The following is a 53,308-nucleotide window of genomic DNA, read 5'->3' as shown; positions in this document are numbered from 1 at the left end:
TACGGCCGCCTTCATCACCTCGGCGGACTGCAGCACGAACGGCAGCTGCATCTGCCCGGAGCCGAACAGCTCCCCCACGACCTTCATCCCGTCCAGCAGCGTGTCGTTGACGATGTCCAGGGCCGGCCGCGTCCGCAGCGCCTCGTCCAGATCGGCCTCCAGGCCGTTGCGCTCACCGTCGATGATGCGCCGCTTCAGCCGCTCCTCCAACGGCAGCGCCGTCAGCTCCTCGGCCCGGCCCGCCTTCAGCGACTTCGCCGTCGCCCCCTCGAACAGCTGCATCAGCTTCTGCAGCGGGTCGTAGCCCTCACTGCGCCGGTCGTGGATCAGGTCCAGGGCCGTGCGGACCTCCTCCTCGCTGAACCGCGCGATCGGCAGGATCTTGCTGGCGTGGACGATGGCGGAGTCCAGGCCGGCCTTGACGCACTCGTCGAGGAAGACGGAGTTGAGCAGGATGCGCGCGGCCGGGTTCAGGCCGAAGGAGATGTTCGACAGGCCCAGCGTGGTCTGCACCTGGGGGTGGCGGCGCTTGAGTTCGCGGATCGCCTCGATGGTCGCGATGCCGTCCTTGCGGGACTCCTCCTGACCCGTGCAGATCGTGAACGTCAGGGTGTCGATGAGGATGTCCCCCTCGCGGATCCCCCAGTTCCCCGTCAGGTCGGCGATCAGCCGCTCGGCGATCTCCACCTTCTTCTCCGGCGTGCGGGCCTGGCCCTCCTCGTCGATGGTCAGCGCGATCAGCGCCGCCCCGTGCTCCTTCGCCAGCCGCGTCACCTTCGCGAACCGCGACTCGGGGCCGTCACCGTCCTCGTAGTTCACCGAGTTGATCACCGCGCGGCCGCCCAGCTTCTCCAGGCCCGCCTGGATGACGTCGACCTCGGTGGAGTCCAGCACGATCGGCAGCGTCGAGGCCGTCGCCAGGCGCCCGGCCAGCTCCCGCATGTCCGCGACCCCGTCCCGGCCCACGTAGTCGACGCACAGGTCCAGCATGTGCGCGCCCTCACGGATCTGCTCGCGGGCGATCTCCACACAGTCGTCCCACCGGCCCGCGAGCATCGCCTCACGGAACTTCTTCGAGCCGTTGGCGTTGGTGCGCTCCCCGATCGCCAGGTAGGAGGTGTCCTGCCGGAACGGGACCGCCTGGTAGAGGGAGGCCGCGCCCGGCTCGGGCTGCGGGGAGCGTTCGGCGGGAGCGGCGTCGCGCACGCGCTCGACGAGCCGGCGCAGGTGCTCGGGGGTGGTGCCGCAGCAGCCGCCGACCAGGTTGAGGCCGTAGTCGCGGACGAAGTTCTCCTGGGCGTCCGCCAGGCCCTCGGGGTCGAGCGGGAAGTGGGCGCCGTCCTTGGTGAGGATGGGCAGGCCCGCGTTCGGCATGCACAGCAGCGGGATCCGGGCGTGCCGCGTGAGGTAGCGCAGGTGCTCGCTCATCTCGGCCGGGCCGGTGGAACAGTTCAGGCCGATCATGTCGATGCCCAGCGGCTCCAGTGCGGTCAGGGCGGCGCCGATCTCGGAGCCGAGCAGCATCGTGCCGGTCGTCTCGAACGCCATCGACACCAGCAGCGGCACCTCGACGCCCGTCGCCTCCATCGCGCGCCGGGCACCCAGCGCCGACGCCTTGGTCTGCAGCAGGTCCTGCGTGGTCTCCACGATCAGGGCGTCGGCGCCGCCGGCCAGCAGGCCTTCGGCGTTCTGCTGGAAGCCGTCGCGGATCGTGCCGTAGGGCACGTGACCGAGGGTGGGCAGCTTGGTGCCCGGGCCGATCGACCCCAGCACCCAGCGCTGGCGGCCGTCGCGGGCCGTGTGGGCGTCGGCGGCCTCGCGGGCGATGCGGGCGCCGGCCTCCGACAGTTCCTCGACGCGGTCGGCGATGTCGTACTCGGCCATGGCCGCGTGGTTGGCGCCGAACGTGTTGGTCTCCACGCAGTCGACCCCGGCGTCGAAGTACGCCTCGTGCACCGAGCGCACGATGTCGGGCCGGGTGACGTTGAGGATCTCGTTGCAGCCCTCGAGCTGCTGGAAGTCCTCCAGCGTGGGCTCCTGGGCCTGGAGCATCGTGCCCATCGCCCCGTCGGCGACCACCACACGGGTGGCGAGGGCCTCACGGAGCGCGGACACACGGGCCCGGCTGTCGGCGGAAGGGGTCGGCGGCACAGAGGCCATGGAAGGGCTCCCTCGGGTGCGACGGCTGTCGGCTTTGCCTCTCCCAGGATGCGTGCACGGCGGCTCGCGGGGAGAGCGCACGCCGTCAGGGTAGCCGGGACGGAGGGCATATGGTCAGGGCGTCCACGGGGCGGACGCCGGTGACCGCCGGGCCACTGCCGGGGGACCGAAGTCGGAACGCATGCCGTCGGACCATTGGCAGGAGGTCGGCATGGACCGGTAGTGTTCGACATTGCCGAACGGTGACAGTTCGCACTGCGCGCATGCGGGCGGACGCCCGACGGCGCGTCCGTGCGGGCACGGGCGGGACGGCCGCGGGGCCGGACGGTCGAAGGGGACGGAGGCAGGACGGCGATGGCACGGAACATCCAGTCGCTCGAACGGGCGGCCGCGATGCTGCGGCTGCTCGCGGGCGGCGAGCGGCGGCTCGGCCTGTCGGACATCGCCTCGTCGCTCGGCCTGGCCAAGGGCACCGCCCACGGCATCCTGCGCACCCTCCAGCAGGAGGGGTTCGTCGAGCAGGACGAGGCCTCCGGCCGCTACCAGCTGGGCGCCGAGCTGCTGCGCCTGGGAACTACGTACCTGGACGTGCACGAGCTGCGGGCCCGGGCCCTGGTCTGGACGGACGACCTGGCCCGTTCCAGCGGCGAGAGCGTCCACCTGGGCGTGCTGCACCAGCAGGGCGTGCTGATCGTGCACCACGTCTTCCGTCCCGACGACAGCCGGCAGGTGCTGGAGATCGGCGCCATGCAGCCGTTGCACTCCACCGCCCTGGGCAAGGTGCTGTCGGCCTACGACCCGGTGGCGCACAGTGAGGCCCTGGAGGCCGACCGCAAGGCGTTCACCGACCGCACCGTGTGCGACCTGGACGACTTCGAGCAGCTCCTGGACATCACGCGTGCGCGGGGTTACGCGGCCGACGTGGAGGAGACCTGGGAGGGCGTCGCGTCCATCGCCGCCCCCATCCACGACCGGCGGCGCATGCCGGTCGGCGCGGTCGGCATCACCGGCGCCGTGGAGCGGCTGTGCCGGCCCGACGAGGAGGGCGCGCTGCGGCCCGAGCTGATCGCGGCGGTGCGGGACTGTGCCCGCGCGGTGTCACGGGACCTGGGCGCCGGCCGCTTCTGAACGGTCACCCCGGGCGCTGCCCGGGGGCCGGACCACCTTTCCCACCGGGACGCCTGGCAGGCGTTCCGGTTTTTATCTACCCTCCACCGGACAAAAGGGATGACCCTCGGTCCGGCCTGCGGAGATCGATAGCACAGGGCGATCAATAACGATCGTGCTTTCGATAACAGGACTCTTGACGGGTGCGTAACGCCACAGCAAGACTCCCGTCCATCGGTCGGCATTGTCGAACACCTACCGGCAATACGCGCTAGAGTGTGACAACGCCAAGGGCCGGCATCGCTCTCATCACCGAGGGCGCCAGATCCCCGGCGGGACCCGGGGATCGGCTTCCCTGGACGAAGGACAAAGGAGTCGCGGGTGTCCAGCTCCGACATCTTCATCGGCGAGACCATCGGTACCGCCATACTCATCCTGCTCGGCGGCGGTGTCTGCGCCGCCGTCACGCTGAAGGCCTCCAAGGCCCGCAACGCCGGTTGGCTCGCCATCACCTTCGGGTGGGGCTTCGCCGTGCTCACCGCGGTCTACACCTCGGCGCCCCTGTCGGGCGCCCACCTCAACCCGGCCGTGACGCTCGCCCTCGCCATCAAGGACGGCGACTGGAGCAACGTGCCGGCGTACTGGGGCGGACAGATCCTCGGCGCCCTGATCGGCGCGACCCTGGTCTGGGCCGCCTACTACGGCCAGTTCCACGCGCACCTCACCGACCGGGAGATCGTCGGCGGCCCGGGTGCGCAGGCCACGGCGGCCAAGGCCGTCGAGGCCCAGGAGAAGGGCGCCGGCCCGGTCCTGGGCGTCTTCTCCACCGGCCCGGAGATCCGCAACGCGGTGCAGAACCTCGCCACCGAGATCATCGGCACCGTGGTGCTGGTGCTCGCCGTGCTCACGCAGGGCCTGAACGACAAGGGCAACGGCCTCGGCAACCTGGGCGCGCTGATCACCGCGCTCGTGGTGGTCTCCATCGGCCTGTCCCTCGGCGGACCGACCGGCTACGCGATCAACCCGGCCCGTGACCTCGGTCCGCGCATCGTGCACTCCCTCCTGCCCCTGCCCAACAAGGGCGGCTCCGACTGGAGCTACGCCTGGGTCCCCGTGGTCGGCCCGCTGATCGGCGGCGCCCTCGCGGCAGGCATCTACAACGTGGCTTTCGCCTAGTCACCGAGTTTTCGGCACCACGCTTCGCCCGATCGGGTGAGGAGCACGAAACTCCCGGCGCACGCCGTACGTACAAGCCCTCAAGACCACGGAATCCCCAGGAGCACACAGTGACCGACGCCCACACCGCCGGCCCCTTCATCGCCGCCATCGACCAGGGCACCACATCCTCCCGCTGCATCGTCTTCGACCGCGACGGGCGCATCGTCTCCGTCGACCAGAAGGAGCACGAGCAGATCTTCCCCAAGCCGGGCTGGGTCGAGCACGACGCCACCGAGATCTGGACCAACGTCCAGGAGGTCGTCGCCGGCGCCGTCGAGAAGGCCGGCATCACCCGCGACGACATCAAGGCCATCGGCATCACCAACCAGCGCGAGACCACCGTGCTGTGGGACAAGAACACCGGTGAGCCCGTCCACAACGCCATCGTCTGGCAGGACACCCGCACCGACGCCCTGTGCCGCGAGCTCGGCCGCAACGTCGGCCAGGACCGCTTCCGCCGCGAGACGGGCCTGCCCCTCGCCTCCTACTTCGCCGGCCCCAAGGCCCGCTGGCTGCTGGAGAACGTCGAGGGCCTCGAGGCGCGCGCCGAGGCCGGCGACATCCTCTTCGGCACCATGGACAGCTGGGTCATCTGGAACCTCACCGGCGGTGTCGACGGCGGCCGGCACGTCACCGACGTCACCAACGCCTCCCGCACCCTGCTGATGAACCTCCACACGATGGAGTGGGACGAGCGGATCGCCGAGTCGATCGGCGTGCCGCTGCAGATCCTGCCGGAGATCCGCTCCTCGGCCGAGGTCTACGGCGAGATCAAGGGCGGCAAGCTGGGCGACCTGCTCGGCGGCATCCCGGTCGCCTCCGCGCTCGGCGACCAGCAGGCGGCCCTGTTCGGCCAGACCTGCTTCTCCGAGGGCGAGACCAAGTCGACGTACGGCACCGGCACCTTCATGGTGATGAACACCGGCGAGAAGATCATCAACTCGTACGCCGGCCTGCTGACCACCGTCGGCTACAAGATCGGCGACCAGGACACGGTCTACGCCCTGGAGGGCTCGATCGCCGTCACCGGCTCGCTGGTGCAGTGGATGCGCGACCAGATGGGCCTGGTCTCCACCGCCGCCGAGATCGAGACGCTCGCGCTGTCGGTCGAGGACAACGGCGGCGCCTACTTCGTGCCCGCCTTCTCCGGCCTGTTCGCCCCGCACTGGCGCTCCGACGCCCGCGGTGTGATCGCCGGCCTCACCCGGTACGTGACCAAGGCGCACCTCGCGCGGGCCGTCCTGGAGGCCACCGCGTGGCAGACCCGGGAGATCGCCGACGCCATGGTGAAGGACTCCGGCGTCGAGCTGGTGACCCTCAAGGTCGACGGCGGCATGACGGCGAACAACCTGCTGATGCAGACCCTCTCGGACGTCCTGGACGCGCCCGTGGTGCGCCCGATGGTCGCCGAGACGACCTGCCTGGGCGCCGCCTACGCCGCCGGTCTCGCCGTCGGCTTCTGGAACAGCACCGACGACCTGCGCGCCAACTGGCGCCGGGCCGCCGAGTGGACCCCCCGCATGGACGCGGAGACCCGCGACCGTGAGTACAAGAACTGGCTCAAGGCCGTCGAGCGGACCATGGGCTGGATCGAGGACGAGAGCTGAGCTGCCCCCCGCGACAGCTCTGACGAGGAGTAAGTACCCGACATGACCACTCAGTCCACCCTGCAGTCCGTGCCTGCCCTGGGGACGCACCCGTCCTCCGGCTCCGCCCCGAGCCGAGCCGAGACCCGGGAGCAGCTCTCTAAGGCGTCGTACGACCTCCTCGTGATCGGTGGCGGCATCCTGGGCATCTCCACCGCCTGGCACGCCGCGCAGTCCGGCCTCAGGGTGGCCCTGGTCGACGCCGGCGACTTCGCCGGCGCCACCTCCTCCGCCTCCTCCAAGCTCCTCCACGGCGGTCTGCGCTACCTGCAGACCGGCGCGGTGAAGCTGGTGGCGGAGAACCACTTCGAGCGCCGTGCGGTCTCCCGCCAGGTGGCCCCCCACCTGGCGAACCCGCTGACCTTCTACCTCCCCGTGTACAAGGGCGGGCCGCACGGCGCGGCGAAGCTCGGGGCGGGCGTGTTCGCCTACTCCGCGCTCTCCGCGTTCGGCGACGGCGTCGGCCACCTGCTCTCCCCCGCCAAGGCGGCGCAGGACGTGCCGGAGCTGCGCACGGAGAACCTCAAGGCCGTGGCCGTCTACGGCGACGACCAGATGAACGACGCGCGCATGGCGCTGATGACGGTCCGCGCGGCCGTCGAGTCGGGCGCGGTCGTCCTCAACCACGCCGAGGTGACAGGGCTCCGGTTCACCCGGGGCCGCGTGACGGGCGCGGACCTGAAGGACCGCACGACGGGCGACGAGTTCGGCGTCAACGCCCGGCTGGTGCTCAACGCGACCGGCCCGTGGGTCGACCACCTGCGCAGGATGGAGGACCCGGATGCGGCGCCGTCGATCCGGCTGTCGAAGGGCGCGCACCTGGTCCTGAAGCGGACCTCCCCGTGGAAGGCCGCCCTGGCGACCCCCATCGACAAGTACCGGATCACCTTCGCCCTCCCCTGGGAGGACATGCTGCTGCTCGGCACCACCGACGAGGAGTTCGAGGGCGACCCGGCGGACGTCTCGGTCACCGAGAAGGACATGGCCCAGATCCTGGACGAGGCCGCGTTCTCGGTCCGGGACCAGCAGCTCTCCCGTGACCTGATCACGTACTCGTTCGCGGGTCTGCGCGTGCTGCCGGGCGGCCCCGGCGACACCGCCAAGGCCAAGCGCGAGACGGTCGTCACCGAGGGCCGCGGCGGGATGCTGTCCGTCGCGGGCGGCAAGTGGACGACGTTCCGGCACATCGGCCGCACGGTGATGAAGAAGCTGGAGGCGCTGCCCGGTCACCCGCTGGGCGACGACTTCGAACCGATCGCCTCGCTGCCGAAGAAGCTGCCGCTGCCGGGTGTCGCCAACCCGCGCGCGGTCGCCCACCGGCTGCTCGTCGACAACCCGGCGCCCGGCCCGCGCATGGCGGCCGACACTGCCAAGCACCTGGCGACCCACTACGGCTCGCTGGCCTTCGACATCGCCCGCCTGGCGAACGAGGACCCGGAGCTGGGCCGCCGCGTCCACCCCGACGCCCCCGAGATCTGGGCCCAGGTCGTCTACGCCCGGGACCACGAGTGGGCCGAGACGGCGGACGACGTGCTGCGCCGCCGGACGACGCTGACCATCCGCGGCCTGGCCACGGACGAGGTCCGCGCGAAGGTGCAGGACGTGCTCGACGGGAAGTGACCGGCCCGGCCGGACCGGAAGGGGCGTCTCCGCAGCGGCGGGGCCGCCCCTTCGGGCTGTCCGGGGCGCGTCGTCGATCTTCACGCGCCGGTGGTGTTCACCGGTGGGGATCGGGGCAGTGATCCGTTCGTCCCCGGTGCAAGGGGGCTGCGGGCGCCCCCGCCGCACGCCGTAAGGTTGGGTGGTCAGGCGAGGGCACGTCGGAAGGAGGCGCTGGGTGATCGAGCTCGAGGGGGTTCCCGAGCTGATCGACCCGGTCATGGTGGCCGCGTTCGAGGGCTGGAACGATGCCGGCGACGCCGCCTCCACCGCGGTCGCGCATCTCGAGAGGGAGTGGAAGGGCGAGGTGTTCGCGGCGCTCGACGCCGAGGACTACTACGACTTCCAGGTCAACCGTCCCACGGTGTGGATGGACGCGGGCGTACGCAAGATCACCTGGCCGACGACGAGACTGTCGGTGGTGCGCGTCGGCGGCGAGAAGCCGCGGGACCTGGTCCTGGTCCGGGGCATCGAACCGTCCATGCGCTGGCGCTCGTTCTGCAACGAGCTGCTGGGCTTCGCGCACGAGCTGGGCGTGGAGCTGGTGGTCGTCCTGGGTGCCCTGCTCGGTGACACCCCGCACACGCGTCCGGTGCCGATCAGCGGCACCACGTCCGACCCGGACCTGGCCCGCCGGATGGACCTGGAGGAGACCAAGTACGAGGGGCCCACGGGCATCGTCGGTGTCCTGCAGGAGGCGTGCACGCACGCGGGCGTGCCGGCGGTGAGCCTGTGGGCGGCCGTACCGCACTACGTGTCGCAGCCGCCGAACCCGAAGGCCACGCTGGCCCTGCTGAACCGGCTGGAGGACCTGATCGACGTGCGCATCCCGCTGGGCGAGCTGCCCGAGGACGCGCGTGCGTGGCAGGTGGGCGTGGACCAGCTGGCCGCGGAGGACAGCGAGGTCGCCGAGTACGTGCAGACGCTGGAGGAGGCCCGGGACACCGCCGAGCTGCCGGAGGCGTCCGGTGAGGCGATCGCGCGGGAGTTCGAACGGTACCTGCGGCGCCGCGACGGCGGCCCGGCCGACGGCGACACGGGCCCGGGTACGCCGCCCTACCGGCGGGAGGGCCCCGGGGAGCGCACGCGGCCCCCGAAGCCGCCGAAGCCGAGCGGCGAGGACGACGGCGCGTCGGGGGACCGGCCGTCCGAGGACTGACGCCCGGAGGCTGACGGGGGTCCGCTGCGGGAACTTCTCGGCGGCCTCGACGCATTGAGGGGTGAGGGGCGCGCTTCCCGCGGGAAGCGCGCCCCTCGGCGCGTTCGGGTCAGGCGTCGCTCAGAGCGCCACGCCCAGCAGGGCGTCCACGGCGCGGGAGACGAGGCCGGGGGCGGCCGTGTCGGTGCCGCCCTGTGCGTCCTGGAGCTCCGCCCAGCGGTCCACCGCGGCCAGCGCCGCCGGGGCGTCCAGGTCGGCGGCCAGGGCCACGCGGATCTCCTCCACCAGGGCGTCGGCGGGCGGGCCGTCGGGCCGGGACACCGCCGCGCGCCAGCGGCCGAGGCGGGCCTGGGCGTCGGCGAGCACCTGGTCGGTCCACTCCCAGTCGGCCCGGTAGTGGTGGGCGAGCAGGGCGAGCCGGATCGCGGCCGGGTCGACGCCGTCGCGGCGCAGCTGCGAGACGAAGACGAGGTTGCCCTTGGACTTGGACATCTTCTCGCCGTGCAGGGCGACCATGCCGGCGTGGACGTACGCCTTCGCCATGGGGAACTCGCCGGTGAGCACCTGGGCGTGCGAGGCGCCCATCTCGTGGTGCGGGAAGGCCAGGTCGGAGCCGCCGCCCTGGACGTCGAAGCCCATGCCGAGGTGGTCGAGGGCGATGGCGACGCACTCGATGTGCCAGCCGGGGCGGCCGCGGCCGAGCGAGCCGCCGTCCCAGCTGGGCTCGCCCTCGCGGGCGGCCATCCACAGCATCGGGTCGAGCGGGTTCTTCTTGCCGGGCCGGTCGGGGTCGCCGCCGCGCTCGGCGGACAGCAGCCGCATGGCGGCGGCGTCGAGGCGCGAGACCTGGCCGAAGTGCGGGTCGGACTCGACGGAGAAGTAGACGTCGCCCTCGAGCTCGTAGGCGGCGCCGAGCTCCCGCAGGCGCTCCACCAGCGGGACGATGCCGGGTATCGCCTCGACGGCGCCGATGTAGTGGCGCGGCGGGAGCATCCGCAGGGCGGTCATGTCCTCGCGGAAGAGGGCGGTCTCCTTCTCGGCGAGGGCGACCCAGTCGACGTCGTCCCGCTGGGCGCGCTCCAGGAGCGGGTCGTCGACGTCGGTGACGTTCTGGACGTAGTGGACCTGCCGCTTGGTGTCGAGCCACACGCGCTGGACGAGGTCGAACGCGTTGTACGTCGCCGCGTGCCCCAGGTGGGTGGCGTCGTACGGCGTGATGCCGCAGACGTAGAGGCGGGCGACGGGACCGGGGTCGAGGGTGACAGGACCGCCGGTCGCGGTGTCGTGGATCCTCAGGTCGCGGCCCTGACCAGGCAGGGCGGGGACCTCGGAAGCGGGCCAGGCATGCATGTCATGAGCCTAACCGGACCGGAGTTCGGTATACGAACCGGTGCGGTCCGGATGACCGGGAAGGCGTTCTTGTGGATTCCGGGCGGATGTGCAGGTGGGGCCGCTGTGCGGGGGTGCACACCGGTTCGAGGGGGAGGATCCCGGCCCGGGAGCTTCTGTCCGCTTGTGCGGCTATACGGGTGGCCAGGGGATCGCGGGCCACTCCCCGCCGGGCTCCGGGTGCCGGCCGGAGGTCAGCAGCGCCTCGACCCGCGCGCGCGTGGCGTCGACCTCCGCGGGCGTCAGGAACTCGGCGAGCGCCGCCGTGAGCTGTCCGCCGGGCTCCAGGGCGCTCCTGAGGCCCTTGAGGACGTCCAGGGCCTCGCCGGTCAGGGACTCCCCCGCCCAGCCCCACAGGAGGGTGCGCAGCTTGTCCTCGACGTGGAAGGTGACGCCGTGGTCGATGCCGTGGAGCCGGCCGTCGGCGGTGGGCAGCAGGTGGCCGCCCTTGCGGTCGGCGTTGTTGATCACCGCGTCGAGCACGGCGAGCCGGCGCAGCCGTTCGTCGTCGGCGTGCACCAGCAGCGCGGTGCGTCCCTCGCCGACGTCGGCGAGGCCGATGGCCTTCCAGCCCGGCTCGGGCTCCTCGGCGTCCACCAGGGCGAGCAGGTCGGGCGCGTCGGCCTCGGCGGCCACCTCGATCCACAGCTGGCACATGCCCTCGCCGTACGGCCCGTCGCGCAGCACGGTGGGCGGTACGAGGCCCCAGCCGGTCGCCTCGGACACGCGGTACGCGGCGACCTCGCGCCGGGCGAGGTTGCCGTCGGGGAAGTCCCACAGGGGCCGCTCGCCGGCCACCGGCTTGTAGACGCAGGCGGCTTCGCGGCCGTCGAGGGCCACGGTGCAGTACAGGGCCGCGTTGGAGGCGTCGCGGATGCGGCCGCGCACGGTGAGCTCCCCGCGCGCGAGGAGGTCCGCGGCGGCCGGGTCGGTGGTGGTCACGCCCCGCGGCGGTATCCGTTCTGGCGCGGACATACGTGTCCTTCCGGGTCGAGCGGCAGGCTGCACAGCGGGCACGGCGGCCGGCCGGCGTTGACGACGTCGAGGGCGCGCTTGGCGAACGCCCGGGCCTGGGATCCGGTGAGCCGGACCCGCAGCATCGGGGGCCCGTTCTCCTCGTCCTGCAGGAGCCGCTCCTCGGCCTCGGCGAGGTCCTCCTCGGACTCGGCGTCGAGCTCCACGAGGGCCTGCGCCTCGACGATCATGCGCTGCTCCTCGCCGTCCCAGGCGAGGGCCATCGTGCCGACCCGGAACTCCTCCTCGACGGGTGTCTCGAGGGGAGCGGTGTCGGCGTTCTCGGCGGGCGCCACCGCGGGTACGGCGGCGCTGCCGCCGCTCCGGCGTACGACCTCGTCCAGCAGCTCGTCCATGCGCTCGGCGAGCGCTGCGACCTGGGTCTTCTCCAGGGCCACGCTGGTCACGCGGGTGCCGGCGGTCGCCTGGAGGAAGAAGGTACGGCGCCCGGGCAGTCCGACCGTACCGGCCACGAAGCGGTCCGGGGGGTCGTAGAGGAACACCTGACGGGACACGTCCTGTCTCCATGGGAATCGTGAATACGTGAACGTCCATGCGTGAACGCGCGCGTGCGGACCGCTTCACCCTACTGCGGCGGACGATCACCGTGCGCCCGCGTCACCCCCGACCGTGGCGTCCTCGGCGGGCGGCTCCTCCCGCGGCACCAGCGAGGCGAAGTCACCGGTGTCGCCGAGGCGCACCAGGAAGGGGCGCAGCCGGGTGTAGCGGATCACGGTGACGGAGCACGGTTCCACGGAGATCCGCTGGAAGAGGTCGAGGTGCAGTCCGAGCGCCTCGGCGACGAGCGACTTGATGATGTCGCCGTGCGAGCACATCAGGTAGACGGCGTCGGCGCCGTGGTCGCGCTCCACGCGCGCGTTCCACTCGCGCACGGCCTCGGCGGCGCGGCTCTGCATGGCGCGCATGGACTCGCCGCCGGGGAAGGCGGCGGCGGAGGGGTGGGCCTGGACGACCTGCATGAGCGGTTCGTCCGTCAGCTCGGCCAGCTTGCGGCCGCTCCAGTCGCCGTAGTCGCACTCGTTGATGCGGTCCTCGGTGTGCACGGGCAGGCCGGGGCGGGCGTCGAGGAGCGGCTGGAGGGTTTCCCGGCAGCGCTGCAGGGGACTGGTGACGACCTCGGCGATCGGGAGGTCCGCGAGCCGTCCGGGCAGCGCGGCGGCCTGTTCGAGGCCGCGTTCGTCGAGTGCGACACCGGGGGTCCGGCCGGCGAGCACGGCCGAGGTGTTGGCGGTGGACCGTCCGTGCCGGACGAGGATCAGCGTGGGCATGCCGCCCAGGGTAGGCGCACGCGGGTGTGCGCCGACGGACCGGGGAAAGACGGACCGGTGAGCCAGGGAAGGGAGAATGGACTCCGTGATCGTGGACTGCGCCATCTACCGGGACGGGCGTCGCAGGGAGGGCCCCGGGGACTTCTCCGACGCGCTCGACGAGGCGCGGTCGGCGGGCGGCTTCGTGTGGATCGGGCTGCACGAGCCCAGCGCGGACGAGTTCGACACGGTCGCGGAGGAGTTCGGCCTGCACCCGCTGGCCGTGGAGGACGCCCTCAACGCCCACCAGCGGCCCAAGCTGGAGGTCTACGACGACTCCCTGTTCGTGGTGTTCAAGCCGGTGGTCTACGAGCCGAAGAGCGACGCGGTGTCCACCAGCGAGGTGATGGTCTTCCTCGGCGACGGTTTCGTGGTGACCGTCCGGCACGGCGAGGGCGCGCCGCTGGCGGCCGTACGGCGCCGTCTGGAGCACGAGCCGCACCTGCTCGCCAAGGGCCCGACGGCGGTGCTGTACGCCATCGCCGACGCCACCGTGGACCACTACCTGGACGTGGCGACGGAGCTGCAGAACGACCTGGAGGAGCTGGAGGCGGAGGTCTTCTCGCCGGCCTCGGGCGGCTCGCGCAACACCGCGTCGCGGATCTACACCTTCAAGCGCCAGGTCCTGGAGTTCCGCCGGGCGACGGTCCCGCTGGCCCCGCCGCTGACCCGCCTGGCGGGCACCGCCTCGGCCAACGGCGGGGTGCCGTTCGTGAACGACAAGGCCCGCCCCTTCTTCCGCGACGTCAGCGACCACCTCACGCGCGTGAACGAGTCCGTGGAGGGCCTGGACCGCCTGGTCTCCGACGTCCTGTCGGCCCACCTGGCGCAGATGAGCGTCCGCCAGAACGACGACATGCGGAAGATCTCCGCGTGGGCGGCCATGGCGGCGGTCCCCACGATGATCGCGGGCATCTACGGCATGAACTTCGACCACATGCCGGAACTGCACTGGGTGTGGTCCTACCCGGCGGTGATCGCCGTGATGGCGGGCCTGGTGGGCTTCCTGTACAGCCTGTTCAAGAGGCGGGGGTGGCTCTGACGGGGGTCACGCGAGCTCGGCCGCCGGGCTCCCGGGGGTGCCCAGGGCGTTGGGGATCCGTGGGGGTTTCAGGGTGGTCATGCGGTGCCAGCCGGTGAGGCGTTCCCAGGCGTAGACCGCGTGGATGCCGAGGGCGAGGAGGGCCGCCTTGGGGCGGGGCCAGTGGAGGATGCGGCCCATGTGGGACATGACGGCGAGGCTGACGTCGCGGTAGATGCGGATCTCGGCGAGGGCGCACGTGCGCAGGGTGCGCTGGATGGTGCGGCCGTGGCCGGCGCGGGCGAGGCGGAGCAGTTCCTCGTGGCAGTAGGCGAGGTGGTTGTCCTCGTCCTGGGAGATCTGCCGGACCGCCCGGCCGAGGTCGGGGTGGTCGGCGAAGTGCTTGCGCAGCAGCCGCATCTGTTCGGAGGCGCGCTGTTCGGTGACCCGGCTGTGGGCGAGGTAGGTGACGATGTCCTCGACCGTGAGGGGCTGCTCGGCCTTGAGCTTCTCGTGCGGGAGGCCGATGCCGTGGCGTTCCAGGAGCATCGTGTAGTCGGTCTCGGGCGGCACGGGGACCGGCTGCAGGCCGCGCTTGCGCAGCAGGGCGGTGAAGATGCGCCCGTGCTTGTCCTCGTCCGCGCCGTGGCGGGCGATCTTGGGGGCGAGGGCGCGCTCCTCACGCGGGGCGAGCGCGGCGATCCGGGCGTTCTCCCAGCCGCCCTGGGCCTCGCCGCCGGCGGCGATGGAACAGAACAGCGCGTACGACTCGTCGTGGTCGAGGATCTCCTGGAACAGACTCTTGGCCGAAAGCATCGTCGGGGCACCTCTCCGCGTTCCGCACGGGTGTGTGGGACTCCGCGAACAACGAGTCAAGTGCGACCCGCCGGAGCCCGCAACAGCATTGCCGGACGGCTGCGCCGAACGGGCGACCCCGGGGGCCTCGTCCACGGCGTAACCGCCCGCGCGCCGGCGCGTTAGGAGGGTGACGGCCGTGGCGGGGAAGACCCCCCGAGCCCCCACCACGGCCGCTGACGTCCTCCTCCCGGGACCGCGCCCCGGTCCGTCAGGCGAGCCCGGCCCGCTCCAGTGCCTCGACGCCCGCCCGCAGCGACGCCAGCCGCTCGTCCAGGGTGAAGCCCGCGGGGGCCAGGGTGAGCGTGGTGACGCCGACGGCGGCGTAGGCCTTCATGCGGTCGGCGATGCGGTCCACCGAGCCCAGCAGCGTCGTCCGGTCGATCAGCTCGTGCGGCACCGCCGCCGCGGCGCCCTGCTTGTCGCCGGAGAGGTACTTCTCCTGGACCTCGGCGGCGGCCTGCTCGTAGCCCATGCGCCGGGCGAGCTGGTTGTAGAAGTTCTGCTTGGCGCTGCCCATGCCGCCGACGTACAGCGCGGTGTAGGGGCGGAAGGTGTCGGCGAGCCCGGTCACGTCCTTGTCGTCGCCGACCGCGAGCGGCACCGTCGGACAGACGTCGAAGCCCTCCATCGTCAGGCCCGCCTTCTCGCGGCCCGCGCGCAGGTGCCGGAGCGCCGTGTCCTCCAGGTGCTCGGCCGAGGGGAAGATCAGCAGGGCGCCGTCGGCGATCTCGCCGGTCTGCTCCAGGTTCTTCGGGCCGATGGCCGCGATGTACAGCGGGATGTGCTCGCGCTCCGGGTGCACGGTCAGCTTGATCGGCTTGCCCGGGCCGCCGGGCAGCGGCAGCGTCCAGTGCTCGCCGTCGTACGTCAGCCGCTCGCGGCTCATCGCCCGGCGGACGATCTCGACGTACTCGCGCGTGCGGGCCAGCGGCTTGTCGAACTTCACGCCGTACCAGCCCTCGGAGACCTGCGGGCCGGAGACGCCGAGGCCGAGGCGGAAGCGGCCGCCGGACAGGGAGTCGAGGGTGGCCGCGGTCATCGCGGTCATCGCGGGCTGGCGCGCCGGGATCTGGAAGATGGCCGAGCCGACGTCGATCCGCTCGGTCTGCGCGGCGACCCAGCTGAGCACGGTGGCCGCGTCCGAGCCGTACGCCTCGGCCGCCCAGCACACGGCGTACCCGAGCCGGTCGGCCTCGCGGGCCACGGCCAGATTGTCCGCGTCCATTCCGGCACCCCAGTAGCCGAGGTTGATCCCGAGCTGCATGGCCGCATCCCCTTACCGATCAGTAACGACGCTGTCGCGGAGACCTTAGCGCGGGGGCCCGGCGACGGGCAGGCGATGTGGCGAGCGTCGCGCCCGCCGCAGGTCGTCCCACCTGCGCGGAACCGAGCCGGGCCGGCCGCGGATCCGGTTGTCCACAGGCAACCCACGGCGCACCCCTGGCCAGTAATCTCGGCGTCCATGGAGCAGAGGCATCTCGGCCGTACCGGCCTGCGCGTGTCCCGCATCGGGCTCGGCACCCTGACGTGGGGCCGCGACACGGACGAGCACGACGCCGCGGACCTCTTGAAGACGTTCTGGGAGGCCGGCGGCAGCCTCGTCGACACGGCGGACGTGTACGGCGACGGGGAGGCGGAGTACCTGCTCGGGCGGCTCATGGAGGGGCTGGTCCCGCGCCGGGACCTCGTCATCTCCACCAAGGCGGGCAGCGTGCCCGACCCCGACCGCCGCTTCGACGGCTCCCGCGGCCACCTGCTGTCCGCGCTGGACGCCTCCCTGGCCCGGCTCGGCACGGACCACGTCGACGTCTGGCACGTGCACGCCTACGACCCGTCGACCCCGCTGGAGGAGACCCTCCAGGCCCTCGACATCGCGGTCGCCAGCGGCCGGGCCCGCTATGCCGGGGTGTCCAACTTCTGCGGCTGGCAGCTCGCCAAGGCGGCCACCTGGCAGCTCGCCCAGCCGGGCGCGCGCACCCGGCTGGCCAGCACGCAGATGGAGTACTCGCTGCTCCAGCGCGGCATCGAGCGCGAGGTGCTGCCCGCCGCGCTGGACCTCGGCATCGGGCTGCTGCCCTCCTCCCCGCTGGGGCGCGGGGTGCTCACCGGGAAGTACCGGGGCGACGCCCTGCCGCCCGACTCGCGCGGCGCCTCCGACCACTTCGCGCCGTTCGTGGAGCCCTACCTCGACGACACGGCCGGCCGGATCGTGGACGCCCTGTCCACCGCGGCGGACGGGCTCGCGGTGACCCCGCTCCAGGTCGCCCTCGCCTGGGTCCGGGACCGGCCCGGGGTGGCCGCCCCGATCGTCGGCGCGCGCAACGCGCAGCAGCTCACGGCGGCGTTGTCAGTGGAGGCGCTTAGTCTTCCTGACGAGATCTGCCGGGCGCTCGACGACGTGTCGGCACCGGTGCACCGCTATCCCGATCACGACTGGAGCACGCTGTGAGCACGGAGCCGGAGACCACGGAGAGCGCCGAGCCGGGGAAGCCGGAGGACGCCGTGCGGAGCGGCACGCCGACGGACGCGGCGGACGCGGGCGGGCCGGACGCGGACGGGGCCGACGCGGGTGGGGCCGACGCGGGTGGGGCGGACGCCGAGGCCGCTCCCGGCACCGACGGGTCCCCGGACACCACCGGTACCACGGACGCCGACACCTCGGAGACCTCTGAGACCTCGGAGACCTCCGAGCCGGCCGACACCACCGAGCCCGCCCCCGCCGAGGGCTCCCCCCAGCTCAGTGAGGCCGAGGCCGAGTTGCTGGCGCAGAAGCTCGAGCGGGAGCGGATCGAGCAGCGCAAGGCCGAGAAGAAGGGCCCCATCGCCAGCGGGACCAAGCTGAGCGGCCAGGCCGCCGACCTGCTCGCCGCCGTACGGGCCGTGGAGAGCGGCGAGAAGCCCGTGGCCGCCGTGTTCGCCGAGCCGCGGCCCGCCCCGCGCCGCCCCGCGCCGGAGCCGGTACGACGGCCGCAGCCGGTGCCGGCCGCGCCCGCGCCGTCCGAAGCTCCCGCACCGCACACCGTGGACGGCGTGCGCCGGGTGCTGACGGAGGGGAGCGCCCCCGAGGCGCTCGCGCCGCAGGTTGCCGCCGCGCTCGGCGAGGGCGCGGAGGACCTGCTGCGCGAGGACCCCTGGCAGCTGCTGCGGGTCACCGGGGTGCGGCCGGAGCAGGCCGACGGGTTCGCGCGGGCCCTGCTGGGCGCCGAGTGCCGGCCGGACGACGAGCGCCGGGCCCGGGCGGTGACGGTGTGGCTGCTGGAGCAGGCCGCCCTGGCCGGGCACACCGCGCTGGAGCTGTCCGCGCTCGCCACCGCGCTGGCCCGCCAGGGTGTGCCGGACGCGGACGCCGCCGTGCAGGCCACGCTGGCCGAGGGCGAGGCACTGGTCTTCCAGGACGCCCTGGACGAGCCGGGCGCCCGCCCCGGCACCGCCCCGTCGGCCCCGACCCCCGCCCCGGCGCCGTCGGCCGCGGCGGGTGACGGCGCGGACGACGCCGAGGGCGAGCAGGACGAGGCCGAGGAGGAGCGGCCGGTCCGGGTCCTCGTCGGGCTCGAGCGGTACGCACTCGCGGAGGAGAGCCTGGCCGACGGCCTCGCCCGGATCGTCAACTCCCTGTCCAAGGAACCCTCCCCGGAGTGGGAGGCGGCCGCGGCGGCGGCCTCCGGCAGCACGGCCGAACTGATCCGCGCCGTCGCCGGGCACGGCCTGGTGCTGCACACCGGCGGCGAGGCGTCCCGCGCCGAACCGGCCGCGCTGCTCACCGTGGCCCGCGGCCTCGGCCTGCGCGCGGTGGCCGCCTGCCACACCCCGGACGGCCGGCGCCGGTTCGCGGCCCTGCTCGGCGCCGAGGGCCCCGTGGTCACCGTCCCCGGCCTGCTCGCCGGCACCGAGGGCCCCGGCCGGGACGCGGAAGGCGCACTGGACCTCGACGTCCTGGTGGTGCTGGACGCGCCGCAGCTCGACGTGGAGGGCGCGGCGATGATCGTGGAGTCGCTGCCCGACGGGGCGCGCCTCGTGCTCAGCGGGGACCCGGCGGTGCTGTGGTCGGCCGGGCCGGGCCGGGTCTTCGCCGACCTGCTCGCGGCGCGCACCTGCCCCCAGGTCGCCTCGCGCACCCCCGACCCCGGCCCCCTGGGGGAGCTGGTCTCGGGCGTGGGGATCGGCGAGCTGACCCAGGTCGACGCGCCCGGCAAGGAGATCGTGATCGTGCCGGTGCGGGACGCGGGCGAGGCCGTGCACCGCACGGTGCAGCTGGTCGCCGACTCGGTGCCGCGGGCCCTCGGGGTGCCCCCGGAGGACACGGTGGTGATCACGCCGGGCCACGGCGGCGCGGCCGGCACACGCGTGCTCAACGCGGCCCTGAAGGAACGGCTGAACCCCGGTCCCGGTCGTTTCGGCGGCTTCGACCCCGGTGACCGCGTCGCCTACTCCCCCGCCCCGGGCCGTGCGGTGCCGGGCCAGGTCGTGGGGGCCGACACCGAGGGACTGCACCTGTCCTGCGCGGACGGCGCCGTCGTCGTACCGAAGGAGCGGGTGGAGCAGGCCGTGCGGCACGGGTGGGCGCTGACCGCGCACCAGGCCGTGGGCAGCCGCTGGCCGGCGGCGGTCGTCGTCCTGCCCGGGGACGCCGCGCAGGCGCTGTCCCGGCCGTGGGTGTACACGGCGTTCGGCCGGGGCGAGCGGCACCTGTCCGTGGTGCACGGGGTCGAGCAGGCCCTGCCGAGGGCGGTCGCCGAGGTCACCGCCAAGCCCCGCACGACCCGCCTGCCTGCGCTGCTGCGGAGCCAGGTCCCGGCGGCGCAGTAGCCGCCGGGCTGCGCGCAGCGGACAGGACAGGACACGACAGGACACGACAGCGGAGCACAGCGGGCGCGGCAAGCGGGCAAGGCAGCGGACACGCGAACGGCGCCGGTCACGGGAGACCCGTGCTGACCGGCGCCGTTCACCGAGCCGCGGGGACCGCGGGACCGCTCAGCGGTCCGCGTCCAGCGGCTCCAGGTCCTCGTCCTCCTCCAGCCCCAGCTCGCCCTCGATGTCGTCGTCCTCCTCGTCGTCGGGGCCGTCGAGTTCGTCGTCGAAGACGGCGCTGACGTCGAAGCGGCACACCACCTGCTGGGGGTCCGGCTCCTCGAAGGGCGACTCGAGCCACTCACCGGGCTCGGCCGGCTCGTCCGCGGCGACCACCCAGAGCGTGGAGTCGCCCTCCTCCAGGCCGAACTCCTTGTGCCGGGAGGCGATCTCGTCCGGCTCGAACTCGCCGAACAGCAGCCCAAGCGCTCCGTGCACGGTGCGCGAGCCGCCCGCTCCGGAGCCGGGGAGCTCCTCGTCCGCGGCCTCGATGCGCTGTGCCTGCGCCAGCAGCCGCTGGGGCTCGGCCACCGAGTAGTCGCGGCGGATCAGCACGCTGAGCGCGCTCGGCTCCTCCGGTCCCGCGTACGGTGGCAGGCTGTCCTCCGCGCCGGGGATCTCGAAGGGGGTGACCTCGTCGTACCGGTCGTAGAGCAGCTCGTCGTACGTTTCCGCGGCCGCGGCCAGCTGGTTGAACGCCTCGTAGACGGCGGGGTCGTCCTCCCCCGACCGGCGTTCGACCGCGGCCAGGTGGCGGTCGAGCGCGGTCTTGACCGCCTCGGCGGCGGCGCGTACCTCGGCAGCGGTGGGCTGCGCAGCATCAGACATAGTGCAGACGCTATCCGTACCGGGCCCCAGACCGCACAATAGATGCGATGCCGGAATACGAATTCGTCGACGTGTACGTGCCGCGCGGGGTCTCCCGCACGGAGGCGGCACGTCTGCTGACCGACCACGCCGAGTACGGACACTGGGAGCTGCACCGTCTGAGCCTCATGCGGGACGGCAGTCGCAAGGTGCGGCTGCGCCGCCGGATCATCCGCCAGGTACGCGCCACCTGGTGAGCCGGGACGGCGACCGGGCGACGCACGACGGAGCGGGCCCCACCCGGGTGGTGGGGCCCGCTCCGTCGTGCCGTGCGCGTGCGGGCTACGCCGAGGCGCGCGCTCGGCGGTAGAGGACCGCACCGGCGAGCAGCGCCCCCGCGCCGGCCGGCAGGGCCAGGCCCAGCGGGACGTCGCCGCCGGTGTGGGCGAGCTGGGCGCCCGCCCCGCTGCGTCCGGCCGCCTGCACGGCGGAGCCGGCCGGGGTGACGTGGCCGGAGGGTCCGCCCTGGGCCTCCACGCCACCGCCGGGCTTGCCGGGGTGGTGCGGGTGGCCCGGATGGTGCGTACCGCGGTCGCCGCCCGGCTTCGTCGCGTTGGCGCAGGCGTTGCCGACCGACGGGTTGAGGGCGCCGACGACGTCGACGCTGTTGCCGCACACGTTGACCGGTACGTCGACCGGGATCTGGACGTGGTTGCCGGAGCCCACGCCGGGCGAGCCGCCCGTGTGCCCGCCGGCCTGCGCGCCGCCGGAGCCGCCGTGCGCGCCGGAGCCGCCGCCCGGGTGGCTGCCGCCGTGGCTGCCGCCGCCGTGGCTCCCGCCCGGGTGGCTGCCACCGTGGCCGCGCGGCGTCCCGTCCGGCTGCCCGGTGTTGGCGCAGGCGTTGCCGACCGACGGGTTGAGGGCGCCGACCACGTCGACGGTGTTGCCGCAGACGTTCACCGGTACGTGCACCGGGGCCTGCACGGTGTTGCCCGACAGGACGCCGGGCGAGTGGGACGAGGAGCCGGTGGCTCCCGCGTCGGCGTGGGCGTATCCGCCGGCGGCGGCGATCACCCCCGTCGCCGCCGCCATCGTCATGAGGCCCTTGCGGGTGACGTGTCGCACTGCTGCATCCCTGCTTTCCGCCTGGAGAGGAATCCTGGAGAAACGCCGGTCCCGGAGCGCAGGCGCACGCTCCGGGACCGACCGTGTGGACGAGCCCTCAGCGGGCGGACGTCACTTGTTGAAGCAGGTGTTGCCGAAGGCGGGGTTCAGGAGCCCGATCACGTTGACCGTGTTGCCACAGACGTTCACCGGCACGTGCACGGGCACCTGGATGACGTTGCCGGACACGACGCCCGGGGACTGCACGGCGGCACCCTGGGCACCCGAGTCGGCGACGGCCAGGCCGGCACCCGCGAGCACCAGACCACCGGTGGCAGCCGCGGCAGCGACGATCTTCTTGATCATTGTTCCTCCTGCGTAGGTAAGGCGATCCCAAGTGCGGATCACGTCACCTGTAACGAGGAGGAAGTAATCGGGCTACGAGCTTATCGGCGGATTCACTCTTACCGGCCGTTTCGCACGGGCGCCCGATTACCTGGTCGTCTCCCGTCAGGACGCGTCGATGAAGCGGTCAAGGACGCGCACGCCGAACTGCAGTCCGTCGACCGGCACCCGCTCGTCCACCCCGTGGAACATGCCCGCGAAGTCCAGCTCCGGGGGCAGCTTCAGCGGGGCGAAGCCGAAGCCGCGGATGCCGAGGTCGTCGAAGGACTTGGCGTCGGTGCCGCCGGACAGCATGTAGGGGACGGCCTTGGCGATCGGGTCCTCCGCGACCAGCGCGGACTGCATGGCCTCCACCAGGGCGCCGTCGAAGGACGTCTCCAGCGCCTTGTCGGAGTGGACGTCCTCGCGGCGCACGTTCGGGCCGAGGAGCCGGTCGAGGTCGGACAGGAACTCCTCCTCGTGGCCCGGCAGGAACCGCCCGTCCACGTGCGCGGTGGCCTCGCCGGGGATGACGTTGACCTTGTAGCCGGCGTTCAGCTGGGTCGGGTTGGCGGTGTTGCCGAGCGTCGCCCCGATCAGCTTGGCGATGCCGCCGAGCTTGGCGAGGGTCGCCTCCATGTCCTCCGGGTCCAGCTCGGTGCCGAGGGCGTCGCCGAGTTCGTCGAGGAAGGCGCGGGTGGTCTTGGTGACCCGGACGGGGAACGTGTGCCGGCCGACGCGGGCGACGGCCTCGGACAGCTCGGTGATGGCGTTGTCGCGGTGGATCATCGAGCCGTGGCCGGCGGTCCCGGCGACGGTGAGCTTCATCCAGTGCATGCCCTTCTCGGCCGTCTGGATGAGGTAGAGCCGCCGCTGCTCGCTGACGGTGAACGAGAAGCCGCCGACCTCGCTGATCGCCTCGGTGACGCCCTCGAACAGGTCGGGGTGGTGGTCGACGAGGTACCGGGCGCCGTAGGTGCCCCCCGCCTCCTCGTCGGCGAGGAAGGCGAGGACGATGTCGCGCGGCGGGCGGCGGCCGCTGCGCAGCCGGTCGCGCACGACCGCGAGGGTCATCGCGTCCATGTCCTTCATGTCGACGGCGCCGCGTCCCCACACGCACCCGTCGGCGACCTCGCCGGAGAAGGGGTGGTGGGTCCAGTCGGCCGCGTTGGCCGGGACGACGTCGAGGTGGCCGTGGATCAGGAGGGCGGGCCGGGACGGGTCCTCGCCCTCGATGCGGGCCACCGTGGAGGCGCGGCCCGGGTAGGACTCGAAGATCTTCGGTTCGAGGCCCACCTCGGCGAGCTTCCCGGCCACGTACTCGGCGGCGGCGCGCTCACCCGGTCCCGAGTGGTCTCCGTAGTTGCTGGTGTCGAACCGGATCAGCTCGCGGCAGAGGTCGACGACCTCGTCCTCGCCGGTGACCGTCTGGGCCGGGTCCGTCTCGCTCACGCTGCTTCCTCCCGCTGTCACTGCTGTGGGTCCCCCTCATCCTCCCCCTCCCGCACGCCGGGGCCCAAGGCCGGTCCCGGCCCGTCACACCGCGTTCACGCCCGCGGGCCGGCCGGGGCCGTCCGGGCCGTGATCGGTCACCCCGGAAAGCCTGGTAATGTTTACGTCGTCGCCGCAAGGGAAACCCCGGCCGACAGACACCTTGTCCGGGTGGCGGAATGGCAGACGCGCTAGCTTGAGGTGCTAGTGCCCTTTATCGGGCGTGGGGGTTCAAGTCCCCCCTCGGACACCAGCAGGGGCCCGACCAGTCTGACTGGTCGGGCCCTTAGTCGTCGGATGTGGGCGATCTCTCTCCGGTCCCGCGAACGGCGAGGTCAGCGACGGGCGCCAGGGCCCGGCACTCCCCCGAACGGCCGTCCTCCGGTGGCGGGTTGAAAGGGCCGAAGCCACTCTCGTACTAAAATTTCCGGCTTGTTGTGAAGCTGGAGCCGGACAACCCCAGGCAGACCTGCGGGCCCCGCCAGCGCCCCGGAGGATCCCGGGTGACAGACGCGAGGACCCGATGGCCGCGATACAGCAGGGCAGTGCGCTCGGCCTGCTCGACGAGGACCTGCCCGACCCCTTCCCCGGCACGGCCCGCTACACCGGCGGACCGGCCGCCCCTCCGCGCACGCTGGTCGACGTGTTCGACGCGTCCGTGCGCGCCCACCCGGACGAGCCGGCCCTGGACGACGGCGCCGCCCGGCTCACCTACCGGGCGCTGGCCGCCGAGGTCGAGCGGCTGCGGCGCCGGCTCGCGGCGGCCGGGGTCGGGCGCGGGGACCGGGTCGGCGTGCGGGTGCCGTCGGGCACCAACGCGCTGTACGTCACGATCCTCGCCGTGCTGGCGGTGGGCGCCGCCTACGTGCCGGTCGACGCGGAGGACCCGGACGAGCGGGCCGAGCTGGTGTTCGGCGAGGCGGGCGTACGGGCCGTCGTGACCGGCGGTGCCACGGTCACCGTCGTGGGCGGGGGCCGCGGGGCCGGTGCCGCCCGGCCCGGCGCCGAGGACGACGCCTGGATCATCTTCACCTCCGGCTCCACCGGGAAGCCGAAGGGCGTCGCCGTGCGGCACCGCAGCGCCGCCGCGTTCGTGGACGCCGAGGCCGCACTGTTCCTCACCGAGGAGCCGATCGGACCCGGCGACCGGGTGATGGCCGGGCTGTCGGTGGCGTTCGACGCGTCCTGCGAGGAGATGTGGCTGGCCTGGCGGTACGGCGCCTGTCTGGTGCCGGTGCCGCGCGACCGGGTGCGCAGCGGTGCCGACCTCGGGCCGTGGCTGGTCGAGCAGGAGATCACCGTCGTGTCGACGGTGCCGACGCTGGCCGCGCTGTGGGAGCCGGACACCCTGAACGACGTACGGCTGCTGATCTTCGGCGGGGAGGCGTGCCCGCCCGAGCTGGCGCAGCGGCTGGTGACCGAGGGGCGCGAGGTGTGGAACACCTACGGGCCGACCGAGGCGACCGTGGTGGCGTGCGCCGCGCTGATGACCGGCGAGGAGCCGGTGCGGATCGGGATGCCGCTGCGGGGCTGGGAGCTGGCCGTCGTCGACGGGGCCGGGGAGCCGGTGCCGCCGGGCGGCAGTGGTGAGCTGGTGATCGGCGGGGTGGGGCTCGCCCGGTACCTCGACGCGGACAAGGACGCCGAGAAGTACGCGCCGCTGCCCGCGCTCGGCTGGGAGCGGGCGTACCGCAGCGGCGACCTGGTGCGGGCCGACCCGGAGGGCCTGGTGTTCCTCGGGCGGGCCGACGAGCAGGTCAAGCTGGGCGGGCGGCGCATCGAGCTGGGCGAGGTGGACGCCGCCCTGCAGGCGCTGCCCGGGGTCGCGGGCGCGGCGGCGGCGGTGCGCACCGCGCGCGGCGGCAACCAGCTGCTCGTCGGGTACGTCGTCCCGCAGGACGGCTGGGACCCGGCGGTGGCCGTGGCGAAGCTGCGCGCGGAACTGCCCGCCGCGCTGGTGCCGTTGCTCGCGCCCGTCGACGTGCTGCCGACGCGCACCTCGGGCAAGGTGGACCGTGCCGCTTTGCCCTGGCCGCTGGAGGGGCTGGAGGGCGGGGGCCCGGCCGAGGAGCTGTACGGCACCGAGGCGTGGCTCGCCGAGCAGTGGCACGAGGTGCTCGGCGTCCCCGTGAGCGGTGCCTCGGACGACTTCTTCGCGGTGGGCGGCGGGAGTCTGGCCGCGGCCCAGCTCACCACCCGGCTGCGGACCCGCTACCCGGGCGCGGCCGTGCTGGACGTCTACCAGTACCCGACCCTGCGCAAGCTGGCCCGCCGGCTGGAGGGGTCCGCGCAGGACGACGCGGCCGGCCGGACGGTCGTGCCGGTGCCGAGGCGGGCGCAGGCGGTCCAGCTGGTGCTGCTGCTCCCCCTGTTCATTCTGCTGGGACTGCGCTGGACGCTGGTGCTCGCCGCGCTGGGCGCGCTGCTGCCGGGCCACGGGTGGCTGCCGTCGGCGCCCTGGTGGCTCCTGGCCGCCGGTGCGCTGGTGCTGTTCAGCCCGCCCGGCCGGATCGCCCTGGCCGCGGGCGGGGCACGGCTGCTGCTCAGGGGCGTGGGACCGGGCAGGTACCCGCGCGGCGGCGCGGTCCACCTGCGGCTGTGGACGGCCGAGCGGCTGGCCGAGGTCACCGGCGCGACCGCGCTGACCGGCTCCTGGCTGCAGCGCTACGCGCGGGCCCTGGGCGCGAAGGTGGGGCCGGACGTGGACCTGCACGCGCTGCCGCCGGTGACCGGTCTGCTCAAGCTGGGCCGGGGCGCGGCCGTGGAGTCCGAGGTCGACCTGTGCGGGTACTGGCTGGACGGCGACCGGCTGGAGGTCGGCGCGGTGAAGGTGGGCGCGCACGCCGTGGTCGGCACGCGCAGCACGCTGCTGCCGGGCGCCCGGGTCGGCAAGCGGGCCCAGGTGGCGCCGGGGTCGGCGGTCACCGGGCAGGTCCCGACCGGGCAGCGCTGGGCGGGCGCGCCCGCGGTGAAGCTGGGGCGGGCCAAGCGCGCCTGGCCCGAGCAGCGCCCGCCGCGCGGCCGGGTCTGGGGGGCGCTGTACGGTCTGTCCGGGGCGGGCCTGTCGCTGCTGCCGGTCGTGTCGGGTGCCGTGGCGCTGCTGGTGGTGAGCCGGTTCGTGGACGCCGGGGACCCGCTGCCGGGCGCGGCGCTCGCGCTGGTCCCGGCGACGCTGGCCTACGGCATGACGTACGCGCTGCTGATCCTGCTGGCTGTGCGCCTGCTCAGCCTGGGGCTGCGGGAGGGGACGCACCCCACGCACAGCCGGACCGGGTGGCAGGCGTGGACGGTGACCCAGCTGATGGACCGCTCCCGCGAGACGCTGTTCCCGCTGTACGCCGGGCTGGTGACGCCGGTGTGGCTGCGGCTGCTGGGCATGCGGATCGGGCGGCGGGCCGAGGTGTCGACGGTGCTGGCGCTGCCCAGCCTGACCACGGTGGGCGAGGGCGCGTTCCTCGCCGACGACACGCTGACCGCGCCGTACGAGCTGGGCGGCGGCTGGATCCGGGTGGGGCGGGCGCGGATCGGGCGGCGGGCGTTCCTCGGCAACTCCGGGATGACCGCGCCGGGCCGCCGGGTGCCGGACGGCGGGCTGGTCGGGGTGCTGTCGGCGACGCCGAAGAAGGCCAAGAAGGGCAGTTCCTACCTGGGGCTGCCGCCGGTGCGGCTGCCGCGCAGCTCGGCGGGCGGTGACCAGAGCCGCACCTACGAGCCGCCGGCGCGGCTGCTGTGGGCGCGCGGGCTGGTGGAGCTGTGCCGGATCGTGCCGGTGTTCTGCTCGGCCGGGATCGCGCTGCTGACCGCGGCGGCCCTGTGCGCGCTCGGGGCGTGGGCGCCGCTGCTGTGCGGCGCGGTGCTGCTCGGGGCGGGTGTCGTGGCGGGCGGGTGCTCGGTCGTCGCGAAGTGGCTGCTCGTGGGACGCCACCGGCGGGGCGAGCACCCGCTGTGGAGCGGCTTCGTGTGGCGCAACGAGCTGGCGGACACGTTCGTCGAGGTGCTGGCCGTGCCGTGGCTGGCCGGTGCCGTGCCGGGCACGCCGGTGATGACGGCGTGGCTGCGCGGGCTCGGCGCGCGCATCGGCCGGGGCGTGTGGGTGGAGAGCTACTGGCTGCCGGAGAGCGACCTGGTCACCCTGGAGGACGGGGCGACCGTGAACCGGGGCTGTGTGCTGCAGACGCACCTCTTCCACGACCGGATCTTGCGGACGGATACTGTGGTCCTCCGTGAGGGTGCCACGCTGGGCCCTGGCGGGATCGTGCTGCCCGGCAGCACGGTGGGGGCCCGCGCGACGCTGGGTCCCGCGTCGCTCGTCATGGCCGCGGAGTCCGTCCCCGACGGCACCCGCTGGCTGGGCAACCCGATCGAGGCGTGGCGCCCGTGAGCGCCGGCCGGCCGGTGCCGGAGGGCGGTGGACCGGCGGCACAGGGCAGCGGCACGGCGCAGGGAGCGGCAACGGCAGTGGCAGTCCAGCAGTCAGCGGGTCCGGACCCGTACTTCCCGGCGAACGGCGATCCGCGCTACCGCGTGCACCGTTACGAGCTCACGCTGGACTACCGGCCGGGGCCGAACCGGCTGGGCGGCGCGGCGCGGATCAACGCCATCGCGGGACGGGCGCCGTTGACGGAGTTCCACCTGAACCTGGCCGACTTCCGGATCGGCCGGGTCCGGGTGGACGGACGGCAGGCGCACTACACGCACCGGGGCGGGCGGCTGCGGATCCGCCCGGCCAAGCCGGTGCGGCCCGGGGCCGCGTTCACCGTCGAGGTGCACTGGTCGGGCAACCCCCGGCCGGTGAACAGCCCGTGGGGCGGGCTCGGCTGGGAGGAGCTGGGCGACGGGGCGCTGGTGGCGAGCCAGCCGGTCGGGGCGCCCTCGTGGTACCCGTGCAACGACCGGCCCGCCGACAAGGCGTCGTACCTGATCTCGGTGACCACGCCGTCGGCGTACTCCGTGGTGACGGGCGGGCGGCTGCTGACGCGGACCACCAAGGCGTCCACGACGACCTGGGTGTACGAGCAGGCGGCGCCGACGTCGAGCTACCTGGTGGGCCTGGCGATCGGGCGCTACCAGACGGTGCTGCTGGGTGACCCGGGGCCGGGCGGGGTGCCGCAGCACGCGCACATCCCGGCGCACCTGCTGGCCGACGTCTCACGGGACTTCGCCCGGCAGCCGGCGATGATGGAGCTGTTCCAGGAGCTGTTCGGGCCCTATCCGTTCGACGAGTACGCGGTGGTGGTCACCGAGGAGGACCTCGACGTGCCCGTCGAGGCGCAGGGGTTGTCGCTGTTCGGCGCCAACCACGTGGACGGGGCGCGGGGTTCGGAGCGGCTGGTGGCGCACGAGCTGGCGCACCAGTGGTTCGGCAACAGCGTCTCGGTCGCCGACTGGCGGCACATCTGGCTCAACGAAGGGCTCGCCAAGTACGCGGAGTGGCTGTGGTCGGAGCGCTCCGGCGGCCGTCCGGCGCGTCAACCGGCCGCCGCTGCACACCGGTTGCTGTCCTCCCTGCCGCAGGACCTGCGGCTGGCCGATCCGGGCCGCAAGGCGATGTTCGACGACCGGCTCTACGAACGCGGGGGGCTGGCGGTGCACGCGCTGCGCCGCGCGCTGGGCGACGACGTCTTCTTCCGGATGCTGCGCGGCTGGACGTCCCTGCACCGGGGCGGGGCGGTGACGACGCAGACGTTCGCCGCGCACGTGGCGCGCTTCGCGCCCGAGCCGGTGGAGGAGCTGTTCGACGCGTGGGTGTACGGCACGGCGCTGCCGCCGCTGCCCGAGGGCTGAGCGGACGGGCCGGGGCCCGGCGGCCGGCGCGGTTCGGCGACAATGGTGACCATGGCCCGTCGTCCCGCCCGCACCTCCCGCCCCGCCCGGTCCGCTCCCCGGCCCACCGCCGGGCCCTCCGGCTGCCCGTGCGGGCTGCCCGGGTCCTACGACGCCTGCTGCGGGCGCTTCCACCGGGGTGAGGCCGTCGCGCCGACCGCGGAGCGGCTGATGCGGTCGCGGTACAGCGCGTTCGTCCGGGGCGAGGCGGAGTACCTGCTGCGGACCTGGCACCCGCGGACCCGGCCCGCCCGGCTGGACCTCGACCCGGGGGTGCGCTGGACGGGCCTGGAGGTCCTGGCGACCGAGGACGGGACCGCGTTCCACTCCGCCGGGGTCGTGGAGTTCCGGGCCTCCTACCGGGGCGGCGCGCTGCACGAGCGCAGCCGCTTCGAGCGGGTGGACGGGGCCTGGACGTACGTCGACGGGGACTTTCCCGGCGCCTGACCGCGCCGCACGCGGGGGACCCGCCCTGCTACGGCGCCAGGATGTCCAGTTCCTGCAGCGCGCCGACGGTGATCTCGCGGGTGAGGGCCTCCGCGCGGGCGGCGTCGCCCTCGCGGACCGCCTCCGCGACCTGCACGTGCAGGGTGACCGCGGCCGGGTCGGGGTCCGGGAACATCACCTCGTGCTGGGTGCGGCCCGTGAGCACCTCGGCGACGACGTCCCCGAGCCGGGCGAACATCTCGTTGCCCGAGGCCGTGAGGATCACCCGGTGGAAGGCCATGTCGTGCACCAGGTACTCCTCCAGCCGGTGGCCGCGCGAGGTGGCCACCATGCCGAGCGCGCACTCGGTCAGCGCGGCGCACTGCTCGGCCGTGGCGTGGCGGGCGGCGAGGCCGGCCGCGACCGGTTCGACGGCCGAGCGCAGGACGGTGAGCGAGCGCAGCTGGCGCGGCCGGTCGGCGCCCGCCAGGCGCCAGCGGATGACCTGCGGGTCGTAGACGTTCCACTCGGCGGACGGGAGCACCGTCACGCCCACGCGGCGGCGGGACGCGACCAGGTGCATGGACTCCAGGACCCGGACCGCCTCGCGCATCACGGACCGTGAGACGTCGAAGCGCTGGGCGAGCTCGTCGGTGAGCAGAACGCTGCCCGCGGGGTATACGCCCGCCGTGATCTCGGGGCCGAGGGTGTCCAGTACGCGGCCGTGCAGCCCCCTGCCCGATGTGCTCATGCACTCAGCGTACGGGGTGGATCACGGAGCCAAAAAGTCAGACTTATTTGTCACAAGGTCTTGAATTCGTCGTACCTAATGGGTTTCATCGTGGCCGACGCCGGATGTCGGTGTCGGATGTCGAAGAGGACAGCGAGGCAGTGATGCGTACCCCCCACGTCGTCGTGGTGATGGGCGTCGCCGGCACGGGCAAGACCACCATCGGTCCCCTGCTCGCCGCCCGGCTGGGCGTTCCCTACGCCGAGGGCGACGACTTCCACCCGCGGGCCAACATCGCCAAGATGACGGCCGGGGTGCCGCTCGACGACGAGGACCGGTGGCCGTGGCTGGACGCCATCGGCGCCTGGGCCCACGAGCGGGCCGGACTGGGCGGGGTGGTCAGCTGCTCGGCGCTGAAGCGGTCGTACCGCGACCGGCTCAGGGCCGCCGCTCCCGGCGTGGTGTTCGTCCACCTCATCGGTGACCGGGCGCTGATCGAGGACCGGATGTCCCACCGGCGGGGCCACTTCATGCCGACCGCGCTGCTCGACTCGCAGTTCGCCACGCTCCAGCCGCTCGGGGCGGACGAGGCGGGCGTCGGCGTCGACGTGGCCGGCGGCCCCGAGGAGATCGCCGAGCGCGCCGTCGCCGCGCTGGACCGGCTCCCCGACCCGGCCCCGTAGGACCGGCGGCACCTCACACCACCCCGGCCGCACTCCCCCGTCGGCCCCCTCTCTGCAAGGAAAACCGTGACCACACTCAGCGTCGAGATGCTGGCAGCGGACCCCGTCGAGCCCATCACCTCGGCCGGCCACGCCCAGCTGGGCATAGCCGTCCTGGTGGGCATCGCCGTCATCGTCCTGCTCATCACCCAGTTCAAGCTGCACGCCTTCCTCTCCCTGACCATCGGCTCGCTCGCGCTGGGCGCGGTGGCCGGGGCGCCGCTGGACAAGGTGATCACCAGCTTCACCACCGGCCTCGGCAGTACGGTCGCCGGGGTGGGCGTGCTGATCGCCCTCGGGGCGATCCTCGGCAAGATGCTCGCCGACTCCGGCGGCGCCGACCAGATCGTCGACACGATCCTCGCCAAGGCGGGCGGCCGCTCGCTGCCCTGGGCGATGGTGCTGATCGCCTCGGTGATCGGCCTGCCGTTGTTCTTCGAGGTCGGCGTCGTCCTGCTGATCCCCGTGGTGCTGATGGTCGCCAAGCGCGGCAACTACTCCCTGATGCGGATCGGCATCCCCGCGCTGGCCGGCCTGTCGGTGATGCACGGCCTGGTGCCGCCGCACCCCGGCCCGCTGGTCGCGATCGACGCGGTGGGCGCCAACCTGGGCGTCACGCTGGCGCTCGGCGTACTGGTGGCCGTCCCGACGGTGATCGTCGCCGGTCCGCTGTTCTCCAAGGTGGCGGCCCGCTGGGTGGACGTCCCGGCCCCCGACCGGATGATCCCGCAGCGCCCCTCGGAGGAGCTGGAGCGGCGCCCCGGCTTCGGCGCGACGCTGGCCACGATCCTGCTGCCGGTCGTGCTGATGCTGGCCAAGGCCCTGGTCGACATCGTCGTGGACGACCCCGAGCACACCGTGCAGCGCGTCTTCGACGTGATCGGCTCGCCGCTGATCGCCCTGCTCGCCGCCGTGCTCGTCGGCATCTTCACGCTGGCCCGGCCCGCCGGCTTCGGCAAGGAGAAGATCTCCGGACTGGTCGAGAAGGGCCTCATGCCCATCGCGGGCATCCTGCTGATCGTCGGCGCGGGCGGCGGCTTCAAGCAGACGCTGATCGACTGCGGCGTGGGCCAGATGGTGCTGGAGATCTCCAAGGACTGGTCGATCCCGGCGCTGCTGCTGGCCTGGCTGATCGCGGTGGCCATCCGGCTGGCGACCGGTTCGGCGACCGTGGCGACGGTCTCCGCGGCGGGCCTGGTGGCCCCGCTCGCGGCCGACATGTCCACGACCCACACCGCGCTGCTGGTCCTCGCCATCGGCGCCGGCTCGCTGTTCTTCAGCCATGTCAACGACGCCGGGTTCTGGCTGGTGAAGGAGTACTTCGGGCTGAGCGTCGGCCAGACCGTCAAGACCTGGTCGATCATGGAGACCATCATCTCCGTGGTCGGCGGCGGCCTGGTCCTGCTCCTGTCGCTGGTGATCTAGGAGGGGGCCTGCCGCCGACGGTCCTGGACGCCGGGGCCGGCCGGTTCACCTGCGCCACAGCGGGTGTTCCCGGTCGGCCCAGTCCTCGCTCACCCAGCCGGTGCGCATGCCGTGGCGGGCCTCGGGATCGCCCAGGGCCATGCCGATGTGGCCGGCGAGGACGATGCCGAGGGTCAGCGCCAGCCAGTCGTGGACGAAGGTCGCGTTGGTGCGCCACTGGATCGGGGTGAGGTGGGTGAACCACATCAGCAGTCCGGTGCCGAGCATCACCAGCGTGGCCCCGGCCACCCAGGAGGCGTAGACCTTCTGCCCGGCGTTGAACTTGCCCGCCGGTCGGGCCTCCCGGCGCTTGTCCCGGCGCAGGGCGGCCCGCAGCCACAGCCGGTCGTGCGCGCCGAAGCGGTTGAGCCGGCCCAGGTCGGCGCGGAACGCGCGGGAGGCGAGCCCGGCGAGGACGGGCACCGGCAGCGCGAGCCCCGCCCACTCGTGGATCCGGACGACCAGGTCCCGGCGGCCGACGAGCTCGGCGAGCTGGGGGACGTACAGACACGCGGCGGTGACCACGCAGACGCCCATGAGCAGGGCGGTGGCGCGGTGGATCCGGCGCTGGGCGGGGCCGAAGCGCGGGACGCGGGTGGCGGCCGCCGGGGCCGGGTCAGCTCGTAGGGTCATCGTCGCGTCCGTTCGACCGGCCGACCCAGGCGTCGACGTCGTAGCCGCGGTCCTCCCAGTAGCCGGGCCGCACGTCCTCGGTGACGGTGATGCCGGAGAGCCACTTGGCGGACTTGTAGAAGTACATGGGGGCCACGTAGAGGCGGACCGGGCCGCCGTGGTCGTGGCCGAGGTCCTCGTCCTTCATGCGCAGGGCGACCAGGACGTCCGGCCGGCGGGCCTGCTCCAGGGTGAGGCTCTCCGAGTACGCCCCGTCGAAGCAGGTGAAGCGGACCGCGCCCGCCGTCGCCCGCACCCCGGCCGCGTCGAGCAGCGCGGACAGCCGCACGCCCTCGAAGGGGGTGCCCGGGACCCGCCAGCCGGTGACGCACTGCACGTCCCTGACCAGCCGGGTCTGGGGCAGGGCCCGCAGGTCGGCGAGGGTGTAGCGGCGGGGGCGGTCGACGAGGCCGTCGACGGTGAGGCGGTACGTCTGCGCGTTCTTGTGCGGGACCGAGGAGGTCACCGAGTAGTAGCGGAAGCCGCCGCCGTTGGGCAGCAGTCCGGTCAGGCCGGTGGGGTCCTTGTCGGCGGCGCTGCCGAGGAATGCCTCCAGGCCGCGTTGCAGCGTGGGGGCGGCGACGACGCCGAGTGCGCCGAGGCCCAGGGTGCCGAGGAAGACGCGCCGGCCGACGGGGGTGCCGCGTTCCTCCGGGTGTTCGGGGTCCACGTGGTCCATTCGAGCACTTGGGACCGGACGGGGCCAGGGACGGCCGGGGTCCGTCAGACTTTCGTCACCGTTTCCCACCTGCCCCACCGACGCACGTCCGACGTCTCCCACGGGTGCGTGTGGCGTGCGCCATGGCGGTGGGGCGCCGTACGGCCCAGCATGGAGCGACCGCCCGGAACACGTCATTCCGGGCATTCCCCGGGCCGGTGCGGGCACGAGGACGCTACAGTCGGCAGCCACGACCCGTGGCCCGGCCGGATTGATCGAGGTGCGCAGCGTGTCGGTTCTGGTTCTCGCTCTCGCCGTCGGTGCCGCGTGCTGCCTGGGTTTCGGGTTCGTCCTCCAGCAGGCCGCAGCGCAGCGGGCGCCCCTCGGTGACTTCCTCTCGCCCCGCCTGCTGCTCGACCTGGTGCGGGTGCCGACCTGGCTGGGCGGACTCGCCCTGATGGTGGCCGGCATGGTGCTCGGCGCGGTCGCGCTCGGCCGCGGCGAGGTCTCCCTGGTGGAGCCGCTGTTGGCGACCAACCTGCTGTTCGCCCTCGCGCTGTCCCGGCGCCGCACCCGGCAGTCCCTCGGCCGCCAGGGCTGGGCGGGCCTGTCGCTGCTGGCCGGCGGGGTGACGGCGTTCATCGTGGCGGGCGAGCCGCGCGGCGGCACGGCGGTCACGGACCCGCTGCGGCACTGGCTGATCATCGGCGTGATGGTGGGGCTGGCGCTGCTGGTCACCACGTACGCCAAGCGCTCACGGCTCAGCGCGGGACCGGTGCTGCTGGCCCTCGCGGCGGGGCTGCTCTACGGCGTGCAGGACGCGCTGACCCGGGTGAGCGGCGAGCGCTTCGCGGACGGCGGGCTCACGGGGCTGCTGACCGGATGGCAGCCGTACGGCGTGCTGGTGCTCGGGGTGACCGGTCTGGTGCTGGTGCAGAGCGCCTTCGAGACGGCCCCGCTGCGCATGTCGCTGCCCGCGCTGACCGCGGCCCAGCCGCTGGCCGGGATCGCCTGCGGGGTGGGCTTCCTGGGCGACCGGCTGCACACCGACACCGGCGCGCTGGCCTGGGAGGCGGCGGGACTCGCGGCGATCGTCGCGGGCATCGTGCTGCTCGGGCTGCACCCGGCGATGCCCCGCGGCACGGCCCCGCGCGAGCCGGTGCCCGACCTCCAGTCCCGCTGAGCGGGCGTGCTTGGATGGCCCGCATGAGCGCTGCTGAGGAGATCCTCGACATCGTCGACGAGCAGGACCGGGTCGTCGGGCAGGCGCCGCGCGGACGGGCGTACGCCGAGGGCCTGCGCCACCGCTGCGTGTTCGTGCGGGCCCGGGACGCCGACGGCCGGGTCTTCGTCCACCGGCGCACCCCGACGAAGCTGGTCTTCCCGTCGCTGTACGACATGTTCGTCGGCGGGGTGGTCGGCGCGGGCGAGTCCTACGACGACGCGGCGCTGCGCGAGGCCGAGGAGGAGCTGGGGGTGAGCGGCCTGCCCCGGCCGGAGTTCCTGTTCAAGTTCCTCTACGACGACGGCGCGGGCCACAGCTGGTGGTCGGCGGTCTACGAGGTCCGCTGCACGCTGCCGGTCCACCCGCAGGTGGAGGAGGTGGCCTGGCACGACTTCCTCCCCGAGGAGGAGGTCGAGCGGCGTCTGGCCTCCTGGGAGTGGGTGCCGGACGGGCTCGCGGCCCACGACCGGCTCAGGGAGTTCCTGGCGGCCCGCTGACGGCGGGCGGCCCGCGCCGGGCGCCCGGTAATGTCCTGGGCGTGATCGACTTCGTGCGGAACGTCCGCCTGTGGTTCGCGCCCGAGCAGGTGCGCGAGGAGGGCAGCACGCCCGACTACCGGTTCTCGCTGGCGAACGAGCGCACGTTCCTGGCCTGGCTGCGCACCGCCCTGGCGCTGATCGGCGGCGGCTTCGCGGTCGACCAGTTCCTGCCCGACCTGCGCTGGGGCTGGCGCGTGGGGCTGGCGCTCGCCCTGCTGGCGGCCGGGGTGCTGTGCTCGTTGCGCGCGGTGAACCACTGGGTGCGGTGCGAGCGGGCGATGCGGCGCGGGGAGGACCTGCCGACGTCGCGGTTCCCGGCGCTGCTCGGGGTGGTCGTCGCGGTGGTGGCCGTGGCGATGGTGGTCGTGGTGCTCGCCGGGTGGGAAGGGTGAGCCGGGGGGAGGCCGGGACGGGTCGGGAGGCCGGGGCGGGCTCCGGATCCGGGGCGGGCGGGACGAGCCGTCACGGGACGACCGGGGACCGGGACCCCGGGCTCCAGCCGGAGCGGACCCGGCTCGCCTGGCGGCGTACGACGCTGGCCGGCACCGTCGCCGCCGTGCTCGCGGTGCGGGCGGCCCTGCACGGCGGGCCCTCGTCGGCCTCGATCGTCGCGTGCGCCGTGTGCTGCGCGCTGTGGGTGGCCTTCCTGCTCGTGGCCCAGCGCCGCATCCTGGCCCTCGCGCGCACGGCCCGCCCGGCGCCCCTGCCCGCCCGGCAGGCCACCGCGGCCGCGCTGTGCGCGGTGGCCCTGGCGGTGTGCGCGGCGGCGCTGGTGGTGTGAGGCGGTCCGGCGCCGTGGTGTGAGGCGGTCCGGCGCCGTGGTGTGAGGCGGTAGGGGCCCGGCGCCCCCGGCTCAGTACCCCGTCGCCCCGGTGCTCCCCGCTTCCGGTGCCGGGTCCTCCCAGTCGACCGTGACCACGATCTTGCCGCGGGCGTGGCCCTCCTCGCTCAGGCGGTACGCGTCCGCCGCGCGCTCCAGCGGGAACGTCTCCGCCACCGGCACCGAGAGCACGCCCCGGTCGGCCAGGTCGGACAGCCGGGCCAGGTCCTCGGCGTCCGGGCGGACCCAGACGTAGCGGCCGCCGTAGCCGACGACGTCGCCGTCGGCGATGGACGCCAGCCGCCCCTCCGGGGTGAGGAGGTTCACGGAGGCCTTCAGCGCGTCGCCGCCGACCGTGTCGAAGGCCGCGTCGACCCCCTCGGGGGCCAGCCCCCGCACCCGCTCGGCCAGTCCGTCGCCGTAGGCCACGGGCTCGCCGCCCAGGGAGCGCACGAAGTCGTGGTTGCGCTCGCTCGCCGTGCCGATGACGCGGGCGCCGAGGTGGTGCGCGATCTGGACGGCCATCGAGCCGACGCCGCCGGCCGCCGCGTGCACGAGGACCGTGTCGCCGCGCCCGACCTGGAGCGCCCGGTGGAGCACCTGGTAGGCGGTGAGCCCGGCCAGGGGCAGTCCCGCGGCCTCCTCGAAGGAGAGGGAGCGCGGCTTGCGGGCCAGGGTGCGCACCGGGGCGGCGACGTACTCGGCGAAGGTGCCGCGGGACAGGAAGTCCTCGCGGACGTACCCGATGACCTCGTCGCCGGCCGCGTACTCGGTCACGGACACGCCGGGCTGGACGACGACGCCGGAGACGTCCCAGCCGGGGACGACCGGGAAGACGGCCTCCAGCATGCCGTCCAGGTAGCCCTGGCGGGCCTTCCAGTCGACCGGGTTGACCGACGCGGCCCGGACCTTGACGAGGACGGCGTCGGGTCCGACCTTGGGGTCGCGGACCTCGCCGTACGCGAGGACCTCCGGTCCGCCGTAGCGGCTGTAGCTGATGCCCTTCATGCCACCGACCCTCCGGGGTGAGCCCGTGCCGCGCAAGCCGGGCGCCCGGGGGCGCGCCGTCCGCGCGGCGACCTGTCCGCCGGCGCGTCCGCTCGCGCCGGCCCCCGTCGCAGTACCCCTCCCGGGGCGGTCCCTGCCCCCGCCGGGCCGAAAAACATAGGGTGGCCCCGATCACGTTGGGCCTCCCCACTGGACGACATACCGACCGGTCGGCATCATGAGTCGAGTTCCGTTGACCCAGCCCGTAGGAGCCCGCATGAGCCCCGACCACCCGCCCGGCCTCGACCTGGACCGGCTGCGCGCCCTGCTCGACCGCGAGCGGCCCGGTCTGGTGGGGGGTCCTCTCACCGGCCGGCTGATCGAGGGCGGACGCTCCAACCTGACGTACGCCGTCACCGACGGCACCGCGCGCTGGGTCGTGCGGCGGCCCCCGCTCGGCCACGTCCTCGCCACCGCGCACGACATGCGGCGCGAGCACCGGGTGATCAGCGCCCTGCACCCCACGAGCGTGCCGGTGCCGGAGCCGGTGCTGCTGTGCGAGGACGAGGAGGTGCTCGGCGCCCCCTTCTACGTCATGGAGTTCGTCGAGGGCACCCCGTACCGCACCGCCGACCAGCTCGCCCCGCTCGGCCCCGGGCGCACCCGCGACGCGGTGCTGTCCCTGGTGGACACCCTGGTCGAGCTGCACGCGGTGGACCCGGCCGCGGTCGGCCTGGCGGACTTCGGCCGGCCCGAGGGGTTCCTGGACCGCCAGCTGCGCCGCTGGGGCAAGCAGCTCGACGCCTCCCGCAGCCGCGACCTGGCCGGCATCGACGAGCTGCACGCCGCGCTCGGCCGGGAGCTGCCCGACTCCCCCGCCCCGGCCGTCGTGCACGGCGACTACCGGCTGGACAACGTCCTCATCGGGGAGGACGACCGGATCAGGGCCATCCTCGACTGGGAGATGTCCACCCTCGGCGACCCGCTCACCGACCTCGGCCTGCTGGTGATGTACAGCATGCCGCTGGCCCTGCCCGACTCGCCCGTGTCCACCACGGCCACGGCGCCGGGGCACCCCTCCCCGCGGGAGCTCGTCGAGCGGTACGCCGCGGGCTCGGGACGCGACGTCTCGGCCGTCTCCTGGTACACGGCGTTCGCCTGGTTCAAGCTCGCCGTGATCCTGGAGGGCATCCACTACCGGTACACGCTGGGGCAGACGGTCGGGCGCGGCTTCGACCGGATCGGCGACCTCGTCCCCGTCTTCATCGACCACGGACTGACCACTCTTCAGGAAGGCTGACGAGCCATGGACTTCGCGTTCGACACGCGCACCGAGGAACTGCGCGCCAAGCTGCTCGCCTTCATGGACGAGCACGTCTACCCCGCCGAGGCCGTGGCCGAGGAGCAGCGCGCCCTGCTGTCCTCGCCGTGGGACACCCCGGCGGTGGTCGAGGAGCTGAAGGCCGAGGCGCGCCGCCAGGGCCTGTGGAACCTCTTCCTGCCGGACGAGGAGTACGGCGCCGGGCTCACCAACCTGCAGTACGCGCCGCTCGCCGAGATCACCGGCCGCTCCCCGCAGCTCGCGCCGACCGCGCTGAACTGCGCGGCGCCGGACACCGGGAACATGGAGGTGCTGGCCCAGTTCGCCGACGAGCAGCAGAAGAAGCAGTGGCTGGAGCCGCTGCTGGCCGGTGAGATCCGCTCGGCGTTCGCGATGACCGAGCCGGAGGTGGCCTCCTCGGACGCCACCAACATCACCACCCACATCGAGCGCGACGGCGACGAGTACGTCATCACCGGCCGCAAGTGGTACATCTCCGGGGCGATGAACCCGGACTGCAGGATCTTCATCGTGATGGGCAAGACCGACCCGGACGGCGCGGACGTGCGCCGCCAGCAGTCCATGGTGCTGGTCCCCCGCGACACCCCGGGCGTCACCGTGCGGCGCGCCATGAAGGTGTTCGGCTACGAGGACCACTACCACGGCGGTCACGCCGAGGTGGTCTTCGACCACGCGCGCGTGCCGGTCACGAACCTCATCGGCGAGGAGGGCGGCGGCTTCGCCATCGCCCAGGCCCGGCTGGGTCCCGGCCGCATCCACCACTGCATGCGGCTGATCGGCATGGCCGAGCGGGCGATCGAGCTGATGTGCCGGCGGGCGGTGTCCCGGACGGCGTTCGGCAAGGCGCTGGCCCAGCAGGGCGTGGTGCACAACTGGATCGCGGACGCCCGGGTGACCGTGGAGCAGCTGCGGCTGCTGGTGCTGAAGACCGCCTGGATGATGGACACCGTCGGCAACCGCGGGGCCCACACCGAGATCCAGGCCATCAAGATCGCCACGCCGCGCGCGGTGGTGGACATCATCGACCGGGCGATCCAGCTGTACGGCGCGGGCGGGGTGAGCCAGGACGTCCCGCTGGCCGAGCTGTACGCGGGGGCCCGCACGCTGATGATCGCCGACGGGCCCGACGAAGTGCACCAGCGGTCGCTGGCGCGCCGGGAGCTGAAGAAGTACCTGTGACGGACCGGCCGGCCGGGGCCACGGGCGCCCCGGCCGGCCGCCGGCTCCGTCAACTTCCGTCAGGCTCCGTCAGGAGCGGCTCCGTGCGGTCACGGGCGCAGTGCGCGCAGCAGCAGGTCGGCCAGGTGGTCGGCGAGGTCCTGCGGGCTGAGCTCGCCGTCGGGGCGGTACCAGGTGGACAGGTGGTGGACCGAGCCGAAGTGGTAGTCGACCACCAGGTCGGCCGGGGTGGCCGTGGAGAAGACACCCTCGCGCTGGCCCTCCTCGATCAGCGCGCGGAAGCGTTCGTGGTAGCGGCGGCGCTCGGCGCGCACCTGCTTGTTCTTCTCGGGGCTGAGGTGGTGCATCGACCGGAAGAAGATCGAGGCGTCGTCGAGGTTGTCGATGGTGGTCACCACCACGTCCGCCGCCGCGTCGCGCAGCCGCTTCTCGACGGGTGCGTCGGCGCCGGCGAACGCGTCCAGGCGTTCCTGCTGGACGCGCAGCACCCGGGCGTACACCTCGTGCAGGAGGTCGTCCTTGGAGCCGAAGTAGTGGTAGAGCGCCCCCTTGGTGACGCCGGCGGCCTCGACGATCTCCTGCACCGAGGTGCGGTCGTAGCCCTGCTCGGCGAAGAGCCGGGTGGCGGCGGCCAGCAGCCGCTGCGGCACGGGGGTCCCGTCACCGTCCGTCGTCCTTGGCACTGCCGCCACCTGCCTTTCCGTTCGCCTTACCGGCCGTCGTGCGTGCGGGAACGCAGTTCCCGCCGGAGGATCTTCCCACTCGCCGTCTTCGGCAGGTCGGGGAGGATCTCGACCTGCCGCGGGTACTTGTAGGCGGCCAGTCTCTCCTTGCAGTACACCGCGAGTTCATCCGGGTCGGTCTCGACGCCCGGGCGCAGGCTGATGTACGCCTTGACGGTCTCGCCGCGGTAGCCGTCGGGCACCCCGACGACGGCCGCCTCCCGTACCGCCGGATGGGTGTAGAGCACGTCCTCCACCTCACGGGGCCACACCTTGAAGCCCGAGGCGTTGATCATGTCCTTCTTGCGGTCGACGACGTACAGCCACCCCTGCTCGTCCATGAAGCCGATGTCCCCGGTGCGCAGTTCGCCGTCGGGGAAGGTCTCGGCGGTGGCGTCGGGCCGCCGCCAGTAGCCGGGGACGACCTGGGGGCCGCGGACGACGATCTCGCCCTGCTCGCCGAAGGGCACCTCCGCGCCCGTGTCGTCCACGATCCGCACGACCGTGTCCGGTCCCGGCACGCCCACCGCGAGCGTCCCGGAGACGGGGTCGACGGGTGCCTCCCGGTGGGGCGGGACGGACGCGCAGGGCGCCGTGCACTCGGTGAGCCCGTAGCCGTTGCGGATGTACGGCCCGAAGCCCGCGCGGAACTTCTCCACCAGGGCCGGCGGCAGGGGCGCGCCGCCGGAGGAGATGTTCACGAAGGACGCGAAGTGCTCGCGGGTGACGGCGGGGTGGGCGGCCAGCGCCATGAAGGCGGTGGAGGGGCCGACGGTGTAGTGCGGGCGGTGCTCGGCGAAGGCGTCCAGGACGACGCCGGCCTCGAAGCGGTACGTCAGCACGAGGGTGCCCGCGCTGTTCAGACAGGCGCCGAGCTGGCAGACCATGCCGGTGATGTGGAACAGCGGCGCGAGCGCGTAGTAGACGGGCGCCTCGGGCAGGTGCAGGCCGGTGCGCTGCCGCTCGGCGTTGACCATGATGTTGCGGTGGGTGTTGGTGGCGCCCTTGGGCGTGCCGCTGGTGCCGGAGGTGTAGCTGATCAGCGCGATGTCGTCGGGGGCCGGCTCGCGTCCCTCGGGCGCGGGGTGCCCGGCGCGGGCGACGGCGGCGAGGTCGTCGGCGTCCCCGGCCTGCGGCAGCCGTGCGAAGGTCAGCACGCGCGCGTCGTCGCGGGTCTGGAAGTCCCGTTCGCAGGCGGTGAGCACGATCCGTACGGGCGAGTCGGCGGCGGTGGCGCGCAGGTACGACTCCCAGGCGCGGTCGGCGCAGACCAGCGCGGCCACCTCGCCGTCCCGCAGGACGTGGCCGACCTCGGCCGACTTGTACATCGGGTTGACGGGCACGACGGTCGCGCCCGCCTTCCAGGCGCCCAGCAGGGCGAGCACGAAGTGCGGCGAGTTCTGCAGCAGGACGGCCACCCGGTCGCCGCGCTCCAGCCCGCGGGCGGCCAGGTGCCCGGCGACGGAGTCGCTGAGCTCGTCCACCTCGCGGTAGGTCAGCCGTCCGTCGAAGTAGGCGAGGAAGGGCCGTTCGGGTACCTCGGCGGCGGCCCGGCGCAGGGCGTGCACCAGGGAGTCGGCCGGGTCGATCGGGGCCCGCTGGGCGTCGTCCAGGAGGGCGAGCCAGGGCCTGGCGGCGTAGCGGGAGGCGGTCACCGGGTGGCCTCCCACTTCTGCTGGAGGTGGTTCATGCCGGTCAGCCAGCGGTCCGGTTCGGCGGCGCGGGCCTGGTAGTAGGCGGCGACCTCGGGGTGCGGCAGGATCAGGAACCGGTCCTCCTCCATCCCCTTGAGCAGCGCGTCCGCGACGTCCTGCGGCTCGATGGCGGTGGGCTTGAGCACCAGGTCGCCGGCGGTGCCGGTGGCGGAGAGCATGTCGGTGCGCACGCCCTGCGGGCAGATGGCGTGCACCTTGACGCCGCGGTGGCGGTAGGTCAGCGACAGCCACTCGGCGAAGGCGTAGGCGCCGTGCTTGGTGACGCTGTACGGCGCGGCCCCGATCATGGTGAGCAGGCCCGCGGCGGACACGGTCGACACGAACCGCCCGTTCCCGCGCTCCAGCCAGCCGGGCAGCAGGGCGTGGGCGGCGCGGACGTGCGCCATCACGTTGACGTCCCAGGCCCGGGCCCACACGTCCTCGCCGGCGGCCTCGGTCCCGGCGGAGCCGAGCCCGGCGTTGGCGCAGTACACGTCGACCGTGCCGCCCAGGGCGTCGCGGGCGGCGTCGACGACCGCGGAGGCGTCCCCGGGCACGGCCGTGCCGCCGATCTCCTCGGCGACGGCCCCGGCCTTGTCCGCGTCCAGGTCGTTGACCACGACCCGGGCCCCCTCGGCGGCGAACCGGCGGGCCAGCGCGGCCCCGATCCCCCCTCCGGCTCCGGTGACGACGACTCCGGCGTTGTGCAGGGCTTCCACCATCGGTCTCCTTCGACACGACTTGCGCGCGGGGGCGGCTGTGCCGGGACAGACTAACCGGTCGGTATGTGTGAGGGAAGGGGAACTGACCGAACCTAGGGGCGGGGGAACAGCCCGCATGCGACGACCCACCGGAGGATCCATGCACCTGTCCCGAAGAAGCCTGCTCGCCTCCACCTCCCTGGCGGCGGCCCCGGCGGCACCGCGGCACCGCGAGCGTCCGCGCACCGGCTTCGAACGGCTCGCGGCCGACGGCTACGCCCTGCTGGCCGGCCAGAAGGTGGGCGTCGTCACCAACCCCACCGGCGTCACCCGGGCCGCCGAGCACATCGTCGACGTGATGCACCGCGACCCCCGCGTCGGCCTGACCGCGGTCTTCGGACCGGAGCACGGCTTCCGGGGCACCGCCCAGGCGGGCGGCTCGGAGGGCCGCTACGACGACCCGGCGACCGGGCTCCCGGTCTACGACACCTACCTCAAGAGCGGCCGGCCGCTCGCCGACGTCTTCACCACGTCCGGCGTCGACACGGTCGTCTTCGACATCCAGGACGTCGGCGCCCGCTTCTACACCTACATCTGGACGCTGTACGACTGCATGGAGGCCGCGGCGCTGGCGGGCCTGCGGTGCGTGGTGCTGGACCGGCCGAACCCGGTGACCGGCCGGGCGGCCACCGGCCCCGTGCTGCACCGGGAGTTCGCGACGTTCGTCGGCCGGCAGCCGATCGCCCAGTCGCACGGCATGACGGTCGCAGAGCTGGCCCGCCTGTTCAACGGCGAGTTCCTGACCGCGCCGGTGGAGCTGGACGTGGTCACGACGACCGGCTGGCGGCGGTCCCAGTGGTACGACGAGGCCGGGCTGCCGTGGGTGCCGCCGAGCCCCAACATGCCCACGACCGACACCGCGCTCGTCTACTCCGGCACCTGCCTCTTCGAGGGGACCAACCTGTCGGAGGGGCGCGGCACGACCCGGCCGTTCGAACTGCTCGGCGCCGAGGGCCTCGACGGGCGCTGGGCCGCCGCCGCCAACGCCCTCGGGCTGCCCGGGGTGCGCTTCCGGGAGGCGTACTTCGCGCCGGCCTTCTCCAAGTTCCAGGGCAGGACCGTGGGCGGGGTGCAGGTCCACGTCCACGACCGGGACGCCTTCGACCCGGTCCGCACCGGTGTGGCGCTGCTGGTCACGGCCAGGCGGGTGTGGAGCGGCTTCGCCTGGCGCGCGGACCACTGGATCGACAAGCTGACCGGCTCGACGTGGGTGCGCACGGCGATCGACGCTGGCGCCTCCCCGGACGAGGTGGTGGCGGGCTGGCAGGCGGAGCTGGAGGCGTTCCGCCGGGTGCGGAAGGAGTACCTGCTGTACCGGTGAGCGGGGACGGCGGGCCCGTGTCCCTGGGGACGGGCCCGCCGCCATGGCGCGGTGCCGGCCGAGGTGGCCGGTCAGCGGTGCGAGGTGAACTCCACGACCTGCTGGTAGGTGGGGCGGTTCTGCCAGCTGATCCGGTAGTGCTTGATGCCGCCCAGGGTGCGCTGGACGATCGAGTCGGCGCACCACTGGTCGCCCGCCGCACACTGGTCGTCGCCGGGGTAGACCTGCGCCGCGGTCGTGCCCGCCGCCTCCTTCAGGGAGCTGATGAGCACGTCCCGGCAGGCGGACAGGCTGCCGCCGCCGCAGTAGGTCCGCGCCAGCGGTCCCTGCACGGACTTGCCGAGCACCGCGCGGACGTCCTTGTCGACATAGCTCCACCAGCCGTACTGGAAGGAGCTGCCGGCGTGCGAGCCGGTCGGGCCGTGGCCGGCCGAAGGGGCCTCGTCGACGGGCAGGTTGTGCGTGAACGCCGTGTACAGGTCGCTGCCCAGGCCCGGCTGGAACTCGGCCTTCACCAGCAGCGGCCACCAGGCGTCCAGCAGGCGGATCGCGTCGGCGTTCGCGTACGCCTTGGAGCCGGCCGACGTCTCCGTGCGCAGGCCGCCCGCCGTGAGCCAGGTCCGCAGTTTGCCCACGGCCGCCGCGGCGGTGGTGTCGGTGACCGGGGAGCTGGTGATCACCTCGAGCAGGTCCGGCAGGACGTCCTCGGCGCGCAGGTCGGCGAGGGCCGCCTCGCCCATGGCCTTGACCAGCGCGGCGCGGGTGACGCCGCCGGCGGCGACCAGCTTCCTCACCCGGTCCTCCAGCAGGTTGCCGCGGTGCACGGACCCGTCGCCCCAGGGCGCGGTCGTGTAGTCCTTGGCCTGCTTGTTGTTCCAGGAGATGTAGTAGCCCTGGTCGGTGGAGTGCGGGTGCGCCGAAGCCGGGGTGTAGGTGGCTGTGTTGGCGGCCGGGTCCCAGCCGCGCCACTCGTAGGCCGGCTGCGCCCAGACCGGGAACTCGGCGTCGACCCCGCTCGCCCGTACCGGGTTGTCGCCGCTGTTGTAGTACGCGGTGTGGGTGGCATCGGCGTAGAACCAGTTGAAGGTGTAGTTGATGTGCTGCACCGCGCCCTGGAAGGTGTCCGGGCCCTTGACGTAGTCCGGGTCGTTGAGCATCTGGAAGCCGATGATGGAGTCGGCCTCGTGCAGGTAGGAGGAGCGCAGGGTGGTGTAGGCGACCTTCTTGCCGCCGACGGTGGCCCGGTACGCGACGGGCCCGTACCGGGTGCGCCAGACCCGCATCGTGTACGAGCCGGCCGCGGTGCCGTCGGCCGTGGTGGGCTTCCAGGCGTTCTTCTGCTCGACCTTGTCCATCGCCGTGCAGGTGCCGCGGTACAGGTAGTGGTAGTCGTCCTGGCACAGCTCGACCGCGTAGGTGTCGATGATGTCCTGGCCGGAGGTCGTGGCGCTCCACGCGTAGTCCTGGCCGCGTCCGAGTTCGACGTACATGCTCAGGCCCGCGAAGGAGGCGCCGCGGGCGCTCAGGCCGGGGCCCTGGATCTCCTGGAGCATGAGCAGCTGCGGGGCGAAGTAGCCGGTCTGCGGGCCGAAGACGGCGACCGGGTGGCCGCTCGCCGTGTACTTCCCGCTGACCACGAGGGCGTTGGACATGCCGCGCCGGGCGGAGCCGAGGGCGGTCGCCGCGGCCGTGCGGGAGGCGGTGCTCGCGGTGGCCGTCGCCGCGCTGCCGGTGCGGTCGTACACCAGCGGTTCCCCGGTGACCGAGCCGGCGTCGGGCAGGGCCTCGCCCTGGGGGGCGTCCGGCCGGGTGGCGTAGGGGAAGCTGCGGCCGTCGTGGACGGTCAGGACGGCCTCGGGGTCGTTGCGTTCGCGGAACGACTCCCAGACCCTGGTGCCCTCGGCGACGCCGTACTTCTCCTGGGCGGCCAGCAGGGACAGGGCGTTGTCGACCTCTCCCCCGCCGCCGGAGCCGAACAGCGCGCCGACGACCGAGGCCAGTGCCACCAGGTCGGTCACCTTGAAGTGGTCGATCGTGCCCGCGTTGGTGATCGAGTCCTTGTGGCCGGTCAGCACGTACTCGCCGGGGAAGTAGCGGCCGCTGTCGGAGGCGTCGATGTAGGCGTTGATGCCGTCGAGGTAGGCCTTGACGTCGGCGAGCGCCTGCTGGCCGCGGGCGCCGTTGTTCGCCACGGCGTTGTCGATCTGCGCCTGGAGGTCGGCCTCGGTGTACGGGGCATTGCGCCAGAACTGCTGTTCCAGGCCCTGGTTGGAGGGCGCGCCGCCCGCGAAGCCGGTCAGCTGGCCGCGGCCCACGTGCCGGAAGACGTCCATCAGCCAGAGCCGGTCCTGGGCCGCGGCGTACCCGGCGCCGAACTCGGTGCCGTAGCGCGTGGTGCCCGTGATGTGCGGCACACCGGTCTTCTTGTCGCGGACGATCGTCACGTCGCCGCGCCCGGCGGGCTTCTCGGTGGAGGCGACCTGGTCGGAGGAGACGCCGAACGAGGCGTCGTTGAAGAAGGTGTTGATCGTCGCGTTGGTCAGGGAGGGGTAGCCCTTGGCCAGGTTGGCGTAGGGGCCGAGCTGGTCCTCGGCGTGCCCGGGCTGGGTGCCGAAGGCCTGGTTGAGCAGGATCTGGGCGAGGGTGGCGTTGCCGTTCTCGCCGGGCGGCAGGATGTCGGAACACTGGCCGCCGCACAGGTCGTTCGGGGTGGCCGTTCCGGCGGCCGAGGCGGCCGTCTGGGTGAGCGGGGACAACAGCCCCGCAATCAGGACGCATACCGAGGCGCTCTTCAGGAACCCGGGGAATCTGCCGGGAGTTCTCAGTCTGTCGAGGGTTGCGCGGGAGGTTCGCCGTGGCATGGGCAGCTCCTAGCGACTGGGGTGGCCGGAAGGTTACCGCCGGTAGCGCACGGAGTGAAGATGAGCATGCGTCACTTTTCCAGGTCCCGACGACGGCTTTACGACGGACCCCACGACGGCACGGAGATCGAGTGGAGCCGAATCGCCTGTCGGTACGTCTCTTCGACGACGTCGCGCGCAGTCGGCGCGGCGGTGCCGAAGTGACCGAAGTACAGGTGCAGATGTGACGGAGGTGCAAGGCGATGGCCGGTTTCCGGAGTCTGGCGAGACAGGTGCGCGACCCGCGGTGCGACCTGGCACTGCGGCGGTACTCGCTGCGCAAGTGCCTCGAGCGGTTCGCGCCCTACGGGCACCGGGCGACGTGGGACCACCTGTGCTCGCGGGCCGGGTTCGGGCCCGAGGACCGATCCCCCGACCCGGCGCGGCTCGTGGCCGCGTTGGAGGAGCTGGAGGAGGCCCGCGCGGTGTGGCTCGCGTACGAGGTGGAGTTCGCCGAGCGGCGGAGGAAGGAGAAGCACGACGGGCTGCGCAGGCCCGGCAGTGTCGACGACTGGCACCGGCTGACCTGGGGCGGCTTCGGTGTGGCGTGGTGCGACGACCCGCGGGTCCACCCCCGTGGACCGCTGGCCGAGGTGCTGCGCCGGCTGATCGCCGCGCTGGAGCGGGCACCGGGCTCGTGCTGCCCGGTGTGCGACGGTGAGCGGCTGGACTGGAGGGACGACCTCGACCACGAGCCGTCCGCCGGCCCGGTCTGCGCGGACTGCGGGATCCTCGTCCCGCGGCCGGTGCTCACGCCCGGGGCGCTGGGCGCCGCCCGGCGCGGACGGCTGCTGATGTCGGCCTGACCGCACGGCGGGGGTGCGCCGGGGATGCCGCACCCCTGTTCCCGGGGACGTGTCACCATCGGGGCATGGTGCAGGTCTGTCTGAACGGAGCACGCACGGCCGCCGATTCCCCGGCGGTGCCGCTGTCACCCGCCGCACTGGCCCGGTCCGCCGCCGAGGCGGTCGCGGCCGGGGCGACGGACCTCCACGTCCACCCGAAGACGCCGTGCGGCCGGGACACGCTCGCGCCGGACGCGGTCGCGGCGACGCTGGAGGCGATCCGGGAGCGCGTGGACGTGCCCGTCGGCGTGACCACGGGCGCGTGGGCCGAGGACGGTCCGACGACGCGCGTCGACCGGGTCCGCCGCTGGACGGTGCTGCCCGACCACGCGTCGGTCAACTGGCACGAGCCGGGCGCCGAGGAGCTGGCCGCCGCGCTGCTCGACCGGGGTGTCGGCGTGGAGGCCGGCATCTGGTCCGGCACGGACGGCGCGGCCCGCTTCGCCGCCTCACCCCGGGCGCCGAGGGTCCTGCGCGTCCTGGCCGAGGTGACGGACCCCGACCCGGCGACGGCCGTGCGGTCGGCCCACGCCCTGCTCGCGGACCTCGCCGCGATCCCCCACGGCCGCCCGGTCCTCCTGCACGGCGAGGAGGCGTCCACCTGGCCGGTCCTCGCCCTGGCCGTCCGCCTCGGCCACCCGACCCGCATCGGCCTGGAGGACACCCTCGTCCTGCCGGACGGCCGACGGGCGTCGTCCAACGCGGAGTTGGTGACGGAGGCGCTGCGTCGGCGCGGGGGCGCCCAGCGGTCGTCGTAGGCCGGCGTCGTGGGCCGGCGTCGCAGGCCAGTGCCGGCGTGAGGAGGCCGGTCCGCTGCGCGAGCGCGACGGTAGCAGGGCGTATTCCGGTGGTTCCAGGGATTTCGGCGGCGGGACAGTGGGGCGGACGATTCCGACGAGCTGATCAACACCCCTGGGAGAAGGCCATGTCGACGCTGCGCGTCACCGCCGAAGTGCTGACCGTGCACGAGCACCCGAACGCCGACGCGCTGGAGCTGGCGCAGGTCGGGCTGTACCGCGCGGTGGTGGCGAAGGGCGTGTACCGCACTGGTGACGTGGCCCTGTACATCCCCGAGCAGGCGGTGCTGCCGGCCGAGCTGATCGAGGAGCTGGGGCTGACCGGGCGGCTCGCGGGCGGGAGCGCGGACCGGGTGAAGGCGGTCCGGCTGCGCGGCGAGCTCTCGCAGGGCATCGTGTGCCGGCCGGGGGCGCTGGCGGACGTCGACCTCGTCCGGGCCGCGGCCGAGGGCACCGACTTCGCCGAACGGCTGGGCATCACCAAGTGGGTGCCGCCGATCCCGCCGACCATGGACGGCGAGGTGCAGCCCGCACCCGCGCTGCTGCCGTGGGTCGACATCGAGAACGTCCAGCGGTACCCGGACATCTTCGCCCCCGGCGAGCCGGTCGTCCTGACCGAGAAGCTGCACGGCTCGGCCTGCCTGCTCACCTACGTCGCCGACGAGGACCGGGCGTACGTCTCCTCCAAGGGCTTCGGCGCCAAGTCCCTGGCCCTGAAGGAGGATCCGCGCAACCTGTACTGGCGGGCGGTACGGGGCCACGGCGTCGCCGAGGCCGCGGCCCGGCTCGCCGAGCGGCTGGGCGCGCGACGGGTCGGCGTCTTCGGCGAGGTGTACGGGGCGGGCGTGCAGGACCTGACGTACGGCGCGGACGGGCGGCGCGACACCCTGGGGTACGCCGTGTTCGACGTCTCCGCGGAGATCGGCGGCACGGTGACCTGGCTGGACCCGGCGCAGGTGCTGGCCGGCGAACTCCCGCTGGTCCCCCGGCTCTTCGAGGGGCCGTACGACAGCGCGACCGTCCTGGCGCACGCCTCCGGCCGCGAGACCGTGTCCGGCCGGGCCCTGCACCTGCGGGAGGGCGTCGTGATCCGGCCCGCGGTGGAGCGGTACAGCCCGGTGACGGGGGGCCGGGCCATCGCGAAGGCGGTCAGCGCGGCGTACCTGACGCGGAAGGGCGGGACGGAGTACGAGTGAACGCCGGAGCGCGGAGCGGGAGGGGGGCCGGGGTGGTCGGGCGGCTGCCGGTGCGTCGGGGCCGGTCGCGGAGTTCCCCGCGCCCCTGGGTGGGTCCGCGCGACGGCGCCTCAGGGTGGCCCTAATCCCCTTCCTGGCGTGCCCGTTCCGCCATCAGGCGGGAGCCGACCAGGCGGTCGCCGAAGACGTCGTCCGGGTTGGACAGGACGCACGTGCTGAGGGACAGGCAGCCGCAGCCGATGCAGTCGGTGAGGTGGTCGCGGAGGCGGTTGAGCTGCTTGATGCGCTCGTCCAGCTCCGAGCGCCACGCCTCCGAGAGGCGGGCCCAGTCCTCGCGGGTCGGGGTGCGTTCCTCGGGCAGCCGGGCCAGGGCCTCGCGGATCGTGGCCAGCGGGATGCCGACCCGCTGGGCCGCCCGGATGAAGGCCACCCGGCGCAGGGTGTCCCGGCTGTAGCGGCGCTGGTTCCCGGGCGTGCGCCGGCTGCTGATCAGGCCCTTGGCCTCGTAGAAGTGCAGGGCGGAGACCGCGGCACCGCTGCGCGCGGCCAGCTGGCCGACGGTCAGCTCGTGGATCTTCTCGGGAATCTGGGGCACTCACCGGAGCCTACCCACCGCGCCGACGCCGCCGTCCGTTGACATCCCCCCGCCACCCGACCATGCTAAGCAGTTGCTTAGACATCGCGGACCGAGCGAGAGGCCGGGAACATGGCAGAACCGAGGACCTTCACCTCCCCCGACGAGCTGAAGGCGGCCGTGGGCGAGCAGCTGGGGTACACCGACTGGGTGGAGGTCGACCAGAAGCGGATCGACCTGTTCGCCGAGGCCACCGGGGACCACCAGTGGATCCACGTCGACCCGGAGAAGGCCGCCGCGGGCCCGTTCGGGACCACCATCGCGCACGGCTACCTCACGCTGTCCCTGCTCCCCCTGTTCGGGCCGCAGCTGATCAGCGTCGAGGGCGTGAAGATGGGCGTCAACTACGGGACGAACAAGGTCCGCTTCCCCGCCCCCGTCCCCGTCGGCTCCCGGCTGCGCGCCACCGCGACGATCACCGGCGTCGAGGACGTCCCGGGCGGCGTGCAGGTGGCCGTGGCCTTCAGCGTGGAGCGCGAGGGCGGCGACAAGCCGGTCTGCGTCGCCGAGTCGGTCTCCCGGTACTACCTGTAGGCCACGGCCGTACGGCACGGCGGCGGCAGCGCGCCCTACTTCGCGCCCACCATCCGCAGCACGAGGTCGGCGTACAGCGTGCCGACCTCCTCGGGGGTGCGCGGGCCGTCGACGTTGAACCAGCGGGCCACGTCGATGCACAGCGACAGCACGGCGAGCGTGGTGCCCTTGACGTCGATCACCCGGAACTCGCCCGAGGCCACGCCGTCCTCGACGATCCCGCGCACCTCGGCGTCCACCTGGCGCCGCAGCTCGAGGATCTCGGCGCGGGCGTCGGGGCCGAGGGCGTCCAGTTCGTACTGCACGACCCGGGCGGTGGTGCGCCGCCCGGCGTGCCAGCGCACGAAGGAGCTGACGGCGTCGGCCAGGCGCTCCGTCGCCGTGCCCTCGCGCCGGGCGGCCGTGCGCAGGATGTCCAGGGCCTTGTCGTGACCGATGCGGCTGATCCGGTGGAGCAGCTCTTCCTTGGTCTTGTAGTGGATGTAGAGCGCCGCCGGGCTCATGCCGGCGCGGCCCGCGATGTCGCGGGTCGTCGTCGCGTGGTAGCCGCGCTCGGCGAAGGCCTCCACGGCGGCGACGAGCAGCCGCCTGGCCGCGTCCGGGGTGACCTCTTCCCACGGCTCGATCTCGCCGCCGGCCGTCTCCTCCGCCGTACTCATCGCTCGCTCGCCCCTTCCGATGACAGAGGGACCACCATACCGCCGAAGCTGAGCGGCCGCTTAGAGCGGCCGCTCACGGGGAGGTCGAGGGGCCGAGGCCCCGCCACGGGTCGGGTCAGAGCTTCTCGAAGGGGTCGTGCTCGGCGAGGAGCTTCTCCAGGCGGGCCTGGTCGACCCGGCTGACGATCTGCCCGGCCTCCTGGCGGTCCCGGATGACCTTGGCGAGGGTGAAGGCGGAGGTGACGAGGTAGAGGACCGCGATGGCCAGGAAGCCCCGCACCCAGGCGTCGGCGTCGAGCCGGACGATCCCGACGGCGGTGGCCGCCATGGCGACCGCGAAGGAGGCGACGGCCTGCCCGTGGAAGGCGGCCGTGCTCTGCTGCTTGACCGGTGTCTCGCTCATGGCAGGAGCATCGCCGCCCGGCCGGGGGCCGCACATCCGCCCGGGTACTCAGGGCGTACTCAGAACGCCGCCCCCGTCCTCAGAACGCCGCCCCCCTCCTCAGAAGGCCGAGACTCCGGTCAGGGCGCGGCCGATCACCAGCTTCTGGATCTGGCTGGTGCCCTCGTAGAGGGTCATCACGCGGGCGTCGCGCAGGAGTTTGCCGGCCGGGTACTCGTCGATGTAGCCGTAGCCGCCGAAGACCTGCAGGGCGTTGTTCGCGGCGCGCACCGCCGCCTCCGAGGCGAACAGCTTGGCCTTGGACGACTCCACGGCGAAGGGCCGGCCCCGGTCGATCAGGTCGGCGACCCGCCAGGTCAGCAGCCGGGCCGCGTCCACGTCGAGGGCGATGTCGCTGATCAGCTCCTGCACCAGCTGGTGGTGGGCGATCGTCCTGCCGAACTGCTCGCGCTCGCCCGCGTGCCGCACCGCCACGTCCAGGGCCGCCTGCGCGATGCCGACACAGCCGGCCGCCACCGACATCCGCCCCTTGGCGAGCGCCGACATGGCCACGGAGAAGCCCTTGCCCTCCTCGCCGAGCAGGGCCGAGGCGGGTACCCGTACGTCCTCCAGCACCAGTTCGGCCGTCGCCTGGCCGCGCAGGCCGAGCTTGCCGTGGATGGCGCGCCGGGTCAGGCCGGGGGTGTCCGTGGGCACGAGGAACGCGGAGACGCCCTTGTGGCCGGGCGCGTCCGTGGAGCGGGCGAACAGCAGCACCACGTCGGCCCAGGTGCCGTTGGTGATGAACATCTTGCTGCCGTTGATCACGTACGCGTCGCCGTCGCGGACCGCGCGGGTGGTGAGGTTGCCGGCGTCGGAGCCGGTGCCGGGCTCGGTCAGGCCGAAGCAGCCGACGTACGCGCCGGAGGTCAGGCCGGGCAGCCAGTGCCGCTTCTGCTCCTCGCCGCCCCAGGCGGCGATCGTCTTGGCGACCAGGCCGAGCGAGACGGAGACGATGCCGCGCACCGACGAGTCGCCGCGCCCCAGCTCCTCGGTGACCAGGCAGTACGCGAGGTGGTCGCC

The 53,308-nt window shown here is 73.5% G+C and carries 48 protein-coding genes and 1 tRNA gene (1 of these 49 only partly in view); 26 read left to right on the top strand and 23 right to left on the bottom strand.

What is annotated here, in order from left to right; all coding sequences use genetic code 11:
* Positions 1–2,160, bottom strand: a 2,160-nt coding sequence (locus tag AQJ30_RS18575; protein ID WP_159052344.1) for a homocysteine S-methyltransferase family protein, incomplete at its 3' end; no start/stop codon positions are given.
* Between the two features lie 354 nt (positions 2,161–2,514).
* Here AQJ30_RS18575 and AQJ30_RS18570 point away from each other — a divergent pair.
* The 5 genes from AQJ30_RS18570 to AQJ30_RS18550 all read left to right on the top strand — a co-directional run bounded on the left by AQJ30_RS18570 (position 2,515) and on the right by AQJ30_RS18550 (position 8,949).
* Positions 2,515–3,288: an IclR family transcriptional regulator gene (locus tag AQJ30_RS18570; protein ID WP_067235156.1), complete on the top strand. Its 774-nt coding sequence runs from the start codon at positions 2,515–2,517 to the stop codon at positions 3,286–3,288.
* A gap of 360 nt (positions 3,289–3,648) precedes the next feature.
* Positions 3,649–4,443, top strand: a complete 795-nt coding sequence (locus AQJ30_RS18565; protein WP_067235154.1) for an MIP/aquaporin family protein — start codon at positions 3,649–3,651, stop codon at positions 4,441–4,443.
* 110 nt (positions 4,444–4,553) lie between these two features.
* Entirely contained in the window at positions 4,554–6,092 is a 1,539-nt protein-coding gene (gene glpK / locus AQJ30_RS18560) for a glycerol kinase GlpK (protein WP_067235152.1), read from the top strand.
* Between the two features lie 42 nt (positions 6,093–6,134).
* Positions 6,135–7,751: a glycerol-3-phosphate dehydrogenase/oxidase gene (locus tag AQJ30_RS18555; protein ID WP_067235150.1), complete on the top strand. Its 1,617-nt coding sequence runs from the start codon at positions 6,135–6,137 to the stop codon at positions 7,749–7,751.
* A gap of 217 nt (positions 7,752–7,968) precedes the next feature.
* Positions 7,969–8,949: a PAC2 family protein gene (locus AQJ30_RS18550; protein WP_067235149.1), complete on the top strand. Its 981-nt coding sequence runs from the start codon at positions 7,969–7,971 to the stop codon at positions 8,947–8,949.
* Positions 8,950–9,069: 120 nt separating this feature from the next.
* On the opposite strand, the gene mshC is transcribed toward AQJ30_RS18550, so the two are convergent.
* The 4 genes from mshC to AQJ30_RS18530 all read right to left on the bottom strand — a co-directional run bounded on the left by mshC (position 9,070) and on the right by AQJ30_RS18530 (position 12,641).
* Positions 9,070–10,299 carry a cysteine--1-D-myo-inosityl 2-amino-2-deoxy-alpha-D-glucopyranoside ligase gene (mshC, locus tag AQJ30_RS18545; RefSeq protein WP_067235145.1) on the bottom strand — a complete coding sequence of 410 codons (1,230 nt, stop codon included), beginning with the start codon at positions 10,297–10,299 and terminating at the stop codon, positions 9,070–9,072.
* A 171-nt stretch (positions 10,300–10,470) separates the two neighbouring features.
* Positions 10,471–11,313 carry an SCO1664 family protein gene (locus AQJ30_RS18540; RefSeq protein WP_079084138.1) on the bottom strand — a complete coding sequence of 281 codons (843 nt, stop codon included), beginning with the start codon at positions 11,311–11,313 and terminating at the stop codon, positions 10,471–10,473.
* Positions 11,277–11,867 carry a DUF3090 domain-containing protein gene (locus tag AQJ30_RS18535; protein ID WP_067235141.1) on the bottom strand — a complete coding sequence of 197 codons (591 nt, stop codon included), beginning with the start codon at positions 11,865–11,867 and terminating at the stop codon, positions 11,277–11,279. Before AQJ30_RS18535 ends, AQJ30_RS18540 begins: the two co-directional genes overlap by 37 nt.
* Positions 11,868–11,954: 87 nt before the next feature.
* Complete coding sequence (locus AQJ30_RS18530) at positions 11,955–12,641, bottom strand: histidine phosphatase family protein (protein WP_067235139.1); 687 nt, start codon at positions 12,639–12,641, stop codon at positions 11,955–11,957.
* An 85-nt stretch (positions 12,642–12,726) separates the two neighbouring features.
* Between AQJ30_RS18530 and corA the strand changes: the two genes are divergently transcribed.
* Complete coding sequence (corA, locus tag AQJ30_RS18525) at positions 12,727–13,722, top strand: magnesium/cobalt transporter CorA (RefSeq protein ID WP_067235771.1); 996 nt, start codon at positions 12,727–12,729, stop codon at positions 13,720–13,722.
* Positions 13,723–13,728: 6 nt separating this feature from the next.
* On the opposite strand, the gene AQJ30_RS18520 is transcribed toward corA, so the two are convergent.
* Positions 13,729–14,517, bottom strand: a complete 789-nt coding sequence (locus AQJ30_RS18520) for a ferritin-like domain-containing protein (protein WP_067235138.1) — start codon at positions 14,515–14,517, stop codon at positions 13,729–13,731.
* 250 nt (positions 14,518–14,767) lie between these two features.
* Entirely contained in the window at positions 14,768–15,823 is a 1,056-nt protein-coding gene (locus AQJ30_RS18515) for an LLM class F420-dependent oxidoreductase (protein ID WP_067235136.1), read from the bottom strand.
* A gap of 198 nt (positions 15,824–16,021) precedes the next feature.
* Between AQJ30_RS18515 and AQJ30_RS18510 the strand changes: the two genes are divergently transcribed.
* Both AQJ30_RS18510 and AQJ30_RS18505 read left to right on the top strand, forming a co-directional pair.
* Positions 16,022–17,008 carry an aldo/keto reductase gene (locus AQJ30_RS18510; RefSeq protein WP_067235134.1) on the top strand — a complete coding sequence of 329 codons (987 nt, stop codon included), beginning with the start codon at positions 16,022–16,024 and terminating at the stop codon, positions 17,006–17,008.
* On the top strand, positions 17,005–19,365 hold the full coding sequence (locus AQJ30_RS18505; RefSeq protein WP_067235132.1) for a helix-hairpin-helix domain-containing protein: 2,361 nt from the start codon (positions 17,005–17,007) through the stop codon (positions 19,363–19,365). Before AQJ30_RS18510 ends, AQJ30_RS18505 begins: the two co-directional genes overlap by 4 nt.
* Before the next feature lie 165 nt (positions 19,366–19,530).
* Here the strand turns inward: AQJ30_RS18505 and AQJ30_RS18500 are convergent, their stop codons facing one another.
* The gene (locus AQJ30_RS18500; protein WP_067235130.1) at positions 19,531–20,235 is read right to left on the bottom strand and encodes a hypothetical protein; all 705 of its coding nucleotides are present in this window, start codon (positions 20,233–20,235) and stop codon (positions 19,531–19,533) included.
* Positions 20,236–20,282: 47 nt separating this feature from the next.
* On the opposite strand from AQJ30_RS18500, the gene AQJ30_RS18495 reads away from it, so the two are divergent.
* Positions 20,283–20,471: a DUF5703 family protein gene (locus AQJ30_RS18495; protein ID WP_067235129.1), complete on the top strand. Its 189-nt coding sequence runs from the start codon at positions 20,283–20,285 to the stop codon at positions 20,469–20,471.
* 85 nt (positions 20,472–20,556) lie between these two features.
* On the opposite strand, the gene AQJ30_RS18490 is transcribed toward AQJ30_RS18495, so the two are convergent.
* From AQJ30_RS18490 to AQJ30_RS18480, 3 genes are all read right to left on the bottom strand, one after another.
* Positions 20,557–21,339, bottom strand: a complete 783-nt coding sequence (locus tag AQJ30_RS18490; RefSeq protein ID WP_067235127.1) for a chaplin — start codon at positions 21,337–21,339, stop codon at positions 20,557–20,559.
* Between the two features lie 111 nt (positions 21,340–21,450).
* A complete protein-coding gene (gene chpH / locus AQJ30_RS18485; RefSeq protein ID WP_067235126.1) occupies positions 21,451–21,684 on the bottom strand; it encodes a chaplin ChpH in 234 nt (77 codons plus the stop codon).
* A 144-nt stretch (positions 21,685–21,828) separates the two neighbouring features.
* Positions 21,829–23,154 (bottom strand): M20/M25/M40 family metallo-hydrolase, encoded by a 1,326-nt coding sequence (locus AQJ30_RS18480; RefSeq protein WP_067235124.1) that lies wholly within the window; start codon positions 23,152–23,154, stop codon positions 21,829–21,831.
* Between the two features lie 204 nt (positions 23,155–23,358).
* Here AQJ30_RS18480 and AQJ30_RS18475 point away from each other — a divergent pair.
* The 4 genes from AQJ30_RS18475 to AQJ30_RS18460 all read left to right on the top strand — a co-directional run bounded on the left by AQJ30_RS18475 (position 23,359) and on the right by AQJ30_RS18460 (position 29,463).
* Positions 23,359–23,446, top strand: a tRNA-Leu gene (locus AQJ30_RS18475).
* Positions 23,447–23,716: 270 nt separating this feature from the next.
* Complete coding sequence (locus AQJ30_RS18470; RefSeq protein WP_067235123.1) at positions 23,717–27,574, top strand: Pls/PosA family non-ribosomal peptide synthetase; 3,858 nt, start codon at positions 23,717–23,719, stop codon at positions 27,572–27,574.
* A 77-nt stretch (positions 27,575–27,651) separates the two neighbouring features.
* Complete coding sequence (locus AQJ30_RS18465; RefSeq protein ID WP_067235120.1) at positions 27,652–28,977, top strand: M1 family metallopeptidase; 1,326 nt, start codon at positions 27,652–27,654, stop codon at positions 28,975–28,977.
* Between the two features lie 51 nt (positions 28,978–29,028).
* Complete coding sequence (locus tag AQJ30_RS18460; RefSeq protein WP_159052343.1) at positions 29,029–29,463, top strand: YchJ family protein; 435 nt, start codon at positions 29,029–29,031, stop codon at positions 29,461–29,463.
* 28 nt (positions 29,464–29,491) lie between these two features.
* Here the strand turns inward: AQJ30_RS18460 and AQJ30_RS18455 are convergent, their stop codons facing one another.
* Positions 29,492–30,193: a FadR/GntR family transcriptional regulator gene (locus tag AQJ30_RS18455; protein ID WP_067235118.1), complete on the bottom strand. Its 702-nt coding sequence runs from the start codon at positions 30,191–30,193 to the stop codon at positions 29,492–29,494.
* Between the two features lie 143 nt (positions 30,194–30,336).
* On the opposite strand from AQJ30_RS18455, the gene AQJ30_RS18450 reads away from it, so the two are divergent.
* Entirely contained in the window at positions 30,337–30,855 is a 519-nt protein-coding gene (locus AQJ30_RS18450) for a gluconokinase (RefSeq protein WP_067235115.1), read from the top strand.
* Between the two features lie 66 nt (positions 30,856–30,921).
* The gene (locus AQJ30_RS18445) at positions 30,922–32,319 is read left to right on the top strand and encodes a GntP family permease (protein WP_067235113.1); all 1,398 of its coding nucleotides are present in this window, start codon (positions 30,922–30,924) and stop codon (positions 32,317–32,319) included.
* Between the two features lie 45 nt (positions 32,320–32,364).
* On the opposite strand, the gene AQJ30_RS18440 is transcribed toward AQJ30_RS18445, so the two are convergent.
* Together AQJ30_RS18440 and AQJ30_RS18435 are read right to left on the bottom strand one after the other, a co-directional pair.
* Positions 32,365–32,991, bottom strand: a complete 627-nt coding sequence (locus AQJ30_RS18440) for a cytochrome b/b6 domain-containing protein (RefSeq protein WP_067235110.1) — start codon at positions 32,989–32,991, stop codon at positions 32,365–32,367.
* Entirely contained in the window at positions 32,975–33,709 is a 735-nt protein-coding gene (locus AQJ30_RS18435; RefSeq protein WP_079084137.1) for a molybdopterin-dependent oxidoreductase, read from the bottom strand. Before AQJ30_RS18435 ends, AQJ30_RS18440 begins: the two co-directional genes overlap by 17 nt.
* Positions 33,710–33,977: 268 nt before the next feature.
* Here AQJ30_RS18435 and AQJ30_RS18430 point away from each other — a divergent pair, with 268 nt between their 5' ends.
* The 4 genes from AQJ30_RS18430 to AQJ30_RS18415 are packed head-to-tail and all read left to right on the top strand — an operon-like array spanning position 33,978 to position 36,233.
* Positions 33,978–34,871, top strand: a complete 894-nt coding sequence (locus AQJ30_RS18430) for a DMT family transporter (RefSeq protein WP_067235763.1) — start codon at positions 33,978–33,980, stop codon at positions 34,869–34,871.
* A 23-nt stretch (positions 34,872–34,894) separates the two neighbouring features.
* Complete coding sequence (locus AQJ30_RS18425) at positions 34,895–35,410, top strand: NUDIX hydrolase (RefSeq protein WP_067235760.1); 516 nt, start codon at positions 34,895–34,897, stop codon at positions 35,408–35,410.
* 41 nt (positions 35,411–35,451) lie between these two features.
* Entirely contained in the window at positions 35,452–35,844 is a 393-nt protein-coding gene (locus tag AQJ30_RS18420) for a YidH family protein (RefSeq protein ID WP_067235108.1), read from the top strand.
* Entirely contained in the window at positions 35,841–36,233 is a 393-nt protein-coding gene (locus AQJ30_RS18415) for a DUF202 domain-containing protein (RefSeq protein WP_079084136.1), read from the top strand. Before AQJ30_RS18420 ends, AQJ30_RS18415 begins: the two co-directional genes overlap by 4 nt.
* Positions 36,234–36,305: 72 nt before the next feature.
* On the opposite strand, the gene AQJ30_RS18410 is transcribed toward AQJ30_RS18415, so the two are convergent.
* Positions 36,306–37,280 carry an NADP-dependent oxidoreductase gene (locus AQJ30_RS18410; protein ID WP_067235104.1) on the bottom strand — a complete coding sequence of 325 codons (975 nt, stop codon included), beginning with the start codon at positions 37,278–37,280 and terminating at the stop codon, positions 36,306–36,308.
* A 256-nt stretch (positions 37,281–37,536) separates the two neighbouring features.
* Here AQJ30_RS18410 and AQJ30_RS18405 point away from each other — a divergent pair, with 256 nt between their 5' ends.
* Positions 37,537–38,559, top strand: a complete 1,023-nt coding sequence (locus AQJ30_RS18405) for a phosphotransferase family protein (protein ID WP_067235102.1) — start codon at positions 37,537–37,539, stop codon at positions 38,557–38,559.
* Positions 38,560–38,565: 6 nt separating this feature from the next.
* On the top strand, positions 38,566–39,780 hold the full coding sequence (locus AQJ30_RS18400) for an acyl-CoA dehydrogenase family protein (RefSeq protein WP_067235100.1): 1,215 nt from the start codon (positions 38,566–38,568) through the stop codon (positions 39,778–39,780).
* A gap of 89 nt (positions 39,781–39,869) precedes the next feature.
* Here AQJ30_RS18400 and AQJ30_RS18395 read toward each other — a convergent pair whose 3' ends face one another.
* The 3 genes from AQJ30_RS18395 to AQJ30_RS18385 are packed head-to-tail and all read right to left on the bottom strand — an operon-like array spanning position 39,870 to position 42,918.
* A complete protein-coding gene (locus AQJ30_RS18395; RefSeq protein ID WP_067235097.1) occupies positions 39,870–40,463 on the bottom strand; it encodes a TetR/AcrR family transcriptional regulator in 594 nt (197 codons plus the stop codon).
* A 26-nt stretch (positions 40,464–40,489) separates the two neighbouring features.
* Complete coding sequence (locus AQJ30_RS18390; protein ID WP_067235757.1) at positions 40,490–42,157, bottom strand: class I adenylate-forming enzyme family protein; 1,668 nt, start codon at positions 42,155–42,157, stop codon at positions 40,490–40,492.
* Positions 42,154–42,918, bottom strand: coding sequence for an SDR family oxidoreductase (locus tag AQJ30_RS18385; RefSeq protein ID WP_067235088.1), 765 nt, complete (start codon positions 42,916–42,918; stop codon positions 42,154–42,156). The genes AQJ30_RS18390 and AQJ30_RS18385 overlap by 4 nt, the downstream gene beginning before the upstream one ends.
* A gap of 139 nt (positions 42,919–43,057) precedes the next feature.
* Here AQJ30_RS18385 and AQJ30_RS18380 point away from each other — a divergent pair, with 139 nt between their 5' ends.
* The gene (locus tag AQJ30_RS18380) at positions 43,058–44,278 is read left to right on the top strand and encodes an exo-beta-N-acetylmuramidase NamZ family protein (RefSeq protein WP_067235086.1); all 1,221 of its coding nucleotides are present in this window, start codon (positions 43,058–43,060) and stop codon (positions 44,276–44,278) included.
* A 71-nt stretch (positions 44,279–44,349) separates the two neighbouring features.
* On the opposite strand, the gene AQJ30_RS18375 is transcribed toward AQJ30_RS18380, so the two are convergent.
* Positions 44,350–47,139 (bottom strand): penicillin acylase family protein, encoded by a 2,790-nt coding sequence (locus AQJ30_RS18375; RefSeq protein WP_079084135.1) that lies wholly within the window; start codon positions 47,137–47,139, stop codon positions 44,350–44,352.
* Between the two features lie 242 nt (positions 47,140–47,381).
* Here AQJ30_RS18375 and AQJ30_RS18370 point away from each other — a divergent pair, with 242 nt between their 5' ends.
* The 3 genes from AQJ30_RS18370 (at position 47,382) to AQJ30_RS18360 (ending at position 50,016) form a co-directional block, all read left to right on the top strand.
* On the top strand, positions 47,382–47,984 hold the full coding sequence (locus AQJ30_RS18370; RefSeq protein ID WP_067235083.1) for a hypothetical protein: 603 nt from the start codon (positions 47,382–47,384) through the stop codon (positions 47,982–47,984).
* Positions 47,985–48,049: 65 nt separating this feature from the next.
* Complete coding sequence (locus AQJ30_RS18365) at positions 48,050–48,781, top strand: 3-keto-5-aminohexanoate cleavage protein (protein WP_067235081.1); 732 nt, start codon at positions 48,050–48,052, stop codon at positions 48,779–48,781.
* A 167-nt stretch (positions 48,782–48,948) separates the two neighbouring features.
* Entirely contained in the window at positions 48,949–50,016 is a 1,068-nt protein-coding gene (locus AQJ30_RS18360; RefSeq protein WP_067235080.1) for an RNA ligase (ATP), read from the top strand.
* Between the two features lie 121 nt (positions 50,017–50,137).
* Here the strand turns inward: AQJ30_RS18360 and soxR are convergent, their stop codons facing one another.
* Positions 50,138–50,611: a redox-sensitive transcriptional activator SoxR gene (soxR, locus tag AQJ30_RS18355; protein WP_067235079.1), complete on the bottom strand. Its 474-nt coding sequence runs from the start codon at positions 50,609–50,611 to the stop codon at positions 50,138–50,140.
* Positions 50,612–50,722: 111 nt separating this feature from the next.
* Here soxR and AQJ30_RS18350 point away from each other — a divergent pair, with 111 nt between their 5' ends.
* Positions 50,723–51,184 (top strand): MaoC family dehydratase, encoded by a 462-nt coding sequence (locus tag AQJ30_RS18350; RefSeq protein ID WP_067235078.1) that lies wholly within the window; start codon positions 50,723–50,725, stop codon positions 51,182–51,184.
* A 35-nt stretch (positions 51,185–51,219) separates the two neighbouring features.
* Here the strand turns inward: AQJ30_RS18350 and AQJ30_RS18345 are convergent, their stop codons facing one another.
* From AQJ30_RS18345 to AQJ30_RS18335, 3 genes are all read right to left on the bottom strand, one after another.
* Positions 51,220–51,843, bottom strand: coding sequence for a TetR/AcrR family transcriptional regulator (locus AQJ30_RS18345; protein ID WP_067235077.1), 624 nt, complete (start codon positions 51,841–51,843; stop codon positions 51,220–51,222).
* A 115-nt stretch (positions 51,844–51,958) separates the two neighbouring features.
* Positions 51,959–52,246 carry a YiaA/YiaB family inner membrane protein gene (locus AQJ30_RS18340; protein WP_067235076.1) on the bottom strand — a complete coding sequence of 96 codons (288 nt, stop codon included), beginning with the start codon at positions 52,244–52,246 and terminating at the stop codon, positions 51,959–51,961.
* Positions 52,247–52,345: 99 nt separating this feature from the next.
* Positions 52,346–53,308: the 3' portion of an acyl-CoA dehydrogenase family protein gene (locus tag AQJ30_RS18335; RefSeq protein WP_067235754.1), read on the bottom strand. It continues 189 nt past the right edge of the window; 963 of the gene's 1,152 nt are visible here — the last part of the coding sequence; the start codon falls outside the window, past its right edge; the stop codon is at positions 52,346–52,348.

The organism is Streptomyces longwoodensis (genome assembly GCF_001514125.1).
Lineage (GTDB): Bacteria > Actinomycetota > Actinomycetes > Streptomycetales > Streptomycetaceae > Streptomyces > Streptomyces longwoodensis.
This window is presented reverse-complemented; position numbering and strand designations above follow the sequence as displayed.

Bases quoted from the DNA above. Each gene is read 5' to 3' on its own strand.
- AQJ30_RS18570 (WP_067235156.1), top strand. From the start codon at position 2,515: ATGGCACGGAACATCCAGTCGCTCGAACGGGCGGCCGCGATGCTGCGG.
- AQJ30_RS18555 (WP_067235150.1), top strand. From the start codon at position 6,135: ATGACCACTCAGTCCACCCTGCAGTCCGTGCCTGCCCTGGGGACGCAC.
- mshC (WP_067235145.1), bottom strand. From the start codon at position 10,299: ATGCATGCCTGGCCCGCTTCCGAGGTCCCCGCCCTGCCTGGTCAGGGC.
- AQJ30_RS18540 (WP_079084138.1), bottom strand. From the start codon at position 11,313: ATGTCCGCGCCAGAACGGATACCGCCGCGGGGCGTGACCACCACCGAC.
- AQJ30_RS18530 (WP_067235139.1), bottom strand. From the start codon at position 12,641: ATGCCCACGCTGATCCTCGTCCGGCACGGACGGTCCACCGCCAACACC.
- AQJ30_RS18520 (WP_067235138.1), bottom strand. From the start codon at position 14,517: ATGCTTTCGGCCAAGAGTCTGTTCCAGGAGATCCTCGACCACGACGAG.
- AQJ30_RS18515 (WP_067235136.1), bottom strand. From the start codon at position 15,823: ATGCAGCTCGGGATCAACCTCGGCTACTGGGGTGCCGGAATGGACGCG.
- AQJ30_RS18510 (WP_067235134.1), top strand. From the start codon at position 16,022: ATGGAGCAGAGGCATCTCGGCCGTACCGGCCTGCGCGTGTCCCGCATC.
- AQJ30_RS18500 (WP_067235130.1), bottom strand. From the start codon at position 20,235: ATGTCTGATGCTGCGCAGCCCACCGCTGCCGAGGTACGCGCCGCCGCC.
- AQJ30_RS18495 (WP_067235129.1), top strand. From the start codon at position 20,283: ATGCCGGAATACGAATTCGTCGACGTGTACGTGCCGCGCGGGGTCTCC.
- chpH (WP_067235126.1), bottom strand. From the start codon at position 21,684: ATGATCAAGAAGATCGTCGCTGCCGCGGCTGCCACCGGTGGTCTGGTG.
- AQJ30_RS18470 (WP_067235123.1), top strand. From the start codon at position 23,717: ATGGCCGCGATACAGCAGGGCAGTGCGCTCGGCCTGCTCGACGAGGAC.
- AQJ30_RS18460 (WP_159052343.1), top strand. From the start codon at position 29,029: ATGGCCCGTCGTCCCGCCCGCACCTCCCGCCCCGCCCGGTCCGCTCCC.
- AQJ30_RS18455 (WP_067235118.1), bottom strand. From the start codon at position 30,193: ATGAGCACATCGGGCAGGGGGCTGCACGGCCGCGTACTGGACACCCTC.
- AQJ30_RS18450 (WP_067235115.1), top strand. From the start codon at position 30,337: ATGCGTACCCCCCACGTCGTCGTGGTGATGGGCGTCGCCGGCACGGGC.
- AQJ30_RS18440 (WP_067235110.1), bottom strand. From the start codon at position 32,991: ATGACCCTACGAGCTGACCCGGCCCCGGCGGCCGCCACCCGCGTCCCG.
- AQJ30_RS18435 (WP_079084137.1), bottom strand. From the start codon at position 33,709: ATGGACCACGTGGACCCCGAACACCCGGAGGAACGCGGCACCCCCGTC.
- AQJ30_RS18425 (WP_067235760.1), top strand. From the start codon at position 34,895: ATGAGCGCTGCTGAGGAGATCCTCGACATCGTCGACGAGCAGGACCGG.
- AQJ30_RS18410 (WP_067235104.1), bottom strand. From the start codon at position 37,280: ATGAAGGGCATCAGCTACAGCCGCTACGGCGGACCGGAGGTCCTCGCG.
- AQJ30_RS18405 (WP_067235102.1), top strand. From the start codon at position 37,537: ATGAGCCCCGACCACCCGCCCGGCCTCGACCTGGACCGGCTGCGCGCC.
- AQJ30_RS18400 (WP_067235100.1), top strand. From the start codon at position 38,566: ATGGACTTCGCGTTCGACACGCGCACCGAGGAACTGCGCGCCAAGCTG.
- AQJ30_RS18385 (WP_067235088.1), bottom strand. From the start codon at position 42,918: ATGGTGGAAGCCCTGCACAACGCCGGAGTCGTCGTCACCGGAGCCGGA.
- AQJ30_RS18380 (WP_067235086.1), top strand. From the start codon at position 43,058: ATGCACCTGTCCCGAAGAAGCCTGCTCGCCTCCACCTCCCTGGCGGCG.
- AQJ30_RS18375 (WP_079084135.1), bottom strand. From the start codon at position 47,139: ATGCCACGGCGAACCTCCCGCGCAACCCTCGACAGACTGAGAACTCCC.
- AQJ30_RS18370 (WP_067235083.1), top strand. From the start codon at position 47,382: ATGGCCGGTTTCCGGAGTCTGGCGAGACAGGTGCGCGACCCGCGGTGC.
- AQJ30_RS18365 (WP_067235081.1), top strand. From the start codon at position 48,050: ATGGTGCAGGTCTGTCTGAACGGAGCACGCACGGCCGCCGATTCCCCG.
- AQJ30_RS18360 (WP_067235080.1), top strand. From the start codon at position 48,949: ATGTCGACGCTGCGCGTCACCGCCGAAGTGCTGACCGTGCACGAGCAC.
- AQJ30_RS18350 (WP_067235078.1), top strand. From the start codon at position 50,723: ATGGCAGAACCGAGGACCTTCACCTCCCCCGACGAGCTGAAGGCGGCC.
- AQJ30_RS18345 (WP_067235077.1), bottom strand. From the start codon at position 51,843: ATGAGTACGGCGGAGGAGACGGCCGGCGGCGAGATCGAGCCGTGGGAA.
- AQJ30_RS18340 (WP_067235076.1), bottom strand. From the start codon at position 52,246: ATGAGCGAGACACCGGTCAAGCAGCAGAGCACGGCCGCCTTCCACGGG.